This window comes from Bacillus cereus group sp. Bc031 (assembly GCF_027716265.1).
Lineage (GTDB): Bacteria > Bacillota > Bacilli > Bacillales > Bacillaceae_G > Bacillus_A > Bacillus_A paranthracis.
In genome coordinates this window covers 1-57,671 of the sequence record NZ_JAQFUL010000004.1, presented here as the reverse complement: position 1 = coordinate 57,671, position 57,671 = coordinate 1, and the positions used below count along the sequence as shown (strand labels likewise).

Here is a 57,671-nt window from a genome sequence, read left to right as displayed (position 1 = left end):
GGTGCCATTGGTAGCTTCCAGTTGAATGTTAGTTGTAAATTCGAATCGCAAGTACCCCAAGTACGACTACTATCTGTAATACGAATAGAACGTGGTTTTGTTTTGAAATTACTTTGATGCAATTTAATGCTCTTCTCTACTAAGGTTTTACACTGCTTATAATAAAATCGTTTTAACGCTTGCTGTATTTTCTCATCTTTAAGATCTTTCACATAAATATGTAGCTTATCTCCTTCAAACACTGCATTGTCTTGCGTAATATTTGCATCTTGAGAAATTTGTATCGGATACGTACTTCCTAAATACAAAAAGCCTTCTCCTTGATCATAATCCTTTTCCTGTGGTCCACGCGCTCGCTCCGCCATTTCCTTACGTGTTGTCTGAATCCAATCCCACTTCTCCTCTAGCAACTGGACTAAATATTCAACAGGTGTCCCTTTTGGAGCTTGTACTTCTACATTTCCGTAAGAATCTACAAAAAGACGCACTGATTTTTTCTTCTTATAAGTTATATGAAAATTAATTGTCTCACCTAAATAAGTATGTACCATTTCATCACCTAACGTATTATTTTACATATAAAAAGAGTAGGATACGAACGTCCTACTCTACCTATTATATCATTTACCGCTTTAACGGAATCATTATCCTCTATACTTTACAGCTAATCCCTTAATGAAGTTCCTTGCGTATCTATCGCCGCACTCTTTGTAATTTTTATGACCTTTTTTTCTTAATAGAGCGCCTAGTTCTCCCTTAGTCACTGTAACGCCTACGCTATCTAATATATCAAGTACATCCTCACTCGTTAAAGATAGTGCGATTTTCATTTTCTTTAGAAGAAGGTTGTTAGCACTCTCTTTGCTTTGTACAGGTGCCGGTTGCCCTGGTTTCGGATCTTGCTTCCCTCTTTTTAAAGTAATAAATCCATTGAAAAATGCTTCTAACATCATCATATCGCATGTTTTTACGTACTCATCTTCTTCCACATCAGGGTTTTCAGGTTCTTGCTGAGGCGCTCTCTTTATTTTTGTAAGCATATCAACTACGTCTTCTTTCGTTACTTCCATACCGCCAAGTTTAAAGATTTCTACCATATCTATATCTCTTATATCTAAAGCATATCTTACTCTTTTTAATATATCGTTGTTGCTCATTGCCATTGTTTTTCCTCCTGAAATGTTAAATATAATAATGCCTTTAGCATGTGTAAATGAATGTCGTCAAGTTACTACTTTAACATTTTAAAGGGAGGTTTTGTAGTCTTAGGTGGATTCATGCTTGTTAGGATTAAATCTAGACAGAGATTCGAATGCTTTTTAATTCCCTTTTTTCTATAAAATATATCTTATTTTTTTATAACAACATACAGGTATTAATTAGTATAATAGAATAACAGCGTTTTAAGGGCTTTCAGTTAAGTGGAGAATATCCAGTCTATATTTTTAACGGAAGGGCAAGAATTTTTTCAGCTCTTTCTATGTTATTGATAAAAAACATACTTTACTTTTATGATTGGAGTTTTTGGTAAATGTTAGAAAAAGGTGCAGACCGAGTGAAAAAAGTAGAATTAATGGACAAACATCTTGATTCTCACCAAGGAAAAATAACCAGTACCGAGATTTGTAACATTGTCATGTCCATTTTCAAATTTGATTTAACAACTAAACCTGTCCTATCAAAAGAATGGATAATGGCAGGAGCTGGTTCTTCGACTGAGAACATTGCTATAATGGCCATAGATTCTACCCTCACCCATCACGGAAGAAAGGCCACAGGAAAAGAAATCCGCCAACTTATCAATCAAATTTTTGGTATTAACTTAGATGCAATCTCCTCTTTAGAAGGGGCAAGAATTTCTTTATTTTCTAAAGATCAATGGGTTATTAGGGATGAACAAGACTTATTTGTTGTTCATACTGGATTAGGTGATGTCGATGTAAAGGTTTTTCCTACTGACTATTTCACTGAACAAACTGGATTAGAAGAATTGCCGAAGGACCTAAAGCAATCATTAACAAACTTTGGATTCTCTTGCGATGAAAGTGCGGGATGTTACTATTACTCAAATCCATCTGGAGAAGCAATTCCAGACGAATTTAAAGGGCAAGTCATCGGAGCAATTCTTAAGGTAATTCACAATTCATATCAATCTTTATAAAAAAATCATATAGGAAATCCCTATATGATTTTTTTATTAGTGAATAAAACAACCTTATTTTCCAAAAGACGATAAAAATTTAACTCTATCTCCCATAGGAGGAGTATTATTATCGACTAAGGCAACCTCTAGAATTGCTGGCCCATTTACATTCATTAAGTTGTTTATAACATCTTGATTGATATCTTGTAATTCATTGACTCTATAGCTTGGTATATTCATAGCTGCGGCCATTGCACTAATATTGATTGATTCCTGTTCAAAGGATGGATGAGTTCTACGGAATTGTAATGAATGACCGTGATATACCATTCCTAAACGAGCATTATTCATCACAACAAATAAAATAGGTAAATTATATTCCTTCGCCGTCAATATTTCCAACCCGTGCATGAAAAAGCAGCCATTACCAGTAATACATACAACCGGACGCTCCGGTTCAGCCAGTTTTGAACCAATCGCAGAACCAATTCCGCTTCCCATTGCACCAAAATGTACATTAATATTATAGGAGTCAAAATCTATGACCTTCATGTGATGAATAACATACGACATAAATTCACCAATATCAATGGTATATCTAGTAGTTGACGGTAAACATTTTTGAAGGTTTAGGAGAACATTTTTCGTATTATATTCCTCTATATTCTCTTCCTCTTTCTTCTTTTCAACGATAAATTCAGCGCGATCCATTTGCAACCCTAAAGCCTTTAATTCTTCTATTAACATTAATAAACTTAAATTGATATCGCCTAGTACTGGAATATCCACTTTGTACTTCCGATTGAAGATAGATTGGTCAAAATCCATTTGAACAGAGAAACGATCTTTTATTAAGTTTCCATTATAATTATTTGTCGCAGTTTCCCCTAAACTGGAGCCCACAATTAATAATGCTTTCCCATCCCCTTCATTAATCAATGCAGAGGCAGCCTCATGACCTGCAAATCCAAACACTCCGACTAAAAGCGGATGTTCCTCAGGGATATATCCCTTAGCTTGTGGAGTTGTTATAATTGGCCAATTCAGTAGTTCTGCTAGCTCTATTAATGACTCAACAGAGTTTCTTATTCCCTGTCCTGCAAAGATATAACCCTTATCCCTTTTTACCAATTCTCTAGCTGTTTCTTTTATTGTGCCTAGATCAGGAACAATAGGAAGTCTTTTAGGAAGTGGCGGTATTTCAACACTTTCTATATTTTCATGTTGAATATCAATCGGTATCGCAATATGTACAGGTCCTGGTACTCCCGATATAGCAATTTCAATTGCTAGTGCGACTTCTTTAAGTACATCCTTTACATCATTAACCGTAACGCTATATTTTGTAACAGGCCTGAAGACTGGTTCTACATCTAATTCTTGTGATGCATTCAAACCTACCGTACTAAGAGGTACGGCACCTGTAATGAATAAAACAGGTAAATGCTCTCGCATAGCATTAGCAGCACCTGTTACAAGATTTGTGGCACCTGGTCCGCTACAACCAATACACACACTTAGCTGATTTGTGTATTTAGCATAAGCGGCAGCCATGTAGGATGCCGCCCCTTCATGCTTCGCTACGACTGGTGTTAATTCAGGCATATCATAAAGTTCGTCAAAAAACGCATTTACAGAACCAGCTGGGATACCAAATATATGTTTAACTTCATTAGCTATTAAATATTCTAATACATTTCGGGCTGCTTTCATGTGTATGCTCCATTCATTTTTAATTTATTTCTCTATTTAAAAAAGTTTTTCGATGTCTTCAGCTGCCATAGGACGGCTGAAAAAATACCCTTGCATCAAATAACAATTTCGTGCAGATAAAAATTCGACCTGTTCCTTTGTCTCAACACCTTCAGCAATAACATCAAGGTTCAAATTCTTAGCCAGCGTAATAATAGTATTCGTAATAGCTGCATCATCTTTTGTCATATCCTGTACAAAGGATTTATCAATTTTTAACGTTGAAATAGGCATTTTTTTTAAATAACCTAAAAATGAATAACCAGTCCCGAAATCATCAATAGCGAGGTTGATTCCTAAACCTTTTAATTTCTTCATTGTTTTTAAAGTTGATTCCGTATTTCTAACAATTAAATTTTCAGTGAGTTCTAGTTGTATATACTTCGGAGATAGCTCTACTTCCTCTAAAACATTTTTGACCATAGCAAATAAATCACTTTGTTCAAATTGACGTGCAGATAAATTCACAGACATACTAATTAACGGGGAACCTTGATCATGCCATTTCTTTAATTGCCTACAGGCCTCTTTTAGAACCCATTCACCTATCGGGACTATTAATCCAGTTTCTTCAGCTATTGGGATAAATTTATCAGGCGGTATCATCCCATGTTCTCGATGGTTCCATCTAATTAAAGCCTCTACACCCTCAATCTTATTCGTTTTACCATTTATTTGCGGTTGATAATAAATCACAAGTTCTTCTTGTTCCAATGCCTTATACAAATCATTTTCTAGCTTGACACTTTCAAAAGTTCTCGTATCCATTCCTTCACTGAAGAAATGATAGCTACTTCCTGATATTTCTTTCGATTTGTACATAGCTGTGTCTGCATTTTTAACTAAGATTTCAGTCGTATCACCATTATCAGGAAATATACTAATACCAATACTCGTTTTCATATAGATTTCATTGTCTACTAAATGAAATGGCCTTGAAAAAGAATCAATGACACGATTTACTACCTTTAACACTTCTTTTTCACTTTTGATATTCGGTAAATAGATAGTAAATTCATCCCCGCCCTGTCTTGAGACCGTAGCACTTTTAGGAACACAAGCACTTAATCGATTTGCAACTTCTCGCAAAAGCAAATCACCGAAGCTATGCCCGAGCGTATCATTCACAAACTTAAACCTGTCTAAATCTAAATACAGAACTGCTAATTTTTCAGCATGTAATTGAGCATATGTCAGCCCTTGAGTTAGCCTGTCCTTTAGTAGAACTCTATTAGGTAAATCTGTTAAACTATCATAATAAGCATGATATTTTATTTCTTCCTCCATTTGTTTCCTTTGGGTTACATCTTTAAAAGTAATAACTTCTCCGACAATCTCGGTCCCTTCTTTTATAGAGGAAATTACATACTCCACTGGAAAACTGGATTGATCTTTTCTAAAAAATTGCTCGGTTTTATCGTACAGATTCCAATCCTCATCGCAACCTGATGCCACCTGCTTTTTCTTTCCTTTTTCAATTCCGTTGAAAACCATACTGGATGGTTTTCCTATTAATTCATTTTTTATATCATAGCCTAACATGGAGGCACCAGCTGGGTTACAAAAGGTAATATTTCCATCAAGGTCTAAACCGAAAATTCCTTCTCCGGCAGAATTTAGAATCAATTCTTTCTCACGACTAAGCTGCTGCAATTCCGTTATTACTCGTTCCAGTTCCTTATTTTTAAACGTAATTTCTGAGGTCCTCTCTTCGATAATAACTTCCTGTTTTTCCATATATAAAAGGTTTGATAGCGTGGAAGCAGTTGCATCGACAATAGATTGCGACAGCTGTATTTGTCCTTCGGAATAACTAAAATTACTATCTCCTAGATTGACCACAGATATTTGTCCTAATACCTCTCCCATTGAAACCAACGGCAACATAAAGAGTCCCTTCATACCAAAATTACGGCAAACATCATGGTTTGGGCGCGGATCTGCATAAACATCTGGAATCCAGATTGGCTTTTTTGTTTCAATGACCTCTTGCGTGACTCTATCATTACTTTTATCAAATTTTATCTTATCATGTGTCTTGATCCAATCTTCTTCTGTCCATTCTGAACCCTTACTTAACTTCACCGGTCTAATTTTTTTCTTAGCTAAAGGCTCTAGTAAATGAACCCCGATATTATAATTGTCTAAAACTTTTCCTAAATAGGAAAAACAAGTATCAAGACTTTCCTGCATGGAGGAACACATAGATAAGTCCCGTGTCACATCCAGCAAGAGCTGTTTTTCAGCAATAAGGTTTACCTTATGAGTTAAATTGTTCGCATTTTGAATCGCAACAGCCGCCATATTCACATATGCCTCAACCGTTTGAATTTCTGACTCTGTTAAGTTCATAGGAATTCCGTAATCAAATAAAAAAACTAGACCAAATAATTCTTCTTCAAAAGAGATAGGAAGAACGAATAAAGATTTAATTCGAAACCCTTCCACTGCTCTCGGATCTGGCCGACTATCCTTTGATGTATCAGGTATATAGATGGCTTTTTTTGTTTCAATTACTTCTTTCGCCAGCAGGTCAATGTCTGTATCAATGACATGCATATCCAACGTCCATCCGTTAATAACTTCCGGTTTTCCTACATACCCTCTAAAAGTCCCATCTTCCTGCGGCAAATAAATACCAACAGAATCGCATTGAACGATTTCTTCAGAAATTGCTATTGTGACTTGCTCTAAAACTTCACGTAAATCCAGCTTTGTATTAATCATTTTAGTTATATTCGCAAGTCGAGAATACCTCGTTTGTTCCTTCAACATAAAAACGAACTCCATTTCATTGAAAATATCCATTTATATCCAAAAACTTTTATCCAAAACCTATCAATACTATCATTTTACTATGCATTTATTACTAATTAGACAAAATATTTCATATTTCTCACTATTATAATGTTTTTTATACATTTAATATAGGAATTATTTGCATAATCCTCTAATATTTTTATTACTAAATTGCAAGATAAATACGTTGTTATTACTAAAAGCTACACAAAATTTTCCACTCTCAAAAAATTCATTTACTTATAATACAACTCAGCTTATGTAAAATAAAAAACAGATGGAAATCTCCCCCCATCAGGGGCTAGATTTCCATCTGCATATTCAAACTATCTCTACACGCCAGCCACAAACTCCATATATACAGAGTATACGCGGGAACACAAAGATGTTGGTTAGTTCAATACATTTATAAAACTGTTTTTTCCGTTGCAATCTACAAAAGAACTTAAAACTAAATAAATATAATCCACCCCCTCGACTTCAGGGAGTTATACCGTTTCACTACCTTCTACCACATTAACACTCGCCTCAAACTTATTAAGCAATGCGCGTACTTCATCCGTTGACTTCGTGCTCATCAATTGATTTCGTAGTTCAGCAGCCCCAGGGAAGCCTTTTACATAAATTTTGAAGAAGCGATGTAATCCTGTTATGGATCTTGGTAATACTTCTGCATATTGATCTTGAAGATCAAGTTGTAGTCTTAAAAGATCTAGATGTTCTTTACTGCTATGCTCTCTTGGTTCTTTTTCGAAAGCAAATGGATTTTTAAAGATTCCTCGTCCAATCATTACGCCATCAATGCCGTATTTTTCAGCAAGTTCCAGCCCAGTTTTACGGTCAGGAATGTCTCCGTTTATCGTTAGGAGCGTATTTGGTGCAATACGATCACGTAATTTTTTAATCTCCGGAATTAGCTCCCAGTGTGCATCTACTTGGCTCATCTCTTCTCTTGTACGTAAGTGAATAGAAAGGTTTGCAATATCTTGTTTGAAAATGTGCGTTAACCAATCTTCCCACTCGCTTAACTCTTTAAAGCCAAGTCTTGTTTTTACGCTGACAGGTAGTCCGCCTGCTTTTGCAGCTTGAATAAGTTCTGCCGCAACGTCTGGACGCAAGATAAGGCCACTACCTTTTCCTCTTGATGCTACGTTTGGCACAGGGCAACCCATATTAATATCGATGCCTTTAAATCCTAACTCTGCCATACCAATACTCATTTCACGGAAATATTCAGGATTATCTCCCCAAATATGTGCCACCATTGGCTGTTCATCTTCTGTAAAAATTAAACGACCACGTACGCTTTTCATACCTTCTGGATGACAATAGCTATCTGAGTTTGTGAACTCTGTGAAGAATACATCTGGACGACCAGCTTCACTTACTACGTGACGGAAAACAACGTCTGTCACATCTTCCATTGGTGCAAGTACGAAAAATGGTCGTGGTAAATCACGCCAAAAATTATCTATCATTTCAAATTCAAATCCTCTCACTATGAATACAATTTCAAACTCTCAATAAACCAAAAAGCAGATGGTATAGATTTTCCTATATCAACTGCTTTCCTATTATACCAACTTAAGCCAAGCTACACACTCTACATGAGTCGTATGCGGGAACATATCAACAGGTTGTACTTCCTGCGTTTTATATCCGCCTTCTTCTAGTACTTTTAAGTCACGTGCTAATGTTGCTGGGTTACATGATACGTATACAACGCGTTTTGGTTTCATGTCGATGATTGTGTTTAATAGTGCCTCATCACAACCTTTACGCGGTGGATCTACGACCATTGTGTCAGCGATTACGCCTTCTTTATACCATTTTGGAATAACTACTTCTGCTTCTCCTACACCAAATTCAGCGTTTGTCATGTTGTTTAGTGCTGCGTTACGCTTTGCGTCTTCAATCGCTTCTGGGACGATTTCAACGCCATACACTTTTTTCGCTTTTTGCGCTAGGAATAAAGAGATTGATCCAATTCCGCAATAGGCATCAATTACTGTTTCGTTACCATCTAATTTTGCGTATTCTAACGTTTTATCGTACAGCACTTTCGTTTGTTCTGGGTTTACTTGATAGAATGAACGTGCTGAAATCGCAAATTTAATATCGCCAATAAAGTCATAAATATATTCTGATCCGTACAGTACTGTCGTTTTGTCTCCGAAGATTACGTTTGTACGTTTCGTGTTTACGTTTTGAACAATCGATTTTACTTCAGGGAATTTCGCAGCAATTTCTTCAATGATTGCTTTCTTGTTTGGTAATTCTGCTGTACGAGTAATGAAGACAAGCATAATTTCCCCTGTTACTTGTCCGTAACGAGCCATTACGTGGCGAAGTGTTCCTTTGTTACGCTCTTCATTGTACGCTGAAATCCCGTGTTTTTCACAAATACGTTTTACTTCTTGAATTAATGTATCGTTTTCTTCTGCTTGAATTAAACACGATTCCATATTAATGATGTCATGCGTTCCTTGACGATAGAATCCAGCTACAAGTCCACCTTCACGTTCTCCAATTGGTACTTGTGCTTTGTTACGGTATACCCACGGATTCTTCATGCCAAGTACAGGATGAACAGGAACATCACTTAATCCGCCGATGCGCTGCATAACGTCGCGTACTTGTTTTTCTTTCGCTTGTAATTGCCCTTCATATGTTAAATGCTGAAGCTGACAACCGCCGCACTGATTGTACACTGGGCATTCTGCATCTTTACGATATGGGCTCTTTGTATGAAGCTTCATTAAACGACCGAATGCGAAGTTTTTCTTTACTTTAATAATTTTAATTTGTGCTTCTTCACCTGGTAATCCGTTTTTAACGAAAATAGGATAGCCTTTTACTTTCGCAACACCGGCACCATCATGTGTTAAATCTTCAAATACTACATCTATAAACTCGTTTTTTTCAACTGGTGGCGTCATTTTTGTACTCATTTTCCGACCTCTCTTTTTCATAACACTGCGTTACATTTTATCATACTTATATGGTCTATTTCTATTGGAAGAAAAAAAGCTATTGACGATAGTTCTCCGTTAATGTTACGCTACTACTAATTTAATACGGACGATGTTACCTCATATATACTCGATAATATGGATCGAGAGTTTCTACCCGGCAACCTTAAATTGCTGGACTATGGGGAAAACTAATGAATATTAGCCCATGTGCAAAAAGGACTCATATTGATTAGCTTTCTCTCATAGATGAAAGTGAATCCATATGGGTCTTTTTTTATTTTTATTTTTCTAAAAGGTCAGACATCTTACGTATGACATAAAACCTCCTTGTTTTATTTTTAGTAATATAACGAGCGTTTTATGTACAAACTTTATACGAACTTCTGAAAGGGGCAACTACATGCAATATGTAATGAGCATTATCGGTATTCTTGTCGTTTTAGGTTTATGTTTTGCTTTGTCAAACAACAAAAGTAAAATCAACTTCCGTGCAATTGCTATTATGATTGGTTTTCAAATTTTAATCGGTTGGTTTATGTTTGGCACAAAGATTGGTCAACAAATCATTATTTTCATTGGTAAAGTTTTCAACAAACTAATTAAACTTGGTACGACAGGTGTCGATTTTCTCTTTAATGGGATTCAAAGAGATTTTGTCTTTTTCTTAAACGTACTATTAATTATCGTATTTTTCTCAGCACTACTTTCTATCTTTAGTTACTTAGGGGTTTTACCATTCATCGTTCGCGTTGTCGGCGGTGCCATTTCAAAAATTACTGGTTTACCACGCGTTGAATCATTCCACGCAGTAAACTCTGTATTCTTTGGTTCAAGTGAAGCGTTAATCGTTATTAAAAATGATTTACAACATTTCAATAAAAACCGTATGTTTATCATTTGTTGTTCTGCAATGAGTTCAGTTTCTGCCTCTGTTACAGCATCATACGTAATGATGTTAGATGCGAAATATGTACTAGCAGCTCTTCCGTTAAACTTATTCTCAAGCTTAATCGTTTGTTCGTTATTAACACCTGTTGATACGAAAAAAGAAGACGAAGTAGTTCAGAAATTTGATCGTACTTTATTCGGAGACAGCTTTATCGGTGCAATGATTAACGGTGCACTTGACGGTTTAAAAGTAGCTGGTATCGTTGCCGCATTAATGATCGCCTTCATCGGTGTGATGGAAGTTGTAAACTACGTAATTAGTGCCGCTTCAGGTGCAATGGGATATGCTGTTACGTTACAACAAATCTTCGGTTATATACTTGCTCCATTCGCGTTCTTAATGGGTATTCCAACTCAAGATATTATCCCAGCTGGTGGTATTATGGGTACGAAGATTGTATTAAACGAGTTTGTAGCAATACTTGATTTAAAAGGTGTTGCATCAACATTATCTCCACGTACAGTTGGAATCGTTACAGTATTCTTAATTAGCTTCGCAAGTATTAGCCAAATTGGTGCAATCGTTGGTACAATCCGTGCCCTTTCTGAAAAACAAGGAAGCGTTGTTTCTAAATTTGGTTGGAAAATGCTATTTGCATCAACACTTGCTTCTATTTTATCTGCGACAATCGCTGGATTGTTTATTTAATAAAAAAACACCTTACTCGTCGTTGAAGTAAGGTGTTTTTTTATCTATTGTTACTTTTCTCATTCCATACATATTCTTCAAATGCTATGATGAACAAGGGTATGTCCCCACCTCTCTTACAGCGGTGGGGATTTTAAATATAAATATATAACATAATACACAATAGAAGGTGATTTTATGAGAAAATATGTTGCAATCGCTTTATGCACATCTGCCATTCTAGCAGGTTGTAATACTAGCAATGTAAACCAGGAACCTAAAAAAGAAAAAAAGGTTCAAGAAACTAAGAAACAAGCAGATACTGTACAAGAACAAGGTAAAATTTCTTATCAGCCCATTACACACGAAACTACAAATACTACCATTCATATGACAGATATAAAAGATGCTTTAACTGAAGTACAATATAAAATTTGGCGTACTGCTGATGGAAAGGAACACACTAAATCTTTTTCTTCTAAAGAAAAGGAGAAACAGTTTACACTTCCTTTTGACATAAAAGAATTTGAAGGAAAACGCGGTGAATTTCAAATTGAAGCAATAGGAATAAAAGAAGATGGGAAAACCATTCCACTCACAAAAGCTGCTATTACTTTCGAACAAAAGGTTCCCGTTCTTATGTATCATGCAATTGATGATTATCACGGACAAGGCATTAAAGATTTATTCGTCTCACCTGCTAACTTTGAAGCCCAAATGAAATATTTAAAAGACAACGGCTATACATTACTAACTTTTGAACGTTGGGGTGATATTAATAAAGTAAATAAACCTATCTTTGTTACATTTGATGACGGTATGAAAAATAATATGAATGCATTCCATGTTTTACAAAAGCTAAAAGACGATACATTTAAACCGGCGGCAACAGAATATATGATTGTTGATAACGTTGATGTAGAAGGATCACTGTCTACTTCTGAAATAAAAGAAATGGTCGATTCCGGCATTTTCTCAGTGCAATCTCATACAACGACGCATGCAGACTTACCGAAAATTACAAACTATGAAGAGGAATTAAAAGGATCAAAAGAAAAGTTAGAAAAAATAACAGGTAAGCCCGTTATCGCAGTTGCTTATCCATTCGGTCATGTAGATGATAAAGTCGTTGCAGAAACGAAGAAATATTATCAATTTGCGACGACAACAAAACCCGGAAAATTCATTACAAAAGGTGAACCCGATGAATTGTTAAAAATGAAGCGTGTTCGCATACACCATACGACGACCGTAGAACAGTTTGCTTCTTCGATTAAATAACGATGAGGGCTCAATATATTTTGAGCTCTCTTTTTACGCTATATTTATATATATTTTTTGAATTTTCTTGTATTATATATAGTAAGAAATCTTTCAAATTAAAGGAGATTATACATATGTCATTTGAACAAACGTTAGAGAAATATGCTGCCCTTGCAGTCAATGTTGGTGTTAATATTCAACCAGGACAAACATTATCAATTAGCGCACCTCTTGAAGCTGTACAATTTGTACGCCTCGTTACAGAAAAAGCATATAAATCTGGTGCAAAACACGTATATGTGGATTGGAATGATGAGACGTTAACACGCTTAAAGTTCGATCTAGCTCCTGAAGAAGCATTCGCTGAGTTCCCATCTTGGAAAGCACACGCTCGTGAAGAATTAGCAAAAGAAGGCGCTGCATTTATGTCTATTTATGCAGAAAACCCTGATTTATTAAAAGGTGTAGAACCAACGCGTATCGCAACAGCTCATAAAGTAGCTGGTGAAGCAATGAAAGTATACCGTGATTACGTACAAGCTGATAAAGTAAGCTGGTGTGTCATTTCTGTTCCTACGAAAGAATGGGCTGCGAAAGTATTCCCTGACGTTGCACCAGAAGAACAAGAAGCAAAACTATGGGATGCTATTTTCAAAGCTACTCGTGCTGATTTAGAAAATCCTGTGGAAGCATGGAAAGAACACGATAAAACATTACATACAAAAGTTGATTACTTAAACGAAAAGCATTATAAAGCTCTTCACTATACAGGTCCTGGAACAGATTTAACGATCGAACTTCCAGAAAAACATGTATGGGCTGGTGCTGGTAGCTTAAATGAAAAGAACGTACCATTTATGGCGAACATTCCAACTGAAGAAGTGTTTACAATGCCACTTAAAACAGGTGTAAATGGCCAAGTATCTAGTACAAAACCGTTAGCATTTGCAGGTAACATTATCGATAACTTCACGTTAACATTTGAAAACGGACGTATCGTAGATTATAAAGCTGAAGTTGGAGAAGAAGCTTTAAAACATTTAGTAGAAACAGATGAAGGTTCTCACTTCTTAGGAGAAGTAGCTTTAGTACCTCATGATTCACCAATTTCAAACACAAATATTTTATTCTACAACACGCTATTTGATGAAAACGCATCTTGCCACCTTGCAATCGGAAATGCTTATGCATTTAACTTAGTTGGCGGAAAAACGATGTCTAAAGAAGAACTTGCTGAAAATGGCGCAAACGCTAGTATTACACACGAAGATTTCATGATTGGATCAGCTGAGCTTGATATCGACGGCATTACAGCTGATGGCAGACATGAACCAATCTTCCGTAAAGGTAATTGGGCGTTTTAATAAAAGCAAAAGGCTATCTTCCACACTGGAAGATAGCCTTTTATGATGCAGATGAAACCTTAAGCCCAATTACTCCTAACACGATGAAAAGAATACAAAATGCTTGGAATAGGCTAATGTGCTCTTTAAAAAAGTACACACTAATAATCGTAATAAGTAACGTCCCAACACCAGACCAAATTGCATAAGCAATACTTAAATGAATCTTTTTTACAACGATGGCGAACACGCTGAAACAAATTCCGTAAAATACAAAAATAAGTACACTTGGAATGAGCTTTGTTAAACCGTTTGATAACTTCATCGCAATTGTTCCAGCTACTTCAAAAATAATTGTTACAAGTAATAATAGCCAATATACCATACTAGAATCTCCTTCTCTGTTACCTTATAGAGATTCTAGTATACTACTTATAGTCCTAATGAAATATATTTAATTTCTAAATATTCCTCGATACCGAAATGACCTCCTTCACGACCAATGCCACTCTCTTTAAAGCCACCGAACGGCGCTTGTGCAACTGATGGGAGGCCATCATTTAAACCGATAATACCATACTCTAGTGCTTCACTAATTTGGAATGCTTGGCTAATGTCTTTCGTGAAAATGTACGCTGCTAAACCGTATGGCGTATTGTTCGCACGTTCAATTACTTCTTCAACCGTTTTAAATTTCGCAACAGGTGCAACTGGTCCAAATGTTTCTTCATTCATACAAAGCATCGTATCATTCGCTAATCCAATTACAGTTGGTTGAATAAAGTGTCCATCTAGCTCTGTAACCTTTTGGCCACCATATAAAACTGTTCCACCTTTTTGAATAGCATCTTCAATATGTTCTTGTACTTTTGAAACTGCATTCTCGTCAATAAGTGGTCCTACAGTCGTTCCGTCACTGAAACCGTCCCCTACTTTTAACTGCCCTACTGCCTTTTGAAACTTCTCTACAAACGCTTCATACACTTCTTCCTGAACAAATACTCGGTTTGTACATATACACGTTTGTCCTGCGTTACGGAATTTCGAACCGATTACTGCCTCTACTGCTTTATCTAAGTCTGCATCATTCATAACAATAAACGGTGCGTGACCGCCTAACTCAAGTGAAACCTTTTTCATCGTTTGTGCCGCACTAGCCATTAACTCTTTCCCAATTTCCGTTGATCCTGTAAAGGACACTTTTCGAACACGCCCATCTTCCATCCACGTATCAGCAATTGCTTTCGCACTACCTGTTACAATATTTATTACACCTTTTGGAATGTCTGCTTCATGAGCTAATTCAGCTAATTTTAACGCAGTTAACGGCGTTTGACTTGCAGGTTTTACAACCGCTGTACATCCTGCTGCAAGCGCCGGAGCTACCTTTCTCGTAATCATAGCAGCCGGGAAGTTCCAAGGCGTAATAGCTGCCATAACACCAACTGGTTGCTTCATGACTAAAATACGTTTATTCGGATGAGAAGCAGGAATCATTTCACCATATACGCGTTTTCCTTCTTCTGCATACCATTCAACAAAACTATTTGCATAATTCACTTCACCAAGCGCTTCTGCAAAGGGCTTTCCTTGTTCTTTCGTCATGATCGCTGCAATCTCTTCTTTATTTTCCTCAATAAGTGTGAACCATTTTTTTAATTTCGCTGCACGATCTGCCGCTGTTAACTTAGACCATAATTTAAAAGCTTCATGCGCAGCATCAACAGCTTGCTTTGCCTCTGTTACCCCGCCCTTTGGTACAGTCGCAAATATTTCCTTCGTTGCTGGATTATTTACTTCGATTTGCTCTTGCAATGTAACCCACTCACCATTTATATACATCGCCTTTTTCTCTACATTTACAAACGTCGCTTTTTTATCCAATATTCTCTTCCTCCTCTATAAGTTTCTTTATTTTCCTAGTGGCAGCAGATTGACTTATTTTTAAAAACTCCGCTACTTTATAACTCGATCCATATGTTTTATATGCTTTCAAAATAATATTCCGTTCTACTTCTTCTAACATTTTATAGAGACTTTGACCGGACTGTTCAACCGTTGATTCTTGCATCGCTATTGGTAAATCTTCTATCGTAACGATATCATCGGCAGTTATAACAATTCGCTCAATCACATTTTCAATCTCTCTATTATTTCCTTCCCACGGGTAACCAACAAACATTTGTAATGTGCTAGGCGCTAATTTTACATTTCTACCATATTTCTCGTTAAAGTGTTGTAAATAATGATAAATAAGTGGCAAAATGTCTTCTGTTCTTTCCCGTAGTGGTGGGATTACAATGGGAATGACATTCAGACGATAATATAAATCTTTCCGAAATGTTCCTTGTTTCACCATCATACTTAAATCTCTATTTGTTGCCGCTACAATTCTAACATCCACCTTTTTTAATTCTCTTCCGCCTATAGGGCGAAACGTTTTTTCTTGCAACACTTGCAAAAGCTTTGCTTGAGTTTCAAGCGGCATTTCGCCAATTTCATCTAAGAATAGTGTTCCTTTATGTGCTGATTCTAATAGTCCCTTTTTCCCTTCACGATTCGCACCTGTAAAGGATCCGCCTGAGTATCCAAAAAGCTCTGATTCAATTAAATTTGTCGGCAATGCCGCACAGTTAATTTCATAGAAACTTTCATTCTTCCGGTTACTCACTTCATGTAAATGACGCACCAATCGACTCTTTCCTACTCCTGTCTCACCTAAAACGAGAACCGTACTATCTACCACGGATACTTTCTTGATTGTCTCGACTATTTTTTGCATAGCGATACTTTTAAAAATAAGTCCTTCATGTTCATATGTTTCTCTTAATTCTTTTTTATATGTTTTTAACTGATTATCCATTTCTTCTACCTTTTGACGTAATTGATAGAGTTCTGTAAGATCACGAGAGTAACTAATTACTCTTCTTAAATTGCCCTCTTCATCAAAAACAGGCCTTGTACGAACGTGTAAATATTCTCCTGATTTTGTCGTCTGAACGAGTTCGATTGGCCTCTTTTTTTCAATTACTTCTAACGTTGCTGATGGATAAAAGATACCATCTTTCTGCAATTCTTTTACATGTTTACCTACTAACTCTTTTGCAGCCAATTGATAGTGCCTTTCACATGTACTATTTACACGTACAACGATTCCCTTTTCGTCAGTCACAAAAATTTCGTCAAACGCATATTCAAATACATCTTGTAAATCCATTAACACTCGTTCCTTTTCTGCAACCATCCTAGCCACCCCTAACTTCCACTCCGTCGATTCACTTCACTACCTTTATTATAAAGTGAATTTTCTGCATTTTATATAGAGTCAGCTAGAATGTTTGCTGTTTTATTATTTAACTTTTAAACACGAGCAATATTTGCTTTCTCATAACAGACTTGCAACGATTCTTCAATGATTGTTAATCCTTCTTCCAGTTGCTCATCTGTAATCACTAATGGCATTAGCACACGAATAACATTACCGTATGTTCCTGCTGATAGTAGAAGTAAGCCGCGTTTATTTGCTTCTGCGCATAAATTAGCTGTTAACGTTTTATCAGGTGCTTTCGTCTTACGATCTTGAACGAGCTCAAATGCACACATTGCTCCTAAACCGCGCACATCACCGATGCAATTATATTTATTTTTCATCTCTTCGAATCGGTTCATTACGACTTTTCCTAATTCTATCGCTCTATCATTTAAATTCTCTTTTTCTATTACATCAAGTACTGCTAATGCTGCCGCACATCCTAGCGGGCTTCCTGCATACGTTCCACCAAGTTCTCCTGGTGCAGACTCATTCATAATTTCTTTGCGCCCAATAACACCACTAATCGGTACACCAGCACCTAATGATTTAGATACCGTAATTAAATCCGGAACGACATCATAATGATCAATGGCGAAATATTTTCCTGTACGGCTAAATCCAGTTTGAATTTCATCCGCTACAAATAAGATGCCGTGTTCTGAACAAATATTGCGTACTTCTTGCACAAACTTCTTACTTGGGACGATAAATCCACCTTCCCCTTGAACAGGTTCCATTACAACGGCTGCAATCGTTTCTGGTGCTACTTCTGATACGAAGAAATTCTTAAGCTCTTCAATCATAAAGTTATCGTACTGCTCTTCCGTTAATCCTTCTGGGCGGCGATATTCGTACGGGAATGGTGCTTTATAGACTTCAGGCGCAAATGGACCAAATCCAAACTTATATGGTTTTACTTTACTTGTCATCGTCATTGTCATTAATGTGCGTCCATGGAAACCTTTAGAAAATGCAATAATACCAGGTCTTTTTGTATATTTACGAGCGATTTTCACCGCATTCTCAACTGCTTCTGCACCACTATTTAAAAATAGTACTTGCTTATCAAAACTTCCCGGCGCTAATGCCGCAAGTTTTTCTGCTAATTCAATATATGGCTCATACATCATGACATTAAAGCCAGTATGAATGTATTGATCTACTTGTTTATGGAGCGCTTCTTTAACAGCTGGGTGACAATGTCCTACGTTAATTGTTCCTATCGCTCCAGCGAAATCAATGTACTGATTACCATCAACATCAGTAACAAGAGCACCATTTGCAGATTGTACAAACGTTGGGATGCCGTTACTTACTCCTTTTGGTACTATATTTTGGCGGCGTTCTAATAAAGACGCTGCTTTCGGTCCAGGAATTTGTTCATTTACTTTAGCAAATTTTTTTATATTCATTACGTACCCCATCCTTTTCTTTACATTGTTTTCTCTTTTCATTGCAAAATGTATGCCAATATTCTTTTCTAGTATTCATCTATTTCGCCATAAAAAATAAGTCTATAAAGACTCATTAAGAGTCTTTATAGACTTATTTTTCTTACACATTAGACTTTCCTTTTTCCCAAACAAACTCACCTGAATGAGAAATAAGGTCCCCAACAGACTGTACTACTAAATCAGCAAGTGGTTCTAATGTTTGACGATCTCCTGTACCAGATAGTACTCCAATTGCATAGCAATCACCGCCATTTTTCGCTAAATATAAATCAGTCGGTGTATCTCCAACGACCGCTACTTCACATGCCTCTAAATGAAACCTCTCACAAAAGGATTCTACAATTCTTTTATCTGGTTTTTGTGCTGGAAATGTATCTGAAGCTACAACATAATCAAAAAAGGTCTCTAATTGATACTGTTTTAAAAATAATTCTGTCGGTGCAAAATCATCCGCCGTGACAACACCTAAAATAAATCCTCTATCCTTTAAACCTTGTAAAATTCTCGGTAAATCCGCCGTCATTTTCATGTAAGAACGATGCTCGTACATAAGGGCAAACAGTTTTTCACTTACCCATTCATGCATTTCCTCTTCTTTAGATGACGTAATATACTTACAAAGCCCCTTTGCCACATCAAGGCTCGTTCCTGCCGCTATTGCGCTACGTGGGTGAACAAATACCCCATCCACACCGATTTCTTTTAATAAAGTCGGCTGCATTGATTGTGGCAGTTGGTATAATTTTATACATTCAGCCACAAGTTCTTCAGCCACTTTTATCCAAATTGAATGAAAATCCATTAATGTCCCATCTTTATCAAATAGTATTGCTTTTACTTTCTCCATAACACCCCACCTCTCGTCTCTTATCTCCTCCAGTGTATCAATAAAGTATGGATATAAAATAAACGAATTGTAAAAATACCATGAAAATCAAACTAACTTCCAATTTACAATACAAATCGGATTGTTTGACTATTACGTAACAGAAGCGTAAAATTACTCTCATCTTATTGAAAATTAGCTAATTACTTAACCTCATTAACTATCATGATAGTTTCCTAATTCTTTTTTTAAGTAGGAGATGTTTATATATGGTTGAAGAAATATTTTATAAGAAAACATTAGAAAATCTGTTTTTAGATCCTGTTCAAATTACACTTTGGGATGGAAACACTGTACAGTACGGTGAAGGGAATCCTCAATTTCATATTACATTCCACAAACCTCTTGCCAAAAAAGAGATAATAAAAGATCCCTCCATCGCATTTGGTGAAGCTTATATGAATGGAGATATTGAAATAGAGGGTAACCTTGAAAAAGCGATTGAGTCTATTTATAAAAACAAAGACAGTTTTTTAGGTAATAGCAAATTACAATACTTTACAAGCAGATGGAATTTTTCAAAACGAAAAAATAAAGAAGATATCGCCCATCATTATGATATTGGGAACGATTTTTATAAATTATGGCTAGATGAAACAATGACATACTCTTGTGCATATTTCCAAAATGAAACCGATTCCTTAACAGCTGCTCAACATAATAAAGTAAATCATATTTTAAAAAAGTTAAACCTTCAAAAAGGAGATACTTTGCTAGACATTGGTTGCGGATGGGGTGAACTCATTACAGCTGCCGCAAAACAATATGGTGTGAAAGCAACGGGAGTCACATTAAGTGAAGAACAATATGCAAAAACTCTAGAAAGAATCGAAAAAGAAAATCTCACAGATTTAGTTGAAGTAAATTTACTCGATTATCGTGATATTCACGAGCGAAAGTTTGATAAAATTGTTAGTGTAGGTATGATTGAACATGTCGGGAAAGATCACATTACAGAGTACTTTGAAACGGTCAATGCATTACTCAATGATGGTGGTATTTCCGTTCTTCACTGTATTACTTCTCCTACAGAGGGCGCTACTAATAGTTGGATTGAGAAATATATATTTCCTGGTGGATACGTCCCCGCCGTTAATGAATTAATTACTAACATAACTAATCAGCATTTCTTTATAGTTGATGTTGAAAGTTTGCGCAGACATTACGGTAAAACACTTCAACACTGGGCAGAAAACTTTGAAAATACACTAGATGAAATACGTAAAACAAAAGATGAGCGATTTATTCGTATGTGGCGCTTGTATTTAAATGCTTGTGCAGCTTCGTTTTATACTGGTAACATTGATTTACATCAATTTGTATTTACAAAAGGGATTAGTGATTCCATTCCTTGGACACGTTCATATATGTATAAATAAAAAAGGATGCCTTTACAGGGCATCCTCTTGATGTTCAGGAACAAATAGTTCCAGACAATGATACATATTTTCGAATTCCATCGGTGCATCTCCACCATATTCACCATCTAAATTAATCATTAGTTTATCTGGTGAATGCACTTTAATTCGGTTCGCTTGTGTGTATAGTACTTTTGGATTGTTAATATGTTCACCACGCTGCGCTTGTGTTGCAGCTTTAATTAAGTCGGCAATCGAACCTTTTTTCAGCACTAATAAATCAAATAAGCCATCGTTAATCGATGCATATGGTGCTACCTTTTCAAAGCCACCCACTGAACGAGTATTCGTAATTAAAAACATCGTAATTTCTTCTTGTAGTAATTTTCCATCATACTCAATTTCAACGTATGTTGGATGTAGTGATGGTAGCATTTCGATACCTTTTAAATAATAAGCAAGTTGTCCTAATACAGTCTTTAGCTTACTTGGTACTTCATATGTTAATTCTGTAATACGACCGCCACCAGCGATGTTAATAAAATATGTATCGTTTGCTCTACCAAGGTCTAATGGCACAGTTTTTCCTTCACAAATAATATCCGCTGCCTCTTCAATAGAACGAGGTACACCGATTGCACGTGCAAAGTCATTTGTCGTTCCAACTGGAATAATTCCAAATTTCGGACGGAATTCATGACCAACTAGACCGTTTACAACTTCATTTAACGTGCCGTCACCACCAGCCGCAATAACAACATCAAATTTACGCTCTACAGCTTGCCTCGCCGCCACAGTTGCGTCTCCAGGACCCGTTGTCGCATGACAAGATGCTTCATATCCAGCTTGTTCTAATTTTTGTAATACTTCCGGTAAGCTCTTCTTAAATAGCTCACGCCCAGAAGTAGGATTATAAATAATTCTTGCTCGCTTCATCATTTATTAGCACAGGAAATTTCTTTATGTATCGACAAAGAACATACCGAACTTCTATTCAGTATTCCCATGCCTACCTCCTCTCATCTTCCTATCCTTCTTTTATCTCGCTCAAACAGGCAGTAAGAACCCGATTCGTGTAGCCCATCAAAAGTAAATATTCATTTCAATGGTTTTGTTTTATTTGACAAAAAATTTATGTCCATCTATTTCCTCACAACAATTTACATATAACGAATAATAATTATCTATTATTTCATGAGATGAAAAAACCTCTATTTCTAGATTTATCATTATTCCCACCTTTTTGCAACTATCATACCATAGTTGCTATACAAACATTTTTCCACTTTTGACAGTTAATCAAACGTTTGTTTAAATAATTTTCTCTCATTTAAACAAACGTTTGATTAACCTAGAAAAACACCCATGTACGGGTGTTTTTCTGCTTAATCTTTAAAAGTTACTACTATTATCGCTTATTAATCTCTTCAAGTAAGATTTTGTTAACAAGCGGTGGATTTGCTTGTCCTTTTGTAGCTTTCATAATTTGACCAACTAAGAAGCCAATTGCACGGTCTTTACCGTTTTTAAAGTCTTCGATAGATTGCTCATTATTATCAAGAATTTCTGTTACAACTTTCCGAAGTGTACCCTCGTCAGAAATTTGAACAAGACCTTTCGCTTTAACGATTTCCTCTGGGTCTCCACCTTTTTCAATTAATTCGTTAAATACTTTCTTCGCAATTTTAGAAGAAATTGTACCTTTTTCAATTAATTGAACCATTTTAGATAAACCAGCAGGCGTTAATGCAACATCTTTTAATTCTTTTTGTTGTTTGTTTAAGTATGCAAGTACTTCACCCATTAACCAGTTTGATGTTAATTTCGCATCAGCACCGTCTGCAACAGTTGCTTCAAAGAAATCAGACATTTCTTTCGTTAATGTTAATACGTGTGCATCATAAGCTGGTAAGCCTAATTCTGCAACGTAGCGAGCTTTACGTGCATCTGGAAGTTCTGGAATAGAAGCACGAACTGCTTCTTTCCACTCATCGTCGATGTAAAGTTCAACTAAGTCTGGTTCTGGGAAGTAACGGTAATCATCAGATCCTTCTTTCACACGCATTAAGATTGTTTTCTTCGTTGCTTCATCATAACGACGTGTTTCTTGTTGGATGATACCACCAGATAATAATTCTTTTTCTTGACGCACTTGCTCGTGCTCAAGACCTTTTTGTACGTAAGTGAATGAGTTTAAGTTTTTCAGTTCTGCTTTTGTACCGAACTTTTCTTGTCCAACTGGACGAAGAGAAATGTTCGCATCACAACGCAAGGAACCTTCTTCCATCTTACAGTCAGATACGCCCGTGTATTGAATAATTGATTTTAACTTCTCTAAGTATGCATATGCTTCTTCCGGTGTACGCATATCTGGCTCAGACACGATCTCGATTAAAGGCATACCTTGACGATTGTAGTCTACTAATGAACCATCAGCTGTATGCGTTGATTTACCAGCATCTTCTTCTAAATGAAGACGTGTAATACCGATACGTTTCTTTTTACCGTCTACTTCGATTTCAATCCAGCCATTTTCACCAATTGGCTTATCAAATTGAGAAATTTGGTAAGCTTTCGGATTATCTGGGTAGAAATAGTTTTTACGGTCGAACTTCGTTTCCGTTGCGATTTCACAGTTTAATGCCATTGCAGCTTTCATTGCAAAGTTAACTGCTTCTTTATTTAAAGTAGGAAGTACCCCTGGGTATCCTAAGTCAATTACACTTGTTTGTGTATTTGGCTCCGCTCCGAATTCTGTTGGACTCGCAGAGAAAATTTTCGAATTTGTTTTTAACTCAACGTGAACCTCTAAACCAATAATTGTTTCTAAATTCATCTATGCTCGCCTCCTTACAGACTTGCTTTTTTTGTATGATAGTCTGTTGCTTGCTCAAACGCATGTGCAACGCGGTAAATTGTCGCTTCATCGAAGTGTTTACCAATGATTTGTAGACCAAGTGGCATGTTGTTAGCACCGAATCCACATGGAACAGAAATCGCTGGAACACCCGCTAAGTTTACTGGGATTGTTAAAATGTCGTTTGCATACATTGTCATTGGATCATCAACTTTTTCGCCCACTTTAAATGCCGGAGTTGGCGTTGTTGGTCCAATAATAACATCGTAGTTAGCAAATACATTTTCAAAGTCGTTTTTAATTAATGTACGTACTTGTTGTGCTTTTTTGTAATATGCATCATAGTAACCAGAGCTAAGTGCAAATGTACCAAGCATAATACGACGTTTTACTTCATCACCGAAACCTTCGCTACGTGTGTTTTTGTAAAGGTCTAATAAATTATTTACATTATCAGAACGAACACCGTAACGTACGCCATCAAAGCGTGAAAGGTTCGCAGATGCTTCAGAAGAAGATAATAAGTAATACGTTGCTAGAGCGTATTTAGAGTGCGGAAGAGATACTTCCTCCCAAGTTGCGCCCATACCTTCTAATACTTTTAAAGCAGCTAGTACTGACTCACGAGCTTCTTCGCCAACACCTTCTCCTAAGTATTCTTTCGGTACAGCAATACGTAAACTTTTAACGTCGCCTGTTAAACCAGCTAAGTAGTTTCCTACTTCAACGTTTGCAGAAGTTGCATCCATACGGTCAAGACCTGAAATAGCTTGTAATAAGTATGCATTATCTTCTACTGTACGTGTAATCGGTCCGATTTGGTCCAGTGAAGATGCGAATGCAACTAATCCGTAACGAGATACACGTCCGTAAGTTGGTTTTAAGCCTACAACGCCGCAATATGCAGCTGGCTGACGGATAGAACCACCTGTATCAGAACCTAGAGAGAATAATACTTCTCCTGCTGCTACAGCTGCTGCAGAACCACCACTAGATCCGCCTGGAACGTAATCTAAGTTCCATGGATTTTTCGTAGCGTAGAAACCTGAGTTTTCATTTGAAGAACCCATTGCGAACTCGTCCATGTTTAATTTACCGATTGTAATTGTGTCAGCAGCTTTTAGCTTTTGCACAACTGTCGCATCATAAATTGGATCAAAGTTTGCTAAGATTTTGCTCGCACAAGTTGTACGAAGACCGTTAGTTACAATGTTATCTTTTACACCAATTGGCATACCGAATAATAAACCATTATCTTCAGCGCCGATTTTTGCATCTAATTCTTTCGCTTTTGCGCGTGCATTTTCTTCATCTAATGTAAGAAAAGCTTTTACGTTATCTTCAACATCCGCAATACGTTTGTAAGATTCTTCTACTAAATCCGTAACGGAAATTTCTTTGTTGTTTAATTTCTTATGTAACTCTGATACTGAATGATCAAATAATGACATCGAAATTCCCCTCCTCTATTCTAATACTGCTGGAACACGGATTTGATTATCTTTGTGATCCGGTGCATTTTTTAATACTTCTTCAACTGGTAAACCTTTTTCTGGTACATCTTCACGCATAACATTTTTCATAGTTAATACATGAGTTGTTGGTTTTACATCTGTTGTATCTAATTCATTTAACTGTTCTGCAAATGTAACAATTGCATCTAGTTGTTTTTGAAATTTTTCTGCTTCTTGATCAGTAATTGCAAGACGTGCTAAATGTGCTACGTGCTTTACATTCTCAACGGAAATTCTTGACACGGCTAGGCCACCTCCATAATATATCGTTCAATCTACAATACTATTGATGATACCAAATTTTCAGTACTTCAAGCAAGTCAACACAGAGTACTTACGCCATTTTTACATAAAAAAAGAAAGGCAAATGCCTTTCTTTACAATTTACTCTTTATCTAACGGTTTATTTTTCGGAAATCTCTCGTTATCTTCTTCATTATCACGAATTGTTTTTTGTAATACAAAACAAGACATCGTTAAAAATAATGTTCCAATTAAATAGTATCCTTTTACACTAAGCGTTTCATCTAGCGTATAAATACCAATTAGCATACCTGAAAGTGCACAAACAAATGAAGTCCATGCTAAAAACGTGAACGCTTGCGTATTACGTCTTCTCATCGTTCTCCCCCTCGTTAGCAGTACATCCATTATAGATAAGTATATTTACCATGATGGATTTTTATGTAAATTCTAGTTTTATATTTATAAATCTATCATAAAAGAATACTATTTTAAAGAAAGTTTTCTGCCTAATCTGAAAAAACAATTAAAATAATTGACAATTATTTCTATTCTACATAAAATAAAAATAAATATTACGAACCTCGAAATATACGGGAGTGGAATTAATTGTTGCAATATGAACATTTTTTAGACTTACTGCTAGATAACGCCAAGAAACTTTTCTATCCTGAAGAATGGGTAAGCCTAGATTTAACACTTTCTAAAACAGAAGTATTTTGTTTACTTTGGATGGAACGAAATACAGATATTACAATGACGAAAATTGCTGATCTTCTTGATATACCGATGAGTACAACGACAGGTGTTGTAAATCGCCTTGTAAAAAAGGGATATATTGAACGCTATCGTGATGAAAACGACCGACGTATTGTATTAATTCGTTTAACAGAAAACGGCGTATTGCTCGTTCAAGAAGTAAAGCAAAATGTAGCCCATTACTTTAGCTTAGTAACAGAAGCATTATCAGAAGAAGAAAAAGCATTCTTACTACAAATCTTCCAAAAGATTATGAATCACATCGCTACGTCACAGCAAAAAACAGAAGAAAAAGTTTCTACACCTAAAATGAAAAACATTCCGATTGAATAAAAACCCTAATAGGGTTTTTATTCAAAAAATACTTCGACACTCGTAATATTCGATATTCGAAACAAAGGGGATATGAATGATGAGAATTATCTTGTATACAGGTAAAGGCGGCGTAGGAAAAACTAGCATTTCAGCAGCAACAGCAATTCAAAGTGCGAAACAAGGATTAAAAACTTTAGTAATGAGCACAGATCCTGCTCATAGTTTAGGAGATTCATTTGGTATAAAGCTATCTTCTGAGCCATTAGAAGTTCGTAAAAATTTGTGGGCACAAGAAATTAATACGATTTATGAGATGGAAAAAGGCTGGGGAAAATTACAGAAATATATTACACTACTCTTCACTTCCAAAGCAGCCGATGATATTACAACAGAAGAATTAACGATGTTTCCTGGTATGGAAGATTTAATTAGCTTACTTCGCGTGCTCGATTATTATAAACAAAACACATATGACGTTATTATCATTGATTGTGCTCCAACAGGAGAAACATTAGCAATGCTCAGCTTTCCAGACATGCTCGGCTGGTGGATGGAAAAACTCTTTCCTATTAAAAGAAAAGTTTTAAAAGTTGTTCGCCCTGTAGCTCAACCACTTCTTGGTGTCCCCCTTCCAACCGATGATATTATGGACGAATTAACAAATACACTTGAACAACTCGGAGAAATGAGGGATATTTTATCAAACCGAGACGTAACGAGTATCCGCATCGTTGTAAATCCCGAAAAAATGGTCATTAAAGAAGCACAGCGCAGCTTTACGTATTTAAATCTATACGATTATAACGTAGATGCCATTATGATCAATCGTGTCATTCCTAACACTGTCACCGATCCTTATTTTCAAGCATGGAAAGATACCCAAAAGAAATATAAAACATTAATTCAAGATAGTTTTGATCCACTTCCTATTTACGAAGCTCCAATGTTTGAACAAGAAGTTGTTGGTTTACCTATGTTAGAACGTGTAGGAGATACTTTATTTAAAACGGATCATTGTCCTACTGAAGTCAAATTTAACGGTCGCACTCAATATGTAAAAAAAGATGGCGATGAATATATTTTCGTTTTGTCCATTCCCTTCTCTAACAAAAGTGAACTTGCATTAAATCAAAAAGGCGATGAGCTTATCATTCGTGCTGGTTCTGTTAAGCGGAACATCACATTACCCAAAACGTTAACACATCTTTCTATTCAAGGAGCAAAATTCGAAGATGATGTACTAAACATTCGATTTGGAGGTGTCGTACATGCATGAAGAACTACTAAGGAAAGTCATCCGTACAAAAATAAAAGTAGGTATGCATATATTAGAAGAGTTACCTACCCCAATCCAGCAATCAGCTAAGCAAATGCTAAATATTTTACAAGAGGAACTAGCTGCTTATCCAAAAGAACAAGGGCATCATGAAGATAATTTAAAAAGTATTATAATTGAATGAATATCTCTGGGTAGAGGGCCTTTCTAGGCTTTCTATCTCCATATTGGAGTGATGTAAGTTGTCAAAAAAAATTCCAACTATTATGCTTTGGCTTATTCCCTTTTTATTTTTCATTCATAACCTTGAAGAATCTTTCCAAATGCCACAATATCTTGCTAATCAATTTTCAATTACTTTTATAACTAGTCAACAATTTTCCATTGCTATTTCTATATTGACTCTCTTTGTTTTACTTATCGTCTTTCTATATCAACTAAACATCTTGCCTTCTATATACTGGATTATTTTTATACAAGGGGCAATTTTCTTCAACTCTGTTCAACATATTATTTTGTTTTTCATTTACCGTTCCTATAACCCTGGCGTAATATCCGCAGCTTTCATTGCCATCTTTTCTATTTTCTTTTTTTCATCCCAAAAACACTTAATTCATAAAAATAACTTCTTAATTACACTCGCTGTCAGCTTATTTTCTTATCCTATTATAATTTGGATTACCTTACTATTCGCTAGCTACTTTCATTCATAAAAAAGACCAGGAAAACTCCTGGTCCATTACTCTACTTAACAAACATTGGATTCTACGTTATACAGAATTGGAAGGTACAGAATTAGGGTTTGTTTGTTAAGTAGCTTATATGTTGAACGAACTAACAGCGGAGGGGTTCCTTCTGTTAGTCCATTAAACCCCATCATTATTTTACGATTTTTTCAAGCTCATCAAGTGAAAGATCTACTGAAATCGAACCATCATTTGTTTCTTTCTTAATTGCATCTGTTACTTCTTTTGAATGATATAATTCAATTACTTTTTTCAGTGTTGGATCATCTTTATCTTTCGTACGAGCTGCGAAAATATTAATATATGGCTTCGCATTTTCATTCTTTGGATCTTCTAAGAAAATTGGATCCTTCGCTGGATCTAATCCAGCTTGACCAGCAACACCGTTATTAATAACTGAAGCTGCTACATCTTTTAATACACGAGGTGTTTGCTGTGCGATAACCGGTGTAATTTTTAACTTCTTCGGATTTTCAGCAATGCCGCTTGGATCTCCAAATAGACCAAAGTCTTTTTTAAGCTTTAATAACCCAGCTGCATCAAGAAGTTTTAATGCACGTGCTTGGTTCGTTGGATCATTTGGAATCGCAATTTCTGAACCATCTGGAATTTCATTTGCTTTCTTATGTTTTTCAGAGTATAAACCCATTGGTGCAATTTGCGTTGTACCAACAGCTGTAATATCTAGCTTATGCTCCTTTTTAAATTGCTCTAAGAATGCAATATGCTGGAATGAATTTAATTCAATATCTCCATCAGCTAACGCTTTATTTGGCGTTGTGTAATCAGAGAACTCAACCAGTTTAATTTTAATTCCTTCTTTTTCAGCTTTCCTCTTCAAAATTTCCCAAGCGTCTCCATCCGTTCCAGTTACACCGACGCGAACTACTTTTTCTTTCGCTCCTGCCCCTGTGTCTCCACTTGAGCAGCCACTTAATGCTGAAACCCCTACAATCGCTGATAATGCAAATGCTAAAATTTTCTTCATTTCCTTTTCCCCGCTTCCTTTTTATGATCTGCGTAAAAAGACTTTCGCAAAGTAGTTTCCTAAGTTTTGAGCTAACTGTACAAGAATGATAAGTAAAACGACCGTTACGAACATAACTGATGTATCAAAACGTTGATAACCATATGTCATTGCTAAATCACCAAGACCGCCGCCACCGACAAGCCCAGCAACCGCAGAAAATTCAATTAAACCAACTGTCATAAATGTAACACCTAAAATTAATGGCGCTAACGCTTCTGGTACAAGGATTTCAAAAACAATTCTAATTGGTGAAGCACCCATCGCTTGAGCTGCTTCGATTACCCCTTTCGGAACAGAAACAAGATTTGTTTCAACCATTCTAGCAATACCGATCGATGCAACTAACGTCATTGGAAAAATTGCTGCTGCCGTTCCAATCGTTGTTCCAATAACACTTCTTGTTAGCGGACTTAAAGCTACTAAGAAAATAATGAATGGAATCGGACGAATTGTATTAATAATGATATTAAGAATAGAAAAGACCCATTTATTTTCTAAAAAGTTTCCTTTTCTCGTTACATATAAAAGTAAACCTAGAGGTATACCGAGAATTGTAGCGAATATAAGGGTTATAATTACCATTAAGAGGGTATCCCCCGTCGCATCTAATATGCGCGGCCAAAATATACTCCAATCAACTCGCATGAGCTTCTACCTCCTTCAGCTGCACTTGCAGTCTTAGATGTTGTAATGCTTTTTGAATTTCCCTCTGTTCACCTTGCAATTCTACAAGAAGATTTCCAAATAGCACATTTTGAAGTTCAATAATATTTCCGTACAGTACATTTACATCAACGTTATAGTTTTTTGCGATATATGACAGTACCGGCTGTCCTGTTTCCTCACCAGTAAATGTTAGGCGATAAATCTGACCACCATTTTGAATTTTCGCTAGAACACTTTCCGGTAAATGATCATTAATAACAGAACGTACAAAGTTTTGAGTCGTCTTTGTTTTCGGTTGTGTGAAAACATCAAACAGTTTTCCTTCTTCAATAACTTTTCCATTCTCCATTACAGCTACACGGTGACAAATTTCTTTCACAACATGCATTTCATGTGTAATAAGAAGAATTGTTAAATTATATTCTCGATTTACTTTCTTTAATAAGTTTAGAATTTCTGTCGTTGTTTCTGGATCTAAAGCTGATGTTGCCTCATCACATATAAGAATATCTGGTGATGTTGCAAGTGCTCTAGCAATACCAACACGCTGCTTTTGTCCGCCTGATAGCTGCTCTGGATAATTGTTTGCTTTATCTTCTAACCCTACAAACTTCAGCAATTCATTTACTCTTTCTTTTATTTCATTCTTTGGTACTTTTGCTAACTTTAATGGATAAGCAATATTCCCAAACACTGTTCTTGAATTAAATAAATTAAAGTTTTGAAAAATCATCCCGATTCTTTGTCTTAGCTTCCGTAATTCTTTCGTCGATAATGATGTAATATCTTTATCATCTATTGAAATCGTTCCTGCCGTTGGTCTCTCTAACATGTTTACTAGGCGTAATAATGTACTCTTTCCAGCGCCACTAAAACCGATAATGCCAAAAATTTCGCCTTTCTCAACTGATAACGTTACATCCTCCACCGCATGAACAGATTGCCCACCTGATTCATATACTTTACTTACATTATTAAAAGAAATCATTTTTCCCCCTCCTATATGCTGTAAAAACTTGAAGCAGAGCTCTCGAGGTAAAATAAAAAGTGCTCTCCTTCTTATCAACCATAAAGATAAGAAGGAGAGCACTTATATGTACTCGTTCACATCTTCTCATCTTCCAAGCCTTTCATAGACTTGCTGGAGTTAGCACGGTATTAAAAAAACCCGTTGCTGAGGTATCGTAGGGCCAGTCCCTCCACCTCTCTGGATAAGAATGTATCGATTTAATTGTCGTTTAATTAATTCTCATTATAGAACTCAGAATAATAAGAGTCAATACATTTTTTAGAAAAATATTAATTATTTCTTTATTAAAATTTTCAGATGAAAAATTCAAGAAAAAATAGTAATATTTAAAGTTATGTAAAATTCTCCTCTTGCATATTTTTTAAAAGGATAATCTTCTCTACTAATTGAATACCATTATTTGAATATGAAATCGGAGGAAGATAAATATATGAAAACAGCTCTTTTACTCATTGATATTCAAAATGATTATTTTCCACACGGCAAAATGGAATTACGTAATCCAGTCGAAGCAAGCGCATATGCCCGTCGGCTACTACAGCTCTTTAGAAAGAAAAACGAACCTATTTTTCATATCCAACATGTAGCAATAAAAGAGGACGCTACTTTTTTCCTACCCAATACAGAAGGTGTACATATTCATGAAAGCGTGCGCCCACTTAAAGAAGAAACCGTTATACTCAAACATTATCCAAATAGTTTTCGCGAAACCGATCTTCTAGAGCAATTACAACGTTTAAATATTGAGCACCTCGTCATATGCGGGATGATGACTCATATGTGTATTGATGCTACCGTAAGGGCTGCCTTTGATTTCGGCTTGCAATGTACTGTTATACATGATGCTTGTGCGACAAAAGATCTTTCTTTTAAGAATGCTACGATACCCGCTGTTTATATTCATAATACAATTTTAGCTAGTTTAAATGGCGTATATGCAAATGTAATGAGTACAGAGGAGTTTTTAGCTACAAAAAAACACTCTCTTCAGTGAGCAAAACCGAAAAGAGTGTTTCTTGTCAAACCATAGATTTTCTTTCAAATTGTATTATACAGGAAATCCTTAAAATGAATACAAAAAAATGTGACTAATAAGTCAACTTTTCTCGTTGTTTTATTTCTATTTACATGTTTATCCCGGTATTAATAGGGTTTAGCTAGTTCCACTTACCAAGTAGTAATATATGGTAAGTGTTTTTTGATTCAAATTAACTAGTTTCTCCTATTATTTATCTGTTTGTTTTTGTTTCTTTTTCAAATACTCCGCACGCAATTTTTCAATTTGCTGCTTTTTATCAAATTTGACAGGCGTCTGTTTTTCATGAAACTTTGCGACAGCTACCTGGCCTTTGTAATCCAATTGATATTTTCCCACTTTGTTCACCTACTTTTCTTATCTTTAAAGAGAATCTATTCAGCAAATATAAATATACCTCATTTTGCTGAAGTAAACCTTATTACTTTATTAGTTTTTCTACTGATTACTATGTTAATCCACATATAAAAATTTTTTCAAAAAAAAGAGATCTTCGCAGACTGCGAAGATCTCTTCTACTATTTCTTATAAAGTTTCAGAAGTAGTTTTTGCTTGCATGTGAAGTGCTAAGTAGTCAGGGCCACCAGCTTTAGAGTCTGTACCAGACATGTTAAAGCCACCGAATGGTTGGTATCCTACGATTGCACCAGTACATCCACGGTTGAAGTATAAGTTACCTACGTGGAAGTCTTCACGTGCTTTTTCAATATGGTCACGGTTGTTAGAGATAACTGCTCCTGTTAAACCGTATTCTGTATTGTTTGCAATTGCAAGTGCATGGTCAAAGTCTTTTGCTTTACAGAATGCTACTACTGGTCCGAAGATTTCTTCTTTCATTAAGCGAGCATCTTCTGCAACGTCAGCAACGATTGTTGGTTGGATGAACCAGCCTTTAGAATCGTCTCCTTCGCCACCTGCTAAAATTCTACCTTCTTCTTTACCAATTGCAACATAGCTCATTACTTTATCAAATGCAGCTTGGTCATTAACAGGACCCATGTTTGTACCTAATACAGCTGGGTTAGCAACTGTTAATTCTTTTGTTAATTCAACAGCACGATTTAATACGTGATCGTATACATCTTCGTGGATTACTGCACGAGAACATGCAGAACATTTTTGTCCTGAGAATCCGAATGCTGATGCAACGATAGATTTAGCTGCTAATTCAAGATCTGCTTCTTTATCAACAACGATTGTATCTTTACCGCCCATTTCAGCGATAACGCGTTTTAACCAAATTTGGCCTGGGTTTACTTTCGCTGCGCGCTCATAAATACGGATACCTACATCACGAGATCCAGTGAAGCTAATGAAACGTGTACGAGGGTGATCTACTAAGTAGTCACCAACTTCAGAACCATTACCTGGTACGAAGTTTACTACACCAGCTGGTAAGCCAGCTTCTTCTAATACTTCCATAAATTTCGCTGCTACTACAGGAGTTGTACTAGCTGGTTTTAGTAATACTGTGTTACCAGAAACTAAAGCAGCTGTTGTCATACCTGCCATAATTGCGAATGGGAAATTCCAAGGAGAAATGATAACACCTACTCCTAATGGAATGTAAGAGAAACGATTATATTCAATTGGACGGCTTTCTACTGGAATTCCGTCTTTTAATTTCAACATTTGACGACCATAATATTCCATAAAGTCGATTGCTTCTGCTGTGTCAGCATCTGCCTCATTCCATGGTTTACCTGCTTCTTTTACAAGAATAGCAGAGAATTCATGTTTTCTACGACGAACGATCGCTGCAGCACGGAATAAAATGTCTGCACGCATTTCTGGCTTTGATTTTCTCCAAGTTTGGAATGTTTCATCCGCTACTTGCATTGCTTTTTCAGCTAACTCACGGCTTGCTTTTGAAACACGACCAACAAGTTCCTCTTTATTTGCAGGGTTTACAGAAACAATTTTGTCTTCTGTAGTGATTTTTTCTCCCCCAATAATTAATGGATAGTCTTGCCCAAGATAAGATTCTACTTTCTTTAAACCTTCTTCAAACGCTAATTTGTTAGCCTCCACTGAAAAATCTGTAAATGGCTCATGTTTGTATGCTACTACCATTATTTTTAGCCTCCCCTTAGAAAAACGTTTACATTTTACAACATTATTCTACACGATAATTTAGATTTATTCAAATATTCCTAGACTTATATTTTAAAAATTAATTAATTTTTAAAATATAATAAAAAAACAGAGTTATACAAATGTATAACTCTACAAAATATGAGTATATTCCAAAATGTTTTTGCTAATCAATAAAATGGTTACTAACAAAAATAAAGTCCTTACATATCCAACACCTTTTTGAACTGCAAACTTCGATCCAAAATAAGCGCCAAAAATCATCGATAACCCCATAATAATACCGTATTCAAAATGAATTACGTCTAAAAATAAAAAAGTGATTAACGATACGATATTACTAACAAAGTTCAAAAGTTTTCCAGATGCTGCCGCTTGAATAAAATCCAAACCAATTAATAAAAATGCAAAAATTAAAAAGGATCCCGTCCCTGGTCCAAAAAACCCATCGTAAAACCCTATCATTAAAATAACAAAGAAAAATATTAATGTTTTTCTTTTCGTCATCTTCTTATAGGTAGACACACTTCCCCAATCCTTTTTCGCAATAATATAAATAGCAATAAATACCAACATTACAAGCACTAACGGACGTAAAATATCCGGCGGGATAAACTTTACTACTAAAGCACCTGCTACTGCTCCTATAACAGTTAACGGGATTAACTTTCCTACAATTTTAAAATCGACCTTTCCCGATCGAATAAAGTAAATCGCACTCGTAAACGTCCCCATCGTTGCAGCTAATTTATTGGTTGCAATTGCCGAAGCTGGCGGTAAACCAACAAACATAAGTGCCGGAAGCGAAATTAACCCTCCACCGCCAACAACTGAATCAATAAAAGCTGCTAAAAAACCGAATGCAATTAATAAAATAATGACTTGAAAACTTAATTCATCCATGCCCTTTACCCCTTACCCCATTATTTATAACATTTTAAATTATAACAAAATTACCCAAGAAAAAAAGCCGTTCCATAAAGGAACGGCCCTTCTACTTAATCTAAAATTTTCACATACGGTTCATCTTGCTTCGCTTCACGTATAATAATCGCTTCTGGACGCTCTACAGATTTAATCGTTACTTGTACTTTCATATAATTCGGGAAGTATTCCATAACAAGCCCGGCTACATATTGTGTAAAGCCAATTATTTCTGCTTTCCCATTAAACTGGACAGGAATATCAAGCTTTATTTCTCTTAATTCATCGTCTCTATACATACCAGTACCGATAACAGCTGTATAGTCACCTTGGAAATAATCGCTTAATTTTGCCTTGAAGTTTGATACTCTAGCCAAGTCTTCACGTTTATTATCTGTTTTCGCTTGTTCAGATGGGAACAAATAATATTTCTCATTAATTTGTTTCCAATCCTCAACCGTTTCACTACCTTTTTCGACATTCGCATAAGAAACAAAGTTACCTGGTACGAGCGAAGACTTTGGAGCCTGACGATAAATCGCAAATGTTATCGGAAGGTTTTTTGTCTCAGGATCTTGTTGATGCATAACTTTCAAGATTTCTGGCACCATTTTTTTCCCTTCAGCTAACATCTTTTCATTCGAAATTGCAGCCTCACGCGGATACCCATGCTCTTCCTCATAATAATGAACCGAATTCATCGCTAATCCAACTACAATGCCACTACGCTCATCTTTTTTGTCTTTGTTCACATAATAATCATGTTCTAAAATATTGGAAATATATATTGGATTTTTTTTATTTTTCGCCTCTAATGATTCGGATCCTGCACCTAATGCGGGATTTAACCCTATGTTCGGGAATTTAACCGCATCTTTTTTTAATGTATCTTCTAGTTCCTTTTGTTCTGCATCTGTACGTTTTCTTTTAACAAGCATCTGTATATACTGAGTAGTTAGGGACTTTCCGCCTTTTAAAACATTATCTTTCGTACTAAATGATTCTTTCGCAATACGCATTAATCCTGTTTCAAATTCATCTATATCAAGGCGATTACTTACTCCTTGCACAACTAAGCCACGTGCGTTTCCTCCCTCAAATGGAATAGTCGTCTTATAATATTCATCCGAAATAGAGTAATTCGGGACGATTGCTTGCTCTTTTGCTTTCCCCGATTTCTCAACCACTTTTTCATCTTTGTCGGCACCTGCACTACACCCACTTACAAGTAGGCCAAGGCTTAATACCGCTAATGCTATTTTTTTCATGGTAAGTTTGCACCTCTTACTTATTTAGCTCTTGTAAGAACCTCTCTTCATTCCAAACCTCGACATTATGTTTCTCCGCTTGTGCTAATTTCGAACCTGCCGCTTCACCTGCAACAACTAAATCCGTACTTTTACTAACACTTCCTGTTACTTTTCCACCTAATGCCTCAATCTTCTTCTTCGCTTCACTACGTCCCATAACTTCTAATTTCCCTGTTAAAACGACAGTTTTTCCTGCGAAGTACGACTCAACGTTTTGTAAATCAGCAATTTTCATGCCTTTATATGTCATGTTCACGCCGTATTCTTTAAATTGTTGTAATAACTCTAATACGTCTTCATTATCAAAATACGCCACGACGGATTGAGCCATTTTTTCACCAATCTCATTAATTGCTTTTAGTTCTTCTTCTGTCGCTTTCACAAGTGCATCCATCGTTTCAAAATGCTCAGCAAATGTACGTGCTGCTTTCGCTCCGACATGGCGAATACCAAGACCGAATAATAATCGCTCTAATGAGTTTTCTTTAGAATTCTCAATTGCTTGTACTAAATTCGTTGCTGATTTTTCTCCGAATCGTTCTAGCTGTAATAATTGCTCTTTCGTCAACGAATATAAATCAGCAAATGTACGAATATAATCTGCCTCAAAGAGTTGTGTAATGACACGTTCTCCAAGTCCATCAATATTCATTGCATTTCTTGAAACGAAATGGATTAACCCTTCTCGAATTTGAGCAGGACAAGTTGGATTTATACAACGAAGTGCTACCTCTTCTTCTAAACGAACTAGTTCACTCTCACATGCTGGACAATGCGTTGGCATATGATATTCTTCTTCCTCACCAGTACGCTTATCGAAAAGAACATTCACAACTTCAGGAATAATATCTCCAGCCTTCTTCACAACAACGTAGTCACCAATTCGAATATCTTTTTCACGAATTAAATCTTCGTTATGTAAAGAAGCACGACGAACGATCGTACCAGCCACTCGCACTGGCTCTAGCTCTGCAGTCGGTGTTACAACCCCTGTACGACCAACACTTAATTCAATGCCTGTTAATCTTGTTACAACTTCTTCAGCTGGGAATTTATAAGCAATTGCCCATCTTGGACTCTTTGCTGTAGTGCCTAGACTTTCTTGAAGAGCGACATCATCTACTTTTATAACGATCCCATCAATCTCATAATCAAGATGCGGACGTTTTTCTTGCCATTCTTCTACATAAGCTATAACTTCTTCAATTGTTTCACATGTGCGTCGATTTGGATTTGTTTTGAATCCAAGTTCACCTAAGAAATCAAGCGATTCACTATGTGATAGGATTGTTTTTTCTTCTACATTCGCAAGACCGTATACAAACATAGATAAGTTACGCTTCGCTGCAATTTTCGGATCAAGTTGGCGGATTGAACCTGCTGCCGCATTACGCGGATTCGCAAATACATCTTCACCATTTTGCTCTTTTTCTTCATTTAACTTAACGAATGAACGCTTCGGCATATAAGCTTCGCCTCGTGCCTCTAACGTTACTTCTTCATTTAAACGAAGCGGGATTGCTTTAATCGTTTTTAAATTTTGGGTAATATCTTCACCTGTTACACCATCACCACGTGTTGCCCCTTGAATGAAGCGTCCTTTTTCATAATGAAGTGAAACAGCAAGTCCGTCAATTTTTAATTCGCATATATATCTTACATTCGCATCATCAATTCCTTGACGTACTCGTCGGTCAAAATCACGTAAATCCCCTTCGTTAAATGCATTTCCTAAACTTAACATCGGTGACTTATGTGTTACTTTTTCAAATATATCAAGAACCGTTCCCCCAACGCGAACGGAGGGAGAATCTTCACTCATAAACTCTGGATTCTCTGCTTCTAATTTTATAAGCTCCTGCATATTACGGTCATACTCCGCATCAGAAACAGAAGGATTGTCTAATACGTGATATTGATAGTTAAATGTATTTAACAAATCACGTAATTCTTCTATACGTTTTTTTGCTATCTCTTTTGACATATCCTCATTCCTTTCCTATTGTTTCGTCACAGGTGCAAATTTTGCTAACAAACGTTTAACACCAATTGGGCTTGGGAACGCAATATCTAATTCTTTTGCATCTCCTTCACCTTTTACACTTACAACTGTACCGACTCCCCATTTTTGGTGGGAAGCTTTATCGCCTACTGCCCAGCCAATTTGTTCGCCGCCTGTCGTCTTAGCTGCAGGACGCGCGAAAGCTGAGCGAGAACGTGTTGTAGTTGTCGTTTTACTGCTACTTGCCGTTCTTCCTTTTGCACCAAATGAAGTTTCACGCTTCGGCGCTGTTTCATTTAATGATTCCACTAGTTCTGTCGGGATTTCTGTAATAAATCGAGATGCGGCATTCATACTTGTTCTACCAAATAAAGTACGCATTTGTGCATTAGATAAATACAACTCTTCTTCTGCACGAGTAATACCTACATAAGCAAGACGACGCTCTTCTTGCATTTCATCTTCTTCCATTAGAGAACGAGTATGCGGGAATATTCCTTCCTCTAGACCAACAATAAAGACAACTGGGAATTCTAATCCTTTCGCTGAGTGCATCGTCATTAAAATAACTTCCTCACCAGCAGTTGGGTCTTCATCTACACGATCAATATCTGCAACAAGTGCTAAGTCTGTTAAGAATGCAACAAGACTCTTATCTTCACTTTGAGATTCAAATGTTTGCGTAACAGATAAAAACTCATCTAAGTTCTCTAGACGACCTTCTGCTTCTAACGTACGCTCATTTTTCAACATATCGCGATAGCCTGTTTTCTCAATAACTTCTTCTACCAATTCTGTAACAGATAAATACTCTTGCATATTTACCCAGTTGTGTAATAAACCTGCGAATTCCTTTACTGCCTTTGTAACCTTTGCACTTACTCCAACATGCTCAATCTCATCGAATACAGCAGTTAAAGAAATTCCATTTTGTACACCATAATTAATAATTTTGTCGATAGAAGTCGTACCAATTCCGCGTTTTGGTACGTTAATAATACGCGCAAAACTAATCTCATCATCTTGATTCCCAATTAAACGTAAATACGCCAAAATGTCTTTAATCTCTTTACGGTCGTAGAACTTCGTACCGCCGACAATTTTGTAAGGAATATTAGATTTCAGGAAAATCTCCTCGACCATACGAGACTGCGCATTTGTACGATATAACACTGCAAAATCAGTATATTTTCGTTTTCCCATTTGAATATCGTCGCGAATTTTTTTCGCAACAAAGTATGCTTCGTCCTTTTCGGTTGCAGCACGATAATACGAAATTTTGTTTCCAACTTCATTATCTGTCCATAATTTCTTCGGTTTACGATTCGTATTTCTTTCAATAACCGCATTCGCTGCATTTAAAATATTTTGTGACGAACGATAATTTTGTTCTAACAGGATAACTTGCGCATTCTCATAGTCTTTTTCGAATGACAAAATGTTGGAAATGTCCGCACCACGCCAGCGATAAATTGATTGATCTGAGTCACCTACAACACATAAATTTTTAAAACGTGCTGCTAAATGTTTAACAAGAAGGTACTGCGCTTTGTTCGTATCTTGATACTCATCCACGTGAATATACTGGAATTTGCGCTGATAAAACTCTAGTACTTCTGGAACACGTTCAAATAGTTGAATCGTCGTCATAATTAAATCATCAAAGTCTAGTGAGTTATTTTTCAAAAGACGTTTTTGATATTCTGTATATACATCGCTCGTTAATTTTTCATATGGATCAGCAATTGTAATTTTCTTTGCATATTTATCCGCAGATAACAATTCATTTTTCGCATTACTAATACCAGCTAAAATAGAGCGCGGTTCAAATTTCTTCGGATCAATATTGCGCTCTTTCATAATTTTTTTGACTACAGTTAACTGATCACCTGAATCTAAAATTGTAAAATTACGATTAATACCAATGCGATCGATATCACGTCGTAAAATACGTACACACATAGAGTGGAACGTAGAAATCCAAATATCTTCAGCTTCTGGTCCGACAAGTGTATCAATACGCTCGCGCATTTCACGAGCGGCTTTATTTGTAAAGGTAATAGCTAGTACATTCCATGGCGCTACTCCTTTTTCACCGAGTAAATACGCAATACGATGTGTTAACACACGCGTTTTACCACTACCTGCGCCTGCCATTAATAGAAGTGGTCCGTTCGTTGTTTGTACTGCTTTTTGTTGCTGCGGATTTAAACCATTTAATAATCTATCTGTCATACTCATATACGCCTGCACCTACTCTCCTTTTACTGCTTTAACCGTTTTTAATGCTGCTTTTATATCATCATAAATAATATTTCCGACAACTACTGTATCAGCATGCTGCGCCATTTCCTTCGCCTGTTCAGCATTAGAAATACCGCCGCCATAATATAACTTAGCTTGTTTCAATTGTGCTTTCACATTTTTAACAAGTTCAACATCTCCATACGTACCGCTATATTCTAAATAAAATATCGGTAAACGTAATAGCTTGTCTGCTAAACGCGCGTATGCAATTACATCATCTTCTGTTACATCACACTTTGCATCTGTAAGCTGGGCTACTTTCGCTTCAGGATTTAAAACACAATATCCTTCCATAAAAATTTCGTCCCAATCCATAATATCCCCAAATTCTTTCAAAGCCTCATGATGAACGCCTGTTACCCATTCCACCTTTCGGCTATTTAAAACGCTTGGGATATAATAAAAATCGAATCCTGGTGTAATTGCTTCCACATTAGAAACCTCTAACACACAAGGAACTGCATATCTACGAATGCTAACTAGCATGTGTAGTACATTATCAATTGTCACCCCATCACTTCCGCCTACAATAACAGCATCTGTTCCAGACTCACAAATCATTTCTAAATGTTCGTCACTTAATTCCTTATTCGGATCAAGCTTAAATACATGTTTCCATCCGGAAATATCGTACATGAAAACACCCTTTCTTTTCTCAAGTTGTATATATTTCTGTTTAAAATAACAGTTTATTTTCATTAGGATTTTTTTAGTTCACCTTAAATATTTGTTTAAAGCGGAGAATTAAGTTTGGAATCCCCTCTTCCACATTTTTCAAACGAGAGGATTTAATTTTGAACTTCCTTTTATGCATTCTTTCATTATAACAAAAAAAGCGACTTACACACACGCACAATCCAACATCTTTTTCCACGTCAAATGTTGGATTACATATCCCCAAAATCAAACGGGATACTAATAAGAGAAATAGTATTATCTATTTCAACATTCATAAAAAGGAGTGTTTTTCTAATGAAGCAAAATATCGGTACAATAAATGCCCTAATTCGAATTACACTCGGACTTGTCCTCTTCGGTTGTAGTGCAACGAAACTCGTACGCAAACCTTGGTGCACTTGGTCTAACATTTTGCTATGGATTGGTGCAATGAAAGTTGCAGAGGGAATTGTTCGTTTCTGTCCTATTGTTGAAATGTGGAAATTCGGAAAATACATGAACATGGGGGCATTTAAAATGCCTAGCATGGATTTTGCTAAAAAGGGACATACTAAAGAAGAAGCGAATCAAACTTCCAATCACGACAAACCACAGTCAAATGGAAGTTATGACGCTTCTGACAAAGAGATTGAGTCAGCGATTGAAGATATAATCCTGGCAAAACCGCTTTGAATCATTTGTCACGATGCAAGATGCTCTCAAAGGGACTTAGCTGCTGCAGTGGGCGGTTAAGTCTTCTTTATTTTACCACGAAATAGAACATACATTCTTATTTTAAGTATTTAAATATACACAATCAATAAAATTCAGAAAATTAGGTGTAAACCCCTTGCTTAAAATGATATAAAAGTGATATCATTTTTATATCAGGAGGCGATCATATGAAAGAAAAAAAAGTATTTTACGTTAATGGTTTTCTTGGGATTATTGGAATTTTAATTTTAGCCGCTATCGGTGTATTTTTCCTTGTACAAGAAATTTTCATAGGAGCAGCATTAACTATTATTTTAGCTGCAGTTCTTGCTACAGGTATTGGTATTGTTCAACCAAACCAAGCAAAAGTTATTACGTTCTTCGGTAATTATTTAGGAACAATTCGTCAAAACGGTTTATTTTTAACGATTCCGTTCGCATTCCGTCAAACTGTATCGTTACGTGTTGAAAACTTTAACAGTAAAAAATTAAAAGTAAATGATGTCGACGGAAACCCAATTGAAATTGCCGCTGTTATCGTATATAAAGTTGTTGATTCTGCAAAAGCAATGTTCGGCGTTGAACATTACGATCGATTTGTAGAAATTCAAAGCGAAACGGCAATCCGCCACGTTGCAACAAAATATCCTTATGACAATTTCCAAGATGAAACCTGCGTTACATTACGTGGAAATACTGAAGAAATCTCTGAAGAATTAAAACGTGAGTTAGAAGCACGCCTTGAAATTGCTGGTGTAGAAGTATTAGAAACTCGTTTAACGCACCTAGCTTACGCAACAGAAATTGCCCATGCAATGCTACAACGACAACAAGCAAAAGCAGTATTAGCTGCTAGAAAAGAGATTGTTGAAGGTGCTGTGAAGATGGCTAAAGATTCAATCCATATGTTAGATGAAGAAGGCATACTGGAATTAGATGACGAGCGTAAAGCAAATATGGTAAACAACTTATTAGTTGCCATCGTTTCAGATAAAGGTGCGCAACCAGTCATTAATACAGGAAGCCTCTACTAAGGGCTATAAGTAATTATGGCTAAAAAGAAAAGCTTTCCATTACGTATTGATCCTGAATTACACGCAGTCATCGAAAAATGGGCGAATGATGAGTTTCGTAGCGTCAATGCACACATCGAGTATTTACTTCGAGAAATGGCAAAGCAAAAAGGTAAATTAAAAAAAGATAAAGATGCATAAAAAATCCCGCTGATTCCTCAGCGGGATTTTTACATATTAACTTCTCGCCATCTCATGCCCAATTGTACGATATCCTATATCACTTCGATAAAATAGACCATCACTCTCAATTTTACCGATTTCTTTATACACCTTATCTTTCGCTTCTTGTAAACTATTCGCCTTACAAGCAACAAATAGTACACGACCACCGTTTGTTACAAAGTCACCATGCTTCATTGCTGTACCTGCATGGAAAACAATCACATCTTGCAATGCATCTAACCCGTTAATAATGTCACCTTTTTTATATGCTTCCGGATATCCTTTCGAAGCAAGTACAACACCAATTACCGCTTCCTCTGACCATTGTAACGTTAACTCACTTTCATCTAATATAGCGTTACAAACATCCACTAAATCATTTTCTAAGCGGGGTAATACAACTTCTGTTTCAGGATCACCAAAGCGTGCATTAAATTCAATTACCTTTGGACCATCATTTGTTAAAATAAGTCCCGCATATAAAATTCCTGTAAACGATCGATTTTCTTGGATCATCGCTTTAGCAGTTGGATGCAATACCGTTTTTATCGCCTCTTCAACTGCCGATTCTGGAATCTGTGGTACTGGAGAATATGCACCCATTCCGCCTGTATTTGGACCTTTATCACCATCAAAAGCTCGTTTATGATCTTGAGCAATTACCATCGGATACACAGTTTTTCCATTCACAAATGCCATTAATGAAAATTCTTGTCCATCTAAAAACTCTTCAATAACAACCTTCTTACTGGCTTCGCCGAACTTTACATCTTGTAGCATTTCTTTCGTAGCTTGTAATGCTTCTTCCAGCGTCATCGCTACTGTTACACCTTTACCAGCAGCTAGGCCATCCGCTTTAATAACGATTGGTGCACCAACTTTTTGAATGTACTGTACTGCTTCTTCATAATCTGTAAAAGTTTCATATGCCGCAGTTGGAATATTATACTTTTTCATCAATTCTTTCGTAAAAGCTTTACTACCTTCAATAACAGCAGCCGCTTTATTCGGACCAAATACACGAAGTCCCTCTTCTTTAAAACGATCAACAATTCCATTCATAAGTGGTATTTCTGGGCCAACGAAAGTTAATTCTACATGGTTCTCTTTAGCAAATAAAACTAATGCATCAAAATCATTTTCATCAATATCAACTGGCGTTGCAATATCGCGCATACCTTCATTACCTGGTGCTACATATACCTTTTCTACTTTTTCAGATTGTGCAAACTTCCAAGCTAAAGCATGCTCACGCCCACCGCGGCCAATTACTAAAACATTCATATTTCATCCCCCAATACTTAAATAAGTACAAACTAGAAGCTATGCTCCTAGTTTGCTTTTTCATATCAATAAAAGGTTATCTCGACCGGACTTTTTAAATATCCATATCAATAAAGGTTTAAAAAGGAGGATTAAGAGAACCGAGCAGGTCGAGGCGCATTTGCCAGGAGGACACGGAGTGTAGTTTTCCTACATGAGTACCGCACTGGCATTGCAACGACGACATGCGAAGGTTATCTTAACCGGACTTTTTAAACTTCCTCTATTATTAGTGTTTGAAATGACGTACGCCAGTGAACACCATAGCAATCCCATACGTATCCGCCACTTTAATAGAATCTTCATCACGGATTGATCCGCCCGGTTGAATGATTGCTGTAATTCCTGCTTTTGCTGCTTCTTCTAATGTATCTGGCATTGGGAAGAAAGCATCAGATGCAAGCGCGCTACCTTGTGCTTTTTCACCAGCCTGTGTAATTGCGATTTTTGCAGAACCTACACGGTTCATCTGTCCCGCACCGACACCAATTGTCATATCATCTTTCGCTAAAACAATTGCATTTGATTTCACATGCTTTACAACTTTCCAAGCTAGTTTTAAATCTTTCCATTCTTGCTCTGACGGTTCACGTTTTGTTGGAATTGAAATTGTGCTCTCATCTAACGATAACGTATCTTCCTCTTGAACGAGAAGGCCACCTTGTACAGAAGTTAGTTTTTTACTTGCACTTGTCGCTTTTTCAATATTTACAGTTAGTAAACGTAAGTTTTTCTTACTTTGCAATACTTCTAAAGCTTCTTTTGAGAAAGAAGGTGCAATAATAATTTCTAAGAAAATTTCGTGTAACTTTTCAGCTGTGGCTTTATCAATTTCACGATTCGCTGCAATAATGCCTCCAAAAATGGATACTGGATCCGCTTCATAAGCACGTGTATATGCTTCATGAATATCCGTACCTACTCCAACACCACATGGATTCATATGTTTTACCGCTACTACTGCTGGTTCTGTAAATTCTTTCACGATGCTAAGCGCTGCGTCTGCATCATTAATATTGTTATACGATAATTCTTTGCCATGTAATTGTTCTGCGTACGCAACAGAAGAAGTTACAGCGAATGGTGCTTTATAAAATGTTGCTTTTTGATGTGGATTTTCTCCATAGCGTAAATCTTGTTTTTTCTCAAATGTCACTGTTAATGTTTCTGGGCTTTCTTCGCCCATTTGCTCTGTTAAGTAGTTAGAGATTAACGCATCATATGCCGCTGTATGACGAAATACTTTCGCTGCTAATTTACGTTTCGTTTCTTCTTTTACTTCACCGTTTTCTTTCAGTTCTGCTAATACAATATCGTAATCTACTGGATCTACAATTACAGACACGAATTTATGATTTTTCGCAGCAGAGCGAATCATTGTCGGGCCACCGATATCAATATTTTCAATTGCATCAGCAAATGTTACATCAGGCTTAGCGATTGTTTCTTTGAATGGGTATAAGTTAGCGACAACAAAATCAATCGGCTCCATACCTAATTCATTCATTTGCGCTACATGTGTTTCATTATCACGAACTGCTAATAGACCACCATGAATATTTGGATGTAATGTTTTCACACGACCATCCATAATTTCTGGGAAACCAGTTACTTCAGAAATACCGATTACTTGTAAGCCGTTTTCTTCTAGTAATTTTTTCGTACCACCTGTTGATATAACTTCGATCCCTTGTTCTAGTAAACCTTTAACAAATTCTACTACTCCTGTTTTATCTGAAACACTTACTAATGCACGCTTTTTCATTTATCCTTCACCCCTGGTTGTATGTTAGTTAACAGTTGGTTCTTTCACAGATTGAACAATTTGATTCACTGTATTTACGTATAATTTATGTTCAACTTGTTGAATTTTCTTTTGTAAGCTTTCTCTCGTATCCCCTTCAGAAACAACTACTGCTTCTTGTGCAATAATTGGCCCTGTATCCATACCTGCGTCTACATAATGAATCGTTACTCCAGTTACTTTCACACCTGCTTCTAACGCTTGACCAACAGCATCTTTCCCTGGAAAACTCGGTAATAGTGATGGATGAATATTAATAATCCTTCCGCCGTAAGCTTCTAGTAAAGTTGGTCCAATTAAACGCATATATCCAGCTAAAATAACATAATCAATTTCATACTCTTCTAGCTTCTTTAATATCTCTTTTTCAAACGCTTCTTTTGACTCATATGCTTTCGCTGAAAAAGCGAAACACGGGATATGATGATAATGTGCTCGCCCAACAGCGCGTGCTTCTGGTTTATCACATACTAATAAACTAATTTCTGCATCCAATCTTTTTTCTTCTACTGCATTAACGAGAGATTGAAAGTTAGATCCGCTTCCAGAAGCAAAAACTGCTAATCTACTCATAGCGCTGTGCCTCCATTAAAAGTAACGCCAGCTCCTTGTACAGTGCGTCCAATAATACGAGCAGTTTCTCCTTGCTCTTCAAGAAGACGAACAACATCTTTTGCATCTTCTTCCTTCACCGCTACTACCATACCAATACCCATGTTAAAAATATTGAACATTTCTTTCTCTTCCAGCTTGCCAACTTCTTGAAGTAAACTAAAGATCGGCTGAATTTCCCAAGATCCTAATTCAATTTCTGCACCGATTTCTTCTGGTAACATACGTGGAATATTTTCAATGAATCCGCCACCTGTAATATGTGCCATACCGTATACTTCATATTTCTTCAATAGTTCTAAAATAGGTTTGACATAAATTTTCGTTGGTTTTAATAATTCTTCACCAAGAGGTAGCTCTAAGCGTCCGTAAATGCGATCTAAAGATAGCTCTCCATCTTCTAGTAATACTTTTCGTACTAAAGAATAACCGTTACTATGAATACCGCTAGATGCCAAGCCAATTAATACGTGACCAGCTTCAATTTTTTCACCTGTTACAATTTTCTTTTTATCAACGATCCCAACTGTAAAACCAGCTAAATCGTATTCTTCTGTAGAATACATTCCTGGCATTTCAGCTGTTTCTCCACCAATTAAAGCACAACCTGCTTGGCGACAGCCCTCTGATATACCTTTGACGATGTTTTCAATTTTACTAGGTTCAGCTTTACCACAAGCAATATAATCAAGGAAGAAAAGCGGCTCTGCTCCTTGGACAACAATATCATTTACACACATTGCTACTGCATCAATACCAATTGTGTCATGTTTATCTGCCATAAAAGCGAGCATCAATTTCGTTCCCACGCCATCTGTTCCAGATACTAATACAGGTTCTTCTAATGCAAATTTTGATAGATCAAACATACCTCCAAAACCGCCTAAACCGCCTAGTACTTCTTTTCTCATTGTTGTTTGTACGTGTTTTTTCATGCGAGATACCGCTTCATATCCAGCTTCAATATCTACTCCTGCTTGCTTATATGCATTCGCCATCGTTATTTACACCTCGTCTTTTAATTTCTCCCTATCCTGTGCGGGCCGTTTTAAGAAAGAAGCTAGCTTCTACATCAAAAGAAGTAGAAGCTTTTTTCTTCTTATTTCATACTTTCTAAAAGCTCTTGCTCATAATCATAAAGAGCTGTTGGATAATCTCCATTGAAGTACGCCATACAAAGGCCACCGTATTTCCCTTCATATGGACGTCCAATTGCATCTACTAATCCATCTTCACTTAAAAATGTTAATGAGTCTGCACCGATCATTTCACGAATTTCTTCTACCGTATGAATTGCTGCAATTAATTCTTTTCTCGTTTGAATATCAATGCCATAGAAACAAGGATATTTCAAAGGCGGTGAAGCAATTCTTACGTGAACTTCTGTCGCTCCAGCCTCGCGAAGCATACGAACAATTCGTTTACTTGTCGTTCCTCTTACGATAGAGTCATCAATCATAACAACTCGTTTCCCCTCAACCACACCTCTTACTGCGGAAAGTTTCATCTTAACCCCTTGCTCGCGCAGTTCTTGAGAAGGTTGGATAAACGTACGTCCAACGTAACGATTTTTAATTAATCCTAACTCATACGGAATGCCTGTCGCCTCCGCATAACCAATTGCTGCTGAAATGCTAGAGTCTGGTACACCAGTAACAACATCAGCTTCAATAGGAGCTTCTGCCGCCAAACGTTTCCCCATGTTTTTACGTGCTGCATGGACATTAACACCAGCGATATTTGAATCTGGGCGTGCGAAGTAAATGTATTCCATACTGCAAATTGCATGTTCTACATCATTTGTAAAACGATCTACGTGAATTCCATCATCATTAATGATAAGTAATTCACCCGGTTCTACATCACGAATGTATGTTGCACCTACTACATCAAAAGCACATGTTTCTGATGCTACAACGTAAGCATCTCCCATCTTTCCAATTGAAAGGGGACGGAATCCATTTGGATCTAGCGCAACAATCATTTCATTTCCAGTTAGTAAAAGATATGCAAACGCACCTTTCACTTTATTTAAAGCTTCTTTTACACTTTCAATTAACGAATCTTTCGTACTACGTTTAATAAGATGTAAAAGTACTTCTGTATCTGAACTTGTTTGAAAAATACTTCCCTCTGCCTCTAATTCACGACGAAGCATTTTTGCGTTAATTAAATTTCCGTTATGAGCTAATGCCATACTATGATCAGAAAAACGGAATAGTAATGGTTGAACGTTAGCCACTTCACTTCCACCAGCCGTCGCGTATCGTACGTGTCCGATTGCTGATTTTCCGTTCAATCCTTCTAGCTCTCCTCTTGAAAACACTTCTGATATTAAACCTAACCCCTTGTGACCGACGATTTTTTCTCCATTATTTACGACAATGCCTGCGCCTTCTTGTCCACGGTGCTGTAAACTGTGCAATCCGTAGTATGAAACTTGTGCCGCATTTTCATGCCCCCAAATTCCGAAAACGCCACATTCTTCGTTTAACCCCTTTATTTCAGCAAGCATGGGATTGCCCCTTTCCAAGCCTTTCTCATTTCATCTACATTTGCTGTAAGTAATACTTCATTTTCTTCATTATGAATTGTCACTTCATTTGTATTTGTTACTTCTCCAACTTGAATTGCTTCTACCGCTTTTTCGAACGCTTCTTTATTTTCACGTTTTACAGTTATTACGAAGCGAGATTGTGATTCCGCAAATAATGCCGCTGTTGCTTCCCCGTCTAATTTCACAGTAGCACCTAAGCCGTTAGCACCAATTGCACTTTCTGAAATCGCAACTGCTAAACCACCTTCAGCAACGTCATGTGCAGATTGAACAAGGCCAGCTTGGATTGCTGCTAATATTTGTTTTTGACGCTTTAATTCTACGTCTAGATCAATACTTGGTGATTGTCCGAAAATTTTTCCGTGAAGCATTTTCTGTAATTCACTTCCACCAAACTCAGCTTTCGTCTCTCCGATAACATAAACTAAATCGCCAGCTTGCTTAAACTCTTGTGTTGTTACATGCTTTAAGTCATGTACTAGTCCGACCATCCCAACTGTCGGTGTTGGATATACCGCTTCACCACTACGTTCGTTATACATTGATACGTTTCCGCCAATAACTGGTGTTTGTAATGTGCGACAAGCTTCACTCATACCATCTACTGATTTCTCAATTTGCCAGAAAATTTCTGGTTTCTCTGGATTACCGAAGTTTAAGCAATCTGTAATTGCAAGTGGCTCCCCGCCAGAACATACGATATTACGTGCTGCCTCTGCTACTGCGATTTTACCGCCCACTTCTGGGTCTAAATAAATGTAGCGAGAGTTACAATCTGTCGTCATTGCTAATCCTTTTTCTGTACCGCGTACACGTACAACTGCTGCATCTGAACCTGGTGTAACAACTGTGCTTGTGCGAACTTGATAATCATATTGATCATAAACCCACTCTTTACTTGCAATCGTCGGTTGTTGTAATAGGGCGAATAACGTTTCTTTATAATTTTCTACTTTTGGTGTTTCCATTTTCATCTGCTGGAATTCAGCAAAGTATGCTGCTTCTTGTGATGGTTTATGATAAATTGGCGCTTCTTCTGCAAGAGCATCTGCTGGAACTTCAGCTACCATTTCACCTTTATGGAATAAACGAAGCATTTTGTCTTCCGTTACTTTCCCCATCGTAACGGCTGCAAGACCATACTTCTCAAATAAATCTACTATTTCTTGCTCTCTACCTTTTTTCACAACAATTAACATACGCTCTTGTGATTCAGAGAGCATCATTTCATATGGTGTCATTCCTGTTTCTCGTTGTGGTACATCATCTAAGTACATTTCAATACCCATTCCTGCTTTACTTGCCATTTCTGCAGAAGATGATGTTAAACCAGCCGCACCCATATCTTGAATTCCAACAAGTGCATCCGATTGAATAAGTTCTAAGCAAGCTTCGATAAGAAGTTTCTCCATAAATGGATCTCCTACTTGAACTGCTGGACGCTTCGCTTCTGAGCTTTCAGATAACTCTTCAGATGCGAATGTTGCACCGTGGATACCATCACGACCAGTTGATGCTCCTACGTACATTACTGTATTTCCAGCACCGTGCGCTTGCCCTTTTTTAATGTCCTCGTGGTTAATTAAGCCTACGCACATTGCATTTACAAGTGGATTTCCTTCATAACATGGATCAAACTGTACTTCGCCGCCAACAGTTGGAATACCGATACAGTTACCGTATCCTGCAATTCCTGCTACTACTTCTTCAAATAAATATTTCACACGTGGTGATTGTAATTCACCAAATCGAAGTGAGTTTAATAGAGCGACTGGGCGTGCTCCCATAGAGAATACGTCACGAATAATACCACCAACACCTGTTGCTGCTCCTTGATATGGCTCAATAGCAGAAGGGTGGTTATGACTTTCCATTTTAAATACAACCGCTTGATTATCACCGATGTCTACAATTCCAGCACCTTCCCCAGGTCCTTGCAAGACGCGCTCACCTGTTGTTGGGAATTTTCGAAGTACTGGTTTTGAATTTTTATAACTACAATGTTCAGACCACATAACAGAGAATAATCCTGTTTCTGTATAATTTGGCAGACGGCCTAAAATCTTTTCAACCATGGCAAACTCTTCGTCTGTTAGCCCCATTTCCGCATATATGCGCTCTTCTTTAATTTGTGTTGGATTTGGTTCAAGCATTAACGACATATGTTTCCCTCCACTGTTTTAAGATAGATTGAAAGACTTTTAACCCTTCAGCACCGCCAAGTAATTCATCTACAGCACGCTCTGGGTGTGGCATCATACCAAGTACATTTCCTTTTTCGTTTACAATACCAGCAATATCTGAAACGCTTCCGTTCGGGTTTTCTACGTAACGGAATGCGATTTGATTATTCTCTTCTAATTGTTTAAGAGTCTCTTCATCACAATAGTAATTCCCCTCACCATGTGCAATTGGAATATTGATTACTTCATCTTTTTCATATTGTGATGTAAACATCGTTTCATTATTTTCAACACGTAACTGAACTGTTCGACACATAAATTTTAAGTTTTCATTTCTCATTAATGCTCCTGGTAATAATCCTGATTCAACAAGAATCTGGAATCCATTACATACACCTAAAATTGGCTTTCCTTGCTCAGCAGCTTTTTGTACTGCTTTCATTGCATTTGCAAAGCGAGAAATAGCACCGCAGCGTAAGTAGTCACCGTAAGAGAAACCACCTGGTAGTAGAATTGCATCATATTCATCTAAATTCTCTGTATCGTGCCAAACGTAATCTACTTCTTCGCCAAGCTCATCTTTAATTGCATGGAACATATCGACATCACAGTTCGAACCTGGAAATACTATTACGGCAAATTTCACTGTGCGACAACCTCCTCAACTTCATAACGGAAGTCTTCCATTACAACGTTTGCTAATAGTTTTTCACACATTTCCTTTACCTTACTATCTAAGTCAGTTACCGATTTATCAATTGTTAGTTCCATGTACTTTCCAATTCGAACATCTTGTACTTCTGTGAATGAAAGGCTATGAAGTGCTCCTTTTACTGCTGTTCCTTGTGGATCTAATACACTTTCTCTTAATGTTACATATACCTTAACTTTATACATGTGAAATTCCCCCTAAACGTTTTAAAATCTCTTCATAAGCATCTGTTAAATTTCCAAGATCACGACGGAATACGTCTTTATCAAACTTCTCATTGCTCGTTTCATCCCATAAACGGCAAGTATCTGGTGAAATTTCATCTGCTAAAATGATTTCTCCTTCATCCGTTACACCAAACTCTAATTTGAAATCTACTAATCTTACACGACAGCTTGCGAAATGATCAATCAACACTTGATTGATTTGTAGAGCCATATCTCGTAATACGCTTACTTGCTCTGGCGATGCAACGTTTAATACACGAATATGATCTTCCGTTACAAGCGGATCTCCTAAATCATCATCTTTGAAGTAAAATTCTACGATTGGTTCTGCAAGTACAGTTCCCTCTTCCATTCCTAATCGTTTTGAAAGACTTCCTGCAATTACATTTCTTGTGACAACTTCTAAAGGAATAATACTCACTTTTTTAACAAGTTGTTCTGTTTCAGATAGCTTCTCAACAAAGTGTGTTTTAATTCCTACTTCTTGTAACTTTCTGAACAATAAAGTTGTAATCTCATTGTTCAAACGACCTTTTCCTGTAATCATCTCTTTTTTCTCCCCATTGAAAGCAGTCGCACTATCTTTGTACTCTACCCAAACCATATCTGCTGATTCTGTACGATAAATTCTTTTTGCCTTACCTTCATACAGCAATTCTAGCTTTTGCATTTCGCAAGCCCCCTGTAGTTTGAAAAATGTGAATAATGTTTTTATAAAGAATGGCACAGAATGACTCTATTCTGTGCCATATGAAATTTTACGCTTCGTTTAATCCTAGGCGTTCAAAGATTGTATCAACGTGTTGCATATGATGCTCATAGTTGAAGCATTCATTAATTTCTTCTTGTGTTAACTTGCTCGTAATACGCTCATCAGCTTCTACAAGCTCTTTAAATTGTACTTGTGTTTCCCAAGCTTCCATCGCTTTAGGTTGTACGATATCGTAAGCTTCTTCACGCACCATACCTTTATCGATTAATGTAAGCATTACGCGCTGAGAATAAATTAAGCCGTATGTTCTTGTCATATTGCGTTTCATATTCTCTGGGTATACAGTTAAGTTTTTAACGATATTACCAAAGCGATTTAGCATGTAATTTAACGCGATTGTAGCATCTGGTAAAATTACGCGTTCTGCTGAAGAATGAGAAATATCACGCTCATGCCATAATGGAACATTCTCATAAGCTGTCATCATATAACCGCGGATAACACGAGCTAAACCAGTCATATTTTCAGATCCAATTGGATTACGCTTATGCGGCATTGCAGAAGAACCTTTTTGACCTTTTGCGAAAGCTTCTTCAACTTCACGTGTTTCACTCTTTTGTAAACCACGAATCTCAACTGCCATCTTTTCAATAGATGTTGCGATTAATGCAAGTGTTGACATGTAATGAGCATGGCGATCACGTTGCAATGTTTGTGTTGAAATTGGTGCTGCTTCTAATCCTAAGTTTTCACAAACATACTTTTCTACGAATGGATCGATATTTGCATATGTACCAACCGCACCAGATAATTTACCAACACGAACTGTATTAGCAGCTTGTTTGAAACGCTCTACGTTACGTTTCATTTCTTCATACCAAAGACCAAGTTTTAAACCGAATGTTGTTGGTTCTGCATGAACACCGTGTGTTCTTCCCATCATGATTGTGTATTTATGCTCTTTTGCTTTATTAGCTAAAATACTTACGAAGTTTTCTAAGTCTTTTAATATGATTTCATTCGCTTGTTTTAAGATGTAAGATAACGCTGTATCTACTACGTCTGTAGATGTTAAACCGTAATGAATCCATTTACGTTCCTCGCCTAATGCTGGTGTTTCTGATACAGCACGAGTGAATGCAACTACGTCATGACGTGTCTCTTTTTCAATTTCATAAATACGATCAATATCAAATGATGCATGCTCACGAATTTTCTTAACATCTTCTTTCGGAATATCGCCAAGCTCAGCCCATGCTTCACAAGCTAAAATCTCAACTTCTAACCACGCTTTAAATTTGTTCTCTTCCGTCCAAATTGCACCCATTTCTGGGCGTGTATAACGACTAATCATCTTTTTCCCTCCAACAGTTGTTCTTGATGGTCCCAAATATGCAAACTCTTCGCTTTTTCTAGAGCGACTTCAATATTATCATTTAAAATATTAACATGCCCCATTTTCCGCTGTGCTTTTGCTTCTTCTTTTCCATACAAGTGTAAATAGCACCCGGTTAATCTATTCACTTGTCTTAGGACCCCTTCTATATGTTCGCCTAAAATGTTTACCATGACAACTGGTTTTAACAAATTTGTTTCTCCAAGAGGTAAATTACAGATTGCTCGAATATGTTGGCCGAATTGACTCGTTTCACATGCATCCTGTGTATAGTGTCCTGAATTGTGAGGTCTTGGCGCCAATTCATTAATGTAAATCTCACCATCAGCTGTAGCAAACATCTCTACCGCTAGTGTTCCCACAAGTTCTAGTTCATCCGCAAGCACTTTTGCATAAGCAATAGCTTTTTGAGAAAGTTCTTCTGTAATGCGAGCCGGAACGATGGATTCATGCAAAATGTTATTTATATGAATATTTTCCGCTACCGGAAATACTTTCGTTTCACCACTTACACTACGAATGACAATAACTGATACTTCTTTTTCAAAAGGCACCCATTTCTCTAAAATACACTCTGCTGCATTCGCAAGCTCTCGCGCTGTATCAACGTCATCCTCACTTCTTAAAACAACTTGCCCTTTCCCATCATATCCGCCTGTCGTCGTTTTTAAGACGGAAGGATATGATAATTCAGCGATTGCTTCAGTAAGCTGATCTTGATTTTGAACTAATCTATACGTTGCTACTGGTAATCCTGCTTTCTCAATCGCATTCTTTTCTGTAAAACGATTTTGTGTTTTACTTAACAACTGACTGCCTTGCGGTAAGTAAGCATGTTTTTCAAGCCATTGTAAACATCTATAATCAATATTCTCAAATTCATATGTGACAACATCACTGATCTCCGCTAAATGCTGAATTGCTTTTAAATCGTCATATGATGCAACAATTTCAATATCAGCAACTTGTGCACATGGTGAGTTTTTTGTAGGATCTAAAACAGCAATTTTATATCCCATCTCCTTAGCTGCCAATGCCATCATTCTTCCTAGCTGGCCGCCTCCAATAATACCGATTGTTTTTCCAGGTAAAATGATTCTCGTCATACTAGCTCACTACCTTCGCGCACATCTTTTTCAATTGCTTCTCTTCTCAATTCTAATGCATCATATATGTCATCATGGAATGATCCAAGTATTTGTGCAGCAAGTAAACCAGCATTTGTTGAACCAGCCTTACCAATTGCAACAGTTGCAACTGGAACCCCTCCTGGCATTTGGACGATGGATAATAATGAATCTAAGCCGTTTAACGCTTTTGATTGAACTGGCACTCCGATTACAGGAAGATTCGTCTTCGCTGCAACCATTCCTGGTAAATGCGCTGCTCCACCAGCTCCAGCAATAATAACCTTCAATCCACGTTCACGAGCCGTCTCTGCATATTCAAACATATAATCCGGAGTCCGATGAGCGGATACAACTTTTTTCTCATACGGTATATTTAATTCATCTAAAATGTCACAAGCATATTTCATTGTTTCCCAGTCTGACGTGCTTCCCATTATGACTCCAACTAGTGATTTCATATTAGAATCCCCCCGATTCAAATAAAAAAAGCCTGAAATAGAACATTTTCTCTTTTACTATGAGAGAAAGCGCTCTACTCAGGCATACGTATCCCTTGTGAATAGAAAAATACCGAGTGACTTTCCCTCATAGTCTAACGAATAACGGTCGTTAGGTAGAGACTTGCAGGCCATATCCCCGCGATTATATGAGGTCTTATATATTATTCTTTCTATGGCTATATTAACAATATTTTATAAACAATGTCAACAAATAATCGAATGTTTTTTTATTACTAACCAATAACGTTCGTGTTTTAGTTATATTCAAAAGAATAATTGTAACTATATACAAGAAGGATAAGCAATTAGAATATATATTTCTAGAGATCTACCATACACAAAACGGTTTGTATATTAATTCTGTATGCTTTTATATAAAGTGAAATTTTAATCAACCTTCAACAATCGGGCTTTTACGGGCAGTTGATCCCCCACCTAGCTTCTTTGCTTCCGCTGAAATTTGAGGTGGGGGTCTTACTGCCCGTTAATGCGGAATAAAGCATATCGTTTCTATTCCTTTGTATCGCATTCATTACTGTAATGATTGAATAATATATACTTGTAGTAAGAAATAACAGTTACCATCAATAGCCTCATTTTCATTTTTTTCTCTCATTAAGATTACTAAATTTACGAATTATGACATTTGATATATATATAAATAAACACAAAAAAACCTAAGTCGAAACGACTTAGGTTTTTGCTTGGCGACGTCCTACTCTCACAGGGACAAGGTCCCAACTACCATCGGCGCTAGAGAGCTTAACTTCCGTGTTCGGTATGGGAACGGGTGTGACCTCTCTGCCATCATCACCAAACTATGAAGGCATATTCCTTCAAAACTAGATAACATTGCTACATATTATATGGTTAAGTCCTCGATCTATTAGTATTCGTCAGCTCCACATGTCACCATGCTTCCACCTCGAACCTAT

At 36.7% G+C, this 57,671-nt stretch carries 51 protein-coding genes, 1 rRNA gene and 3 riboswitches (1 of these 55 running past the window's edge); of the genes, 13 read left to right on the top strand and 39 right to left on the bottom strand.

From position 1 onward, the window contains the following. Both PDQ33_RS02925 and PDQ33_RS02920 read right to left on the bottom strand, forming a co-directional pair. Nucleotides 1-551 carry the 5' portion of a M48 family metallopeptidase gene (locus tag PDQ33_RS02925; RefSeq protein ID WP_270754673.1) on the bottom strand. 157 nt of this gene lie to the left of the window's left edge, so the window shows 551 of its 708 coding nt (coding positions 1-551); it begins with the start codon at nucleotides 549-551; the stop codon falls past the left edge of the window. A 93-nt stretch (nucleotides 552-644) separates the two neighbouring features. After that, nucleotides 645-1,163 carry a DUF1456 family protein gene (locus PDQ33_RS02920; RefSeq protein ID WP_270754669.1) on the bottom strand — a complete coding sequence of 173 codons (519 nt, stop codon included), beginning with the start codon at nucleotides 1,161-1,163 and terminating at the stop codon, nucleotides 645-647. 368 nt (nucleotides 1,164-1,531) lie between these two features. On the opposite strand from PDQ33_RS02920, the gene PDQ33_RS02915 reads away from it, so the two are divergent. Next, nucleotides 1,532-2,161, top strand: coding sequence for a hypothetical protein (locus tag PDQ33_RS02915; RefSeq protein ID WP_000890291.1), 630 nt, complete (start codon nucleotides 1,532-1,534; stop codon nucleotides 2,159-2,161). Nucleotides 2,162-2,215: 54 nt separating this feature from the next. Here the strand turns inward: PDQ33_RS02915 and PDQ33_RS02910 are convergent, their stop codons facing one another. The 4 genes from PDQ33_RS02910 to rlmD form a co-directional block, all read right to left on the bottom strand. Beyond that, nucleotides 2,216-3,856 carry a thiamine pyrophosphate-binding protein gene (locus PDQ33_RS02910; protein WP_270754668.1) on the bottom strand — a complete coding sequence of 547 codons (1,641 nt, stop codon included), beginning with the start codon at nucleotides 3,854-3,856 and terminating at the stop codon, nucleotides 2,216-2,218. Nucleotides 3,857-3,892: 36 nt separating this feature from the next. Continuing rightward, nucleotides 3,893-6,670, bottom strand: coding sequence for a bifunctional diguanylate cyclase/phosphodiesterase (locus PDQ33_RS02905; protein WP_270754667.1), 2,778 nt, complete (start codon nucleotides 6,668-6,670; stop codon nucleotides 3,893-3,895). 512 nt (nucleotides 6,671-7,182) lie between these two features. Then, entirely contained in the window at nucleotides 7,183-8,172 is a 990-nt protein-coding gene (locus PDQ33_RS02900; RefSeq protein ID WP_000566678.1) for a tRNA dihydrouridine synthase, read from the bottom strand. 96 nt (nucleotides 8,173-8,268) lie between these two features. Beyond that, entirely contained in the window at nucleotides 8,269-9,645 is a 1,377-nt protein-coding gene (gene rlmD, locus PDQ33_RS02895; protein WP_000105049.1) for a 23S rRNA (uracil(1939)-C(5))-methyltransferase RlmD, read from the bottom strand. Between the two features lie 121 nt (nucleotides 9,646-9,766). Beyond that, nucleotides 9,767-9,868: riboswitch (purine riboswitch) on the top strand. A 201-nt stretch (nucleotides 9,869-10,069) separates the two neighbouring features. Here rlmD and PDQ33_RS02890 point away from each other — a divergent pair. The 3 genes from PDQ33_RS02890 to PDQ33_RS02880 all read left to right on the top strand — a co-directional run bounded on the left by PDQ33_RS02890 (nucleotide 10,070) and on the right by PDQ33_RS02880 (nucleotide 13,872). Beyond that, the gene (locus tag PDQ33_RS02890; RefSeq protein ID WP_001200499.1) at nucleotides 10,070-11,266 is read left to right on the top strand and encodes a NupC/NupG family nucleoside CNT transporter; all 1,197 of its coding nucleotides are present in this window, start codon (nucleotides 10,070-10,072) and stop codon (nucleotides 11,264-11,266) included. Between the two features lie 177 nt (nucleotides 11,267-11,443). Then, complete coding sequence (locus PDQ33_RS02885; protein ID WP_001234137.1) at nucleotides 11,444-12,526, top strand: polysaccharide deacetylase family protein; 1,083 nt, start codon at nucleotides 11,444-11,446, stop codon at nucleotides 12,524-12,526. Between the two features lie 116 nt (nucleotides 12,527-12,642). Continuing rightward, nucleotides 12,643-13,872, top strand: coding sequence for an aminopeptidase (locus tag PDQ33_RS02880; protein WP_000007360.1), 1,230 nt, complete (start codon nucleotides 12,643-12,645; stop codon nucleotides 13,870-13,872). A 40-nt stretch (nucleotides 13,873-13,912) separates the two neighbouring features. Here the strand turns inward: PDQ33_RS02880 and PDQ33_RS02875 are convergent, their stop codons facing one another. The 5 genes from PDQ33_RS02875 to PDQ33_RS02855 all read right to left on the bottom strand — a co-directional run bounded on the left by PDQ33_RS02875 (nucleotide 13,913) and on the right by PDQ33_RS02855 (nucleotide 19,465). Then, nucleotides 13,913-14,236 carry a DMT family transporter gene (locus PDQ33_RS02875; RefSeq protein ID WP_000263254.1) on the bottom strand — a complete coding sequence of 108 codons (324 nt, stop codon included), beginning with the start codon at nucleotides 14,234-14,236 and terminating at the stop codon, nucleotides 13,913-13,915. Nucleotides 14,237-14,283: 47 nt separating this feature from the next. Further along, a complete protein-coding gene (gabD, locus tag PDQ33_RS02870; RefSeq protein ID WP_000358118.1) occupies nucleotides 14,284-15,735 on the bottom strand; it encodes an NADP-dependent succinate-semialdehyde dehydrogenase in 1,452 nt (483 codons plus the stop codon). After that, nucleotides 15,728-17,095: a sigma-54 interaction domain-containing protein gene (locus PDQ33_RS02865; RefSeq protein ID WP_000225164.1), complete on the bottom strand. Its 1,368-nt coding sequence runs from the start codon at nucleotides 17,093-17,095 to the stop codon at nucleotides 15,728-15,730. Before PDQ33_RS02865 ends, gabD begins: the two co-directional genes overlap by 8 nt. 116 nt (nucleotides 17,096-17,211) lie before the next feature. Beyond that, nucleotides 17,212-18,576, bottom strand: a complete 1,365-nt coding sequence (gene gabT, locus PDQ33_RS02860) for a 4-aminobutyrate--2-oxoglutarate transaminase (protein WP_001022109.1) — start codon at nucleotides 18,574-18,576, stop codon at nucleotides 17,212-17,214. Nucleotides 18,577-18,718: 142 nt separating this feature from the next. Next, nucleotides 18,719-19,465 (bottom strand): HAD family hydrolase, encoded by a 747-nt coding sequence (locus PDQ33_RS02855; RefSeq protein WP_000416635.1) that lies wholly within the window; start codon nucleotides 19,463-19,465, stop codon nucleotides 18,719-18,721. Nucleotides 19,466-19,713: 248 nt separating this feature from the next. Here PDQ33_RS02855 and PDQ33_RS02850 point away from each other — a divergent pair, with 248 nt between their 5' ends. Then, the gene (locus PDQ33_RS02850; protein WP_000229022.1) at nucleotides 19,714-20,883 is read left to right on the top strand and encodes an SAM-dependent methyltransferase; all 1,170 of its coding nucleotides are present in this window, start codon (nucleotides 19,714-19,716) and stop codon (nucleotides 20,881-20,883) included. Nucleotides 20,884-20,895: 12 nt separating this feature from the next. Here the strand turns inward: PDQ33_RS02850 and PDQ33_RS02845 are convergent, their stop codons facing one another. The 5 genes from PDQ33_RS02845 to PDQ33_RS02825 form a co-directional block, all read right to left on the bottom strand. Continuing rightward, nucleotides 20,896-21,801, bottom strand: coding sequence for a diacylglycerol kinase (locus PDQ33_RS02845; protein WP_000977677.1), 906 nt, complete (start codon nucleotides 21,799-21,801; stop codon nucleotides 20,896-20,898). A 469-nt stretch (nucleotides 21,802-22,270) separates the two neighbouring features. Continuing rightward, nucleotides 22,271-23,698 carry an Asp-tRNA(Asn)/Glu-tRNA(Gln) amidotransferase subunit GatB gene (gene gatB / locus PDQ33_RS02840; protein ID WP_001047685.1) on the bottom strand — a complete coding sequence of 476 codons (1,428 nt, stop codon included), beginning with the start codon at nucleotides 23,696-23,698 and terminating at the stop codon, nucleotides 22,271-22,273. Nucleotides 23,699-23,712: 14 nt separating this feature from the next. After that, entirely contained in the window at nucleotides 23,713-25,170 is a 1,458-nt protein-coding gene (gene gatA / locus PDQ33_RS02835; protein ID WP_144533218.1) for an Asp-tRNA(Asn)/Glu-tRNA(Gln) amidotransferase subunit GatA, read from the bottom strand. Between the two features lie 15 nt (nucleotides 25,171-25,185). After that, a complete protein-coding gene (gatC, locus tag PDQ33_RS02830) occupies nucleotides 25,186-25,476 on the bottom strand; it encodes an Asp-tRNA(Asn)/Glu-tRNA(Gln) amidotransferase subunit GatC (RefSeq protein WP_000086999.1) in 291 nt (96 codons plus the stop codon). A gap of 141 nt (nucleotides 25,477-25,617) precedes the next feature. Next, nucleotides 25,618-25,854 (bottom strand): YiaA/YiaB family inner membrane protein, encoded by a 237-nt coding sequence (locus tag PDQ33_RS02825; protein WP_001254393.1) that lies wholly within the window; start codon nucleotides 25,852-25,854, stop codon nucleotides 25,618-25,620. A 231-nt stretch (nucleotides 25,855-26,085) separates the two neighbouring features. Between PDQ33_RS02825 and PDQ33_RS02820 the strand changes: the two genes are divergently transcribed. The 4 genes from PDQ33_RS02820 to PDQ33_RS02805 all read left to right on the top strand — a co-directional run bounded on the left by PDQ33_RS02820 (nucleotide 26,086) and on the right by PDQ33_RS02805 (nucleotide 28,539). Beyond that, on the top strand, nucleotides 26,086-26,568 hold the full coding sequence (locus tag PDQ33_RS02820) for a MarR family winged helix-turn-helix transcriptional regulator (RefSeq protein ID WP_219912847.1): 483 nt from the start codon (nucleotides 26,086-26,088) through the stop codon (nucleotides 26,566-26,568). 76 nt (nucleotides 26,569-26,644) lie between these two features. Continuing rightward, nucleotides 26,645-27,826, top strand: coding sequence for an ArsA family ATPase (locus PDQ33_RS02815; RefSeq protein ID WP_002092701.1), 1,182 nt, complete (start codon nucleotides 26,645-26,647; stop codon nucleotides 27,824-27,826). Then, nucleotides 27,819-28,010, top strand: a complete 192-nt coding sequence (locus tag PDQ33_RS02810) for a DUF3926 domain-containing protein (protein WP_000544092.1) — start codon at nucleotides 27,819-27,821, stop codon at nucleotides 28,008-28,010. The genes PDQ33_RS02815 and PDQ33_RS02810 overlap by 8 nt, the downstream gene beginning before the upstream one ends. Before the next feature lie 58 nt (nucleotides 28,011-28,068). Continuing rightward, nucleotides 28,069-28,539 carry an HXXEE domain-containing protein gene (locus tag PDQ33_RS02805; protein WP_048553292.1) on the top strand — a complete coding sequence of 157 codons (471 nt, stop codon included), beginning with the start codon at nucleotides 28,069-28,071 and terminating at the stop codon, nucleotides 28,537-28,539. A 166-nt stretch (nucleotides 28,540-28,705) separates the two neighbouring features. On the opposite strand, the gene PDQ33_RS02800 is transcribed toward PDQ33_RS02805, so the two are convergent. From PDQ33_RS02800 to PDQ33_RS02790, 3 genes are read right to left on the bottom strand one after another with little or no spacing between them, the layout of a single operon-like run. Further along, nucleotides 28,706-29,560, bottom strand: coding sequence for a MetQ/NlpA family ABC transporter substrate-binding protein (locus PDQ33_RS02800; protein WP_000721603.1), 855 nt, complete (start codon nucleotides 29,558-29,560; stop codon nucleotides 28,706-28,708). A 21-nt stretch (nucleotides 29,561-29,581) separates the two neighbouring features. Continuing rightward, complete coding sequence (locus PDQ33_RS02795; RefSeq protein WP_048553294.1) at nucleotides 29,582-30,247, bottom strand: methionine ABC transporter permease; 666 nt, start codon at nucleotides 30,245-30,247, stop codon at nucleotides 29,582-29,584. Then, entirely contained in the window at nucleotides 30,237-31,256 is a 1,020-nt protein-coding gene (locus PDQ33_RS02790; RefSeq protein ID WP_144533214.1) for a methionine ABC transporter ATP-binding protein, read from the bottom strand. Before PDQ33_RS02790 ends, PDQ33_RS02795 begins: the two co-directional genes overlap by 11 nt. 123 nt (nucleotides 31,257-31,379) lie before the next feature. Continuing rightward, nucleotides 31,380-31,486, bottom strand: a riboswitch (SAM riboswitch). Nucleotides 31,487-31,728: 242 nt separating this feature from the next. Between PDQ33_RS02790 and PDQ33_RS02785 the strand changes: the two genes are divergently transcribed. Continuing rightward, nucleotides 31,729-32,292: a cysteine hydrolase family protein gene (locus tag PDQ33_RS02785; protein ID WP_000844889.1), complete on the top strand. Its 564-nt coding sequence runs from the start codon at nucleotides 31,729-31,731 to the stop codon at nucleotides 32,290-32,292. Between the two features lie 231 nt (nucleotides 32,293-32,523). Here PDQ33_RS02785 and PDQ33_RS02780 read toward each other — a convergent pair whose 3' ends face one another. From PDQ33_RS02780 to PDQ33_RS02750, 7 genes are all read right to left on the bottom strand, one after another. Further along, nucleotides 32,524-32,673 carry a hypothetical protein gene (locus PDQ33_RS02780; RefSeq protein ID WP_000521648.1) on the bottom strand — a complete coding sequence of 50 codons (150 nt, stop codon included), beginning with the start codon at nucleotides 32,671-32,673 and terminating at the stop codon, nucleotides 32,524-32,526. Between the two features lie 186 nt (nucleotides 32,674-32,859). Then, a complete protein-coding gene (gene pruA, locus PDQ33_RS02775) occupies nucleotides 32,860-34,407 on the bottom strand; it encodes an L-glutamate gamma-semialdehyde dehydrogenase (protein ID WP_000259550.1) in 1,548 nt (515 codons plus the stop codon). 153 nt (nucleotides 34,408-34,560) lie between these two features. Next, a complete protein-coding gene (locus tag PDQ33_RS02770) occupies nucleotides 34,561-35,331 on the bottom strand; it encodes a TSUP family transporter (RefSeq protein ID WP_000343965.1) in 771 nt (256 codons plus the stop codon). 95 nt (nucleotides 35,332-35,426) lie between these two features. Beyond that, entirely contained in the window at nucleotides 35,427-36,620 is a 1,194-nt protein-coding gene (locus tag PDQ33_RS02765) for a CamS family sex pheromone protein (RefSeq protein WP_000717041.1), read from the bottom strand. A gap of 16 nt (nucleotides 36,621-36,636) precedes the next feature. Beyond that, complete coding sequence (ligA, locus tag PDQ33_RS02760) at nucleotides 36,637-38,646, bottom strand: NAD-dependent DNA ligase LigA (RefSeq protein ID WP_000031441.1); 2,010 nt, start codon at nucleotides 38,644-38,646, stop codon at nucleotides 36,637-36,639. Nucleotides 38,647-38,661: 15 nt separating this feature from the next. Next, the gene (gene pcrA, locus PDQ33_RS02755) at nucleotides 38,662-40,905 is read right to left on the bottom strand and encodes a DNA helicase PcrA (protein WP_270754640.1); all 2,244 of its coding nucleotides are present in this window, start codon (nucleotides 40,903-40,905) and stop codon (nucleotides 38,662-38,664) included. A 12-nt stretch (nucleotides 40,906-40,917) separates the two neighbouring features. Further along, nucleotides 40,918-41,607: a heptaprenylglyceryl phosphate synthase gene (locus PDQ33_RS02750; RefSeq protein ID WP_000272108.1), complete on the bottom strand. Its 690-nt coding sequence runs from the start codon at nucleotides 41,605-41,607 to the stop codon at nucleotides 40,918-40,920. Nucleotides 41,608-41,943: 336 nt separating this feature from the next. On the opposite strand from PDQ33_RS02750, the gene PDQ33_RS02745 reads away from it, so the two are divergent. The 3 genes from PDQ33_RS02745 to PDQ33_RS02735 all read left to right on the top strand — a co-directional run bounded on the left by PDQ33_RS02745 (nucleotide 41,944) and on the right by PDQ33_RS02735 (nucleotide 43,556). Then, a complete protein-coding gene (locus tag PDQ33_RS02745; RefSeq protein WP_000812349.1) occupies nucleotides 41,944-42,321 on the top strand; it encodes a YgaP family membrane protein in 378 nt (125 codons plus the stop codon). A 209-nt stretch (nucleotides 42,322-42,530) separates the two neighbouring features. After that, nucleotides 42,531-43,376, top strand: a complete 846-nt coding sequence (locus PDQ33_RS02740; protein WP_000660107.1) for an SPFH domain-containing protein — start codon at nucleotides 42,531-42,533, stop codon at nucleotides 43,374-43,376. 15 nt (nucleotides 43,377-43,391) lie between these two features. Then, nucleotides 43,392-43,556, top strand: coding sequence for a toxin-antitoxin system HicB family antitoxin (locus tag PDQ33_RS02735; RefSeq protein ID WP_001085171.1), 165 nt, complete (start codon nucleotides 43,392-43,394; stop codon nucleotides 43,554-43,556). A gap of 36 nt (nucleotides 43,557-43,592) precedes the next feature. Here PDQ33_RS02735 and purD read toward each other — a convergent pair whose 3' ends face one another. From purD to rrf, 13 genes are all read right to left on the bottom strand, one after another. Beyond that, nucleotides 43,593-44,864, bottom strand: a complete 1,272-nt coding sequence (gene purD / locus PDQ33_RS02730) for a phosphoribosylamine--glycine ligase (protein ID WP_219912848.1) — start codon at nucleotides 44,862-44,864, stop codon at nucleotides 43,593-43,595. Nucleotides 44,865-45,132: 268 nt separating this feature from the next. Then, entirely contained in the window at nucleotides 45,133-46,668 is a 1,536-nt protein-coding gene (purH, locus tag PDQ33_RS02725) for a bifunctional phosphoribosylaminoimidazolecarboxamide formyltransferase/IMP cyclohydrolase (RefSeq protein WP_270754636.1), read from the bottom strand. A gap of 24 nt (nucleotides 46,669-46,692) precedes the next feature. Next, a complete protein-coding gene (gene purN, locus PDQ33_RS02720) occupies nucleotides 46,693-47,280 on the bottom strand; it encodes a phosphoribosylglycinamide formyltransferase (RefSeq protein ID WP_000088581.1) in 588 nt (195 codons plus the stop codon). Next, the gene (purM, locus tag PDQ33_RS02715; RefSeq protein WP_001262431.1) at nucleotides 47,277-48,317 is read right to left on the bottom strand and encodes a phosphoribosylformylglycinamidine cyclo-ligase; all 1,041 of its coding nucleotides are present in this window, start codon (nucleotides 48,315-48,317) and stop codon (nucleotides 47,277-47,279) included. The genes purN and purM overlap by 4 nt, the downstream gene beginning before the upstream one ends. Before the next feature lie 101 nt (nucleotides 48,318-48,418). Further along, nucleotides 48,419-49,834, bottom strand: coding sequence for an amidophosphoribosyltransferase (gene purF, locus PDQ33_RS02710; RefSeq protein ID WP_270393102.1), 1,416 nt, complete (start codon nucleotides 49,832-49,834; stop codon nucleotides 48,419-48,421). After that, nucleotides 49,819-52,038 (bottom strand): phosphoribosylformylglycinamidine synthase II, encoded by a 2,220-nt coding sequence (gene purL, locus PDQ33_RS02705; protein WP_000055588.1) that lies wholly within the window; start codon nucleotides 52,036-52,038, stop codon nucleotides 49,819-49,821. Before purL ends, purF begins: the two co-directional genes overlap by 16 nt. Further along, on the bottom strand, nucleotides 52,022-52,705 hold the full coding sequence (gene purQ / locus PDQ33_RS02700) for a phosphoribosylformylglycinamidine synthase subunit PurQ (protein ID WP_000666779.1): 684 nt from the start codon (nucleotides 52,703-52,705) through the stop codon (nucleotides 52,022-52,024). Before purQ ends, purL begins: the two co-directional genes overlap by 17 nt. After that, on the bottom strand, nucleotides 52,702-52,956 hold the full coding sequence (gene purS, locus PDQ33_RS02695) for a phosphoribosylformylglycinamidine synthase subunit PurS (RefSeq protein ID WP_000278826.1): 255 nt from the start codon (nucleotides 52,954-52,956) through the stop codon (nucleotides 52,702-52,704). The genes purQ and purS overlap by 4 nt, the downstream gene beginning before the upstream one ends. Beyond that, nucleotides 52,949-53,668 (bottom strand): phosphoribosylaminoimidazolesuccinocarboxamide synthase, encoded by a 720-nt coding sequence (gene purC / locus PDQ33_RS02690; protein WP_270754633.1) that lies wholly within the window; start codon nucleotides 53,666-53,668, stop codon nucleotides 52,949-52,951. Before purC ends, purS begins: the two co-directional genes overlap by 8 nt. Nucleotides 53,669-53,756: 88 nt before the next feature. Further along, on the bottom strand, nucleotides 53,757-55,064 hold the full coding sequence (purB, locus tag PDQ33_RS02685; protein WP_000625677.1) for an adenylosuccinate lyase: 1,308 nt from the start codon (nucleotides 55,062-55,064) through the stop codon (nucleotides 53,757-53,759). Next, nucleotides 55,061-56,212, bottom strand: a complete 1,152-nt coding sequence (gene purK, locus PDQ33_RS02680; RefSeq protein WP_270754631.1) for a 5-(carboxyamino)imidazole ribonucleotide synthase — start codon at nucleotides 56,210-56,212, stop codon at nucleotides 55,061-55,063. The genes purB and purK overlap by 4 nt, the downstream gene beginning before the upstream one ends. Further along, nucleotides 56,209-56,694 carry a 5-(carboxyamino)imidazole ribonucleotide mutase gene (gene purE, locus PDQ33_RS02675; protein WP_000839371.1) on the bottom strand — a complete coding sequence of 162 codons (486 nt, stop codon included), beginning with the start codon at nucleotides 56,692-56,694 and terminating at the stop codon, nucleotides 56,209-56,211. The genes purK and purE overlap by 4 nt, the downstream gene beginning before the upstream one ends. Before the next feature lie 110 nt (nucleotides 56,695-56,804). Further along, nucleotides 56,805-56,906, bottom strand: a riboswitch (purine riboswitch). Between the two features lie 532 nt (nucleotides 56,907-57,438). Then, nucleotides 57,439-57,554 (bottom strand): 5S ribosomal RNA (gene rrf, locus PDQ33_RS02670). Between the last annotated feature and the right edge of the window lie 117 nt (nucleotides 57,555-57,671).

What these genes read in the sequence shown, in the direction of transcription:
- PDQ33_RS02920 (WP_270754669.1), bottom strand. Translation starts at nt 1,163, where the DNA reads ATGGCAATGAGCAACAACGATATATTAAAAAGAGTAAGATATGCTTTA.
- PDQ33_RS02915 (WP_000890291.1), top strand. Translation starts at nt 1,532, where the DNA reads ATGTTAGAAAAAGGTGCAGACCGAGTGAAAAAAGTAGAATTAATGGAC.
- PDQ33_RS02910 (WP_270754668.1), bottom strand. Translation starts at nt 3,856, where the DNA reads ATGAAAGCAGCCCGAAATGTATTAGAATATTTAATAGCTAATGAAGTT.
- PDQ33_RS02905 (WP_270754667.1), bottom strand. Translation starts at nt 6,670, where the DNA reads ATGTTGAAGGAACAAACGAGGTATTCTCGACTTGCGAATATAACTAAA.
- PDQ33_RS02900 (WP_000566678.1), bottom strand. Translation starts at nt 8,172, where the DNA reads ATGATAGATAATTTTTGGCGTGATTTACCACGACCATTTTTCGTACTT.
- rlmD (WP_000105049.1), bottom strand. Translation starts at nt 9,645, where the DNA reads ATGAGTACAAAAATGACGCCACCAGTTGAAAAAAACGAGTTTATAGAT.
- PDQ33_RS02890 (WP_001200499.1), top strand. Translation starts at nt 10,070, where the DNA reads ATGCAATATGTAATGAGCATTATCGGTATTCTTGTCGTTTTAGGTTTA.
- PDQ33_RS02885 (WP_001234137.1), top strand. Translation starts at nt 11,444, where the DNA reads ATGAGAAAATATGTTGCAATCGCTTTATGCACATCTGCCATTCTAGCA.
- PDQ33_RS02880 (WP_000007360.1), top strand. Translation starts at nt 12,643, where the DNA reads ATGTCATTTGAACAAACGTTAGAGAAATATGCTGCCCTTGCAGTCAAT.
- PDQ33_RS02875 (WP_000263254.1), bottom strand. Translation starts at nt 14,236, where the DNA reads ATGGTATATTGGCTATTATTACTTGTAACAATTATTTTTGAAGTAGCT.
- PDQ33_RS02865 (WP_000225164.1), bottom strand. Translation starts at nt 17,095, where the DNA reads ATGGTTGCAGAAAAGGAACGAGTGTTAATGGATTTACAAGATGTATTT.
- gabT (WP_001022109.1), bottom strand. Translation starts at nt 18,576, where the DNA reads ATGAATATAAAAAAATTTGCTAAAGTAAATGAACAAATTCCTGGACCG.
- PDQ33_RS02855 (WP_000416635.1), bottom strand. Translation starts at nt 19,465, where the DNA reads ATGGAGAAAGTAAAAGCAATACTATTTGATAAAGATGGGACATTAATG.
- PDQ33_RS02850 (WP_000229022.1), top strand. Translation starts at nt 19,714, where the DNA reads ATGGTTGAAGAAATATTTTATAAGAAAACATTAGAAAATCTGTTTTTA.
- PDQ33_RS02845 (WP_000977677.1), bottom strand. Translation starts at nt 21,801, where the DNA reads ATGATGAAGCGAGCAAGAATTATTTATAATCCTACTTCTGGGCGTGAG.
- gatB (WP_001047685.1), bottom strand. Translation starts at nt 23,698, where the DNA reads ATGAATTTAGAAACAATTATTGGTTTAGAGGTTCACGTTGAGTTAAAA.
- gatA (WP_144533218.1), bottom strand. Translation starts at nt 25,170, where the DNA reads ATGTCATTATTTGATCATTCAGTATCAGAGTTACATAAGAAATTAAAC.
- PDQ33_RS02825 (WP_001254393.1), bottom strand. Translation starts at nt 25,854, where the DNA reads ATGAGAAGACGTAATACGCAAGCGTTCACGTTTTTAGCATGGACTTCA.
- PDQ33_RS02815 (WP_002092701.1), top strand. Translation starts at nt 26,645, where the DNA reads ATGATGAGAATTATCTTGTATACAGGTAAAGGCGGCGTAGGAAAAACT.
- PDQ33_RS02810 (WP_000544092.1), top strand. Translation starts at nt 27,819, where the DNA reads ATGCATGAAGAACTACTAAGGAAAGTCATCCGTACAAAAATAAAAGTA.
- PDQ33_RS02800 (WP_000721603.1), bottom strand. Translation starts at nt 29,560, where the DNA reads ATGAAGAAAATTTTAGCATTTGCATTATCAGCGATTGTAGGGGTTTCA.
- PDQ33_RS02795 (WP_048553294.1), bottom strand. Translation starts at nt 30,247, where the DNA reads ATGCGAGTTGATTGGAGTATATTTTGGCCGCGCATATTAGATGCGACG.
- PDQ33_RS02790 (WP_144533214.1), bottom strand. Translation starts at nt 31,256, where the DNA reads ATGATTTCTTTTAATAATGTAAGTAAAGTATATGAATCAGGTGGGCAA.
- PDQ33_RS02785 (WP_000844889.1), top strand. Translation starts at nt 31,729, where the DNA reads ATGAAAACAGCTCTTTTACTCATTGATATTCAAAATGATTATTTTCCA.
- pruA (WP_000259550.1), bottom strand. Translation starts at nt 34,407, where the DNA reads ATGGTAGTAGCATACAAACATGAGCCATTTACAGATTTTTCAGTGGAG.
- PDQ33_RS02770 (WP_000343965.1), bottom strand. Translation starts at nt 35,331, where the DNA reads ATGGATGAATTAAGTTTTCAAGTCATTATTTTATTAATTGCATTCGGT.
- PDQ33_RS02765 (WP_000717041.1), bottom strand. Translation starts at nt 36,620, where the DNA reads ATGAAAAAAATAGCATTAGCGGTATTAAGCCTTGGCCTACTTGTAAGT.
- ligA (WP_000031441.1), bottom strand. Translation starts at nt 38,646, where the DNA reads ATGTCAAAAGAGATAGCAAAAAAACGTATAGAAGAATTACGTGATTTG.
- pcrA (WP_270754640.1), bottom strand. Translation starts at nt 40,905, where the DNA reads ATGAGTATGACAGATAGATTATTAAATGGTTTAAATCCGCAGCAACAA.
- PDQ33_RS02750 (WP_000272108.1), bottom strand. Translation starts at nt 41,607, where the DNA reads ATGTACGATATTTCCGGATGGAAACATGTATTTAAGCTTGATCCGAAT.
- PDQ33_RS02745 (WP_000812349.1), top strand. Translation starts at nt 41,944, where the DNA reads ATGAAGCAAAATATCGGTACAATAAATGCCCTAATTCGAATTACACTC.
- PDQ33_RS02740 (WP_000660107.1), top strand. Translation starts at nt 42,531, where the DNA reads ATGAAAGAAAAAAAAGTATTTTACGTTAATGGTTTTCTTGGGATTATT.
- PDQ33_RS02735 (WP_001085171.1), top strand. Translation starts at nt 43,392, where the DNA reads ATGGCTAAAAAGAAAAGCTTTCCATTACGTATTGATCCTGAATTACAC.
- purD (WP_219912848.1), bottom strand. Translation starts at nt 44,864, where the DNA reads ATGAATGTTTTAGTAATTGGCCGCGGTGGGCGTGAGCATGCTTTAGCT.
- purH (WP_270754636.1), bottom strand. Translation starts at nt 46,668, where the DNA reads ATGAAAAAGCGTGCATTAGTAAGTGTTTCAGATAAAACAGGAGTAGTA.
- purN (WP_000088581.1), bottom strand. Translation starts at nt 47,280, where the DNA reads ATGAGTAGATTAGCAGTTTTTGCTTCTGGAAGCGGATCTAACTTTCAA.
- purM (WP_001262431.1), bottom strand. Translation starts at nt 48,317, where the DNA reads ATGGCGAATGCATATAAGCAAGCAGGAGTAGATATTGAAGCTGGATAT.
- purF (WP_270393102.1), bottom strand. Translation starts at nt 49,834, where the DNA reads ATGCTTGCTGAAATAAAGGGGTTAAACGAAGAATGTGGCGTTTTCGGA.
- purL (WP_000055588.1), bottom strand. Translation starts at nt 52,038, where the DNA reads ATGTCGTTAATGCTTGAACCAAATCCAACACAAATTAAAGAAGAGCGC.
- purS (WP_000278826.1), bottom strand. Translation starts at nt 52,956, where the DNA reads ATGTATAAAGTTAAGGTATATGTAACATTAAGAGAAAGTGTATTAGAT.
- purC (WP_270754633.1), bottom strand. Translation starts at nt 53,668, where the DNA reads ATGCAAAAGCTAGAATTGCTGTATGAAGGTAAGGCAAAAAGAATTTAT.
- purB (WP_000625677.1), bottom strand. Translation starts at nt 55,064, where the DNA reads ATGATTAGTCGTTATACACGCCCAGAAATGGGTGCAATTTGGACGGAA.
- purK (WP_270754631.1), bottom strand. Translation starts at nt 56,212, where the DNA reads ATGACGAGAATCATTTTACCTGGAAAAACAATCGGTATTATTGGAGGC.
- purE (WP_000839371.1), bottom strand. Translation starts at nt 56,694, where the DNA reads ATGAAATCACTAGTTGGAGTCATAATGGGAAGCACGTCAGACTGGGAA.